Here is a 56,933-nt window from a genome sequence, read left to right on the forward strand (position 1 = left end):
TGGCGCGGTTGACGGGGCTCGAACCCGCGACCCCCGGCGTGACAGGCCGGTACTCTAACCAACTGAGCTACAACCGCTCGCATCATCTTCCCGGATCGCCATCCGAGCGTGGGGAGCGTATTACGCGGGCCACCTGCCCCCGTCAAGCGGCACGAGACGAAAAAGTTCGACGTTTTTTCACCCGCCGTAGCGGCAAGGAAATCGCCGATGCTCGGGCGGAAAGGGTGCATGCCTCCGGCGGGGATATTTGGAGCAGTTGGAGGCGAAGGTTTCGCTTATTCGAACCGCATCAAATATCTCGGACGAGACCACAGGGCGGGGACGGCGCCCCCTGCCCAGACAACATTCGTCGCCCTCCGGCGACGAGGCAGCGCCCCTGCCCGCTCGGGTTCAGCGCTCCGGTGCGGGAATGAACTCGGAATCATCGGCGGGCGGCAGGCGGAAGCGCCCATGTGCCCAATCGCCCGCACGCCAGGCCTCTTTCGCGGCCTCGATCCGGTCGCGCGAGGAAGCGACGAAATTCCACCAGATATAGCGCGGGCCGCCCATCGTGGCGCCTCCCAGCACCATCAGGCGCGCGCCCTGCTCACCTGCCTTGAGCGAAATCCGGTCTCCGGGGCGAAACACCAGCATCTGCCCCGCCTCATAGGTTTCGCCCGCAACGGAAACCGCGCCTTGCAATACATAGACGCCGCGATCCTCGTGGTTGTCGGGAAGCGGCAGTTGCGCACCGGGTTCGAGCCGGGCATCGGCGTAAAACATCTCGGAGGGCAGATCGAGCGGCGCGCGCGCACCCCAGGCGTCGCCCAGAACGAGTCGTACCGATTTCCCCTCGGCTTCAAGGTCGGGCAGTGCCTCGGCCCCGACATGCTCGAAGCCAGCCGCGCCCTCTTCCAACTCCTCGGGCAGCGCCACCCAGGTCTGGATGCCCGAGAGCAGCTGGCCACTCTCGCGCACGGCACCGTCGGTGCGCTCGGAATGGGTAATTCCATAGCCCGCATTCATCCAGTTCACCGCACCGGGTGTGATCCACTGATCCGTGCCGAGAGAATCGCGGTGATGCAGCCGCCCTTGCAGAAGATAGGTGACGGTCGCGAGGCCGATATGCGGATGGGGCCGGATGTCGATGCCGCGTTGGCCAGAAAGAAACTCCACCGGGCCGATCTGGTCGAAAAAGATGAACGGACCGACCATCTGGCGTTTCGCCGAAGGCAAGGCACGGCGCACCTCGAACCCGCCAAGGTCGCGGGCCCGCGGGGCGATGACGGTTTCGATCGCGTCGACCGCGTCGCCGATCGGGATCTCTGGGTCGAGGGCGGGGTTCCAGCTCATGGGGCTCTCCTTCCGTTGAGATGAGGAGATAGCGCGGGGCGGCGGCGATCACAGCCCCAACCCGCGCGCAGAGTCCCTGCGAAAACTCACAGAGCTACGGATGCGTGACGCAAGAACCTGATAACAAAGACATTTCAGGGAGGTGGTGGGCGGTGAGGGACTCGAACCCCCGACATTCTCGGTGTAAACGAGACGCTCTACCAACTGAGCTAACCGCCCCCGGACCCTCCTCTAGCCGGGGCACGCCGCCCGATCAAGAGGCATTGCGTACATGTCTCGTCCTCATCCACCCGCATCAGCGAAACGAAAAACCCGGCCGCGGGGCCGGGTCTGTCGGAAATCTCGTTGGTTCGGGTCAGATGCGGCCCAGTTTCTTCAGGCGGTTCTCGCGCAGACGGGCAAAATCGTCGCCTGCGTGATAGCTCGACCGCGTCAGCGGCGTCGCGGAAACCATCAGGAAACCTTTGCCATAGGCGGCCTTCTCGTAATCCTTGAACTCTTCGGGCGTCACGAAACGTTCAACCGCGTGGTGCTTCGGCGTGGGCTGCAGATATTGGCCGATGGTCAGGAAATCGATATCGGCCGAGCGCATGTCGTCCATTACCTGGCGCACCTGCTCGCCGGTTTCGCCCAGGCCCACCATGATGCCGGATTTGGTGAACATCGCAGAATCGAGTTCTTTCACGCGCTGCAAAAGGCGCAGCGAGTGGAAGTAGCGCGCACCGGGGCGCACGCTCGGATAAAGGCCGGGCACGGTTTCGAGATTGTGGTTGAACACATCGGGACGCGCCTCGACGACCTTCTCCAGCGCTTCGGGCGCGCATTTCAGGAAGTCCGGGGTGAGGATCTCGATCGTGGTTTCGGGCGAGCGGTGGCGCACGGCGCGGATGGTCTGCGCGAAATGCTCCGCCCCGCCATCCTCGAGATCGTCGCGGTCCACCGAGGTGATCACCACATGGTTCAGCCCCAGCGTCTCGACCGCATGGGCGACGCGGCCGGGTTCGAACACGTCGAGCGCATCGGGACGGCCCGTCGCCACGTTGCAGAAGGAACAGCCGCGGGTACAGATCTCGCCCATGATCATCATGGTCGCGTGACCGTGGCTCCAGCATTCGCCCACATTGGGACAGCCCGCCTCTTCGCAGACTGTCACCAGCTTGTTCGTCTTGAGGATCTCACGGGTCTGCTTGTAGCCCTCCGAGACCGGCGCCTTGACGCGGATCCAGCTCGGTTTCTTGGGCTGAGCATTATCGGCGCGATGCGCCTTCTCGGGGTGGCGTTCACCGGGGATCTTGAGATCGCGCATGATTGACCTTTCGGAATGCGGTTGTCCGTCACATAGGCCGATTGCGCACGGGATGCAAATTTTCGCTCAGAACCGTTTGCGCGCCTGTGTGATCAGCCCCTCGCCCGCCGTCTTGAGAACCCGGACGAGCGGGTCGAACCATGCCTCGGGGTCGGAAGCCTCGCGCGCGCGCACGAGCCGTACCTGACGCGCCGGCTCATCGGCAAAGCGCAGAAGTGCGAGCGTCGGAAACGCGCGGCTCTCCTGCATCGCGGCGATCTCGGGCACCAGCGTCAGCCCCATCGCCTGCCCCGCCAGTGCGCAGAGCGTTGTCAGCGAGGAGGCCCCAAGATCGATCCTCTGCGCCGCCCGCGTGAGCCCACACAGCGCAAGCGCCTGATCGGCCAGGCAATGCCCTTCGTCGAGCAAAAGCAACTGATCGGGATTGATCGCCTGCGGCGCAAGTCCGCGGTTCATCGCAAGCTGATCGGGCGTGCCTGCAAGCAGGAAACGATCCTCGAAGAGCGGAGCTTCGAAAAACTCGGGCGCGGGCGTTGCGATGATCGCGGCATCGAGCGTGCCCTGACCGACCTCCTCTATCAGTTCCTCGGTCGTGGCCTCGCGCAGTCGTAAAACGCCTTGCGCGCGCAGACCCGGAAGGGCCGCGGGCAGAAGATAGGGCGCGATGGTCGGAATGACGCCAAGATTGACCTGACCGAGCCCGCGCCGCGCCTCGGCCTGCAAAGAACGCAGCTCGGCCGCGACCCGCTCGGCGGTCTCGAGCACCCGCCGCCCCGCCCGTGTCAGGCGCACATCGCGCGGACGGCGCTCGACCAGTGGCTGGCCGATCTGATCCTCGAGCTCGCGGATCTGAACCGAAAGCGCGGGCTGCGAGACGTGAACCATCTCCGCCGCACGCGAGAAGGAGCGCGCATGACCGAGCGCGCGCAGATAGGACAGTTGGCGCAAGGTGACATTCATAACGGCAGGTTATTCCGATCATAGAGTTTTACAATTTCCTTTTATGGCGCGGAAACGGCATTTTCCACTCAAACACCGCGGCGCAGAGCGCGACGGGATGACACACCCCGACGTCCGCCGCCGGGACGAAAGATCCGTTCACTCCCAGGAAACGCGCGAACGGAAAAAAGGCGCGAGGGGATTCCCTCGCGCCTTCCATTTTCCCCCGGGCGCGCCCAGAGCGTCCCGCCCTACCCGTTCAGCCGATCATCGGGCTCGCCCCGCCATAGGTGTCGTCATAGTGGCGCTTGAGCCTCTGAAGCGCGATGCGCAGAACGATCTTGCCAGACCGCGCCGACCAGCCGAGCCGTTTCTCGGCCGTCTCCAACCCTTCGAGAAAACAGCAGCAGCGCAGCGCCATATCACCCAGTCCGGGACCGAGATCACGCAGCGCCAACGCCACACGCTCGCGCGCGCTTTCCGAGCCGCCACCCTGCGTCAGATCAGGGCGATACTGGCCGCGCCCGCCGCCGCCGGTCATGAAGCGCTCCCAGTTCTGCGCCACGCGCGGACCCATCTGCGCCAACTCGAAATCCTCGCGCAGCCGCTCTCCCGCCGCGACGAGATCGGCGCAGAGAAACGGAGCCCCGTCCTTGTCGCGCCGCCGTGCGAGCACCGCCAGCGGGCTTTCGGCAAGATTGGCGCGGATACGACGCTGGCGCCCCTCGCTGTCCTCAAGATCCCGCTCCACGAATTCGCCATGCTGGGCGGCGAAAGGTTGGGGCTCATGCGCGCCACGGGCTGCGAGATCTTCCTCGAGGATACGCTTGAGCGCCGCACGCCCGGCCTGCGTGATCCGATAGCTCGTGACGCGGCCGGAATGGGCGACCTCGATCCAGTCCTTGAGCGCGAAAGCCTGCGCGACGGCGCGTTCGAGCACGGCGGTGCGCACCGTGCCGCGCAGCACCACCGCTTTTTCCATTTCGGAGGCGACGATCAGAAATGCCGCCGGCTCGGCCAGTCGGCGCAGGATGCGGCGCGCCTCGGCCTCGAGCAGGTGATCGTCTGCAGGAATTTCGGCGGTGCGGAAAGGTGCGGTCATGGCTGGCGTGTCCTCTTGGGGCACGGGCGCATCCGGTGCGAGGGGCGCATTGGCGACGACCTGCCCGGCCGCGCGGCCGAGATACTCGAGCGCCTCATCGATCAGCGGATCGTCCCGCCGCGCCTCGATCCGGCGCACGCGGCGCAGGATCGTCGAGGCCGCGCACCCTTCCGCCCTCGCCAATGCCCGGATCGGGATGCCCTGCTCCACATGGTGCAGGTAGAGTCGGGTATGGTCAGGCAGCCAGGCGGGCAACCCCGCCGTGACCGGTGCGATCGAAGTCATTTTGTCCCCCAGATGGCGCCGCACAGCGACGGCGAGTCTGTCCGAATACAACCGTGAGTTGGTTTGGTTACCCGTTCGTTAATAAACGGGACGCCAGCAAGATTTCCTTAAACTTCCTAAACAAACCTTTGGCGGGCGCGCGCATCTTCGGGACCGCGCGCAACACCCGCCTTGGTTGAATAATGATCGAGGCCTTCAATTCAACGGAGGTTTTCGTCATGCTGCATTCCCTGCCCGCCCCGACCATCGACCTGTCGCATATCAAGCGCCCGCGCCTACTGGTGCGCGCGGCCCGGTTCGGGTTGGAGGGTTACAGCCGAAAGCGAGACCTCAAGCGCGTGCTGCGTTGCGCGGATCTTCCGCGCCCGGGCGCCGCACTGCCGCTCCTGCTCGCCGAGGAGGAAATTCTCGATCACGCGCGACGCGACGGCGAAGCCACCTATAGCGTCGCGCGTCATGTCGAGATCCTGATTGCGGTGATGGCCGAGGCGCGGCTGCTGCCCCGGCCCGTTCTCAGCGCGATTTGAAGAGCGAGCCCAGAACGCCGCGCACCAGCGCCTGCCCGGTCTTCGTGCCGAGCTGGCGTGCGAGGCTCTTGCCGAAGGTCTCGACGATCGAATCCGACCGGCTCGAGCGCGTGGTCTTCTTTTTGGTCTTCGTCGTGGGCTCGTAGCGACGCGCGTTGTTGAACTCATCGAAGCCCGCATCAAGCTCGGAGCGCCCGGACGCGGTCTTCGCCGCCTTCTCGCGCAGCTCCGCCTCGGCGGCCTCCCTGGCGGCAAGTTCCGCCCGTTTGGCTAGGATCTCCTGCGCCGACTCCCGGTTCACGGGCGTGTCGTATTTCGTACCCAGCGGTGAGGCCGCGATCACCTGCTCGCGTTCGGACGGCGTAAGCGGCCCTAGTCTCGATTGCGGCGGGCGCACGAGCGTACGCTCGACCATCCCCGGCACGCCCTTCGCCTGAAGGAACGAAGTCACCGCCTCGCCGGTGCCCACTTCCTTGATCGCGATCTCTGTGTCGAAACGCGGATTGGCGCGGTAATTCTCGGCCGCCAGACGCAGCGATTTCTGGTCGCGCGCGGTGAAGGCCCGCAAGGCGTGCTGCACCCGGTTACCGAGCTGGCTGAGAATGCCATCGGGCACGTCGGTCGGGTTCTGGGTGATGAAATAGATCCCCACCCCCTTCGAGCGGATCAGGCGCGCGACCTGCTCGACCTTGTCCACCAGCGCCTTGGGCGCGTCGTCGAACAGAAGATGCGCCTCGTCGAAGAAGAAGACGAGCTTGGGCTTGTCGGGATTGCCGACCTCGGGCAGTTCCTCGAACAGTTCCGACAGGAGCCAGAGCAGGAAAGTCGCGTAGAGACGCGGGCTCGCCATGAGCTTGTCGGCCGCGAGGATGTTGATCTGGCCCATGCCATTGGAACCGGTGCGGATCAGGTCCGACAGTTCCAGCGCCGGTTCACCGAAGAATTTCTCCCCGCCCTGGTTCTCGAGTACCAGCAATTCGCGCTGGATCGCCCCGATCGAGCGGATGTCGACATTGCCATATTGCAGCGAGATCTCGTCGGCGCGCTCGCCCACATGGCGCAGCATCGCGCGCAGATCGTCAAGATCGAGAAGCGCCAGCCCCTCTTCGTCGGCAATGTGGAAAGCGATATTCAGCACGCCTTCTTGTGCATCGGTCAGCCCAAGCAGGCGCGACAACAACAGCGGCCCCATCTCGGAGACGGTCGTGCGCACGGGGTGGCCCTGCTCGCCGAACATGTCCCAGAACACGGTCGGATAAGAGCGATAGTCCAGGTCGAACCCGATCGTGGCGGAGCGCTCCATGAAGGGTTTGTGCAGCTTGGCGGTCTCCGACCCGCTGGCCGCCACGCCCGAGAGATCGCCCTTCACATCGGCCATGAAGACCGGCACACCCGCACTCGAGAAGCCTTCCGCGAGGATTTGCAGCGTCACCGTCTTGCCGGTGCCGGTTGCGCCCGCGATCAACCCGTGACGGTTGCCATATTTCAGCAGCAACTCCTGCGGACTGCCATAGCCCTCACCGCCGCCGCCGACGAAAACACCCTCTTCGGTCAAGACACCCGTCATGCCATCCCCCGTGAAATTCATTTGTCCCGACAATACTCATTTAACCCTTTTGCGCCAGTCTGTTCCTGTCCCGCGACGCGCTTCGTTTCCGGCGTGGGGCACTTCCTCCCTGTCAGACTGGCCGCGCCAATTCGGCGCGGTCTTTTTCGAGCCGCGGCAAGGGCTTGGGGGACCGTCACGAGTGTTCAATTTTGCCTGTTGACCTGTGAAAAATTCCGATCTAGCGTGCCTGCAATGATGAAGTCGGCCAGTCCGACAGGGGGAAACAAGGAAGGGGTTCCGCTTGGGGCCCCTTTCATATTTCCGGGGATTTCGCCTGTGCGATGCAGCCCCGGGCGCGCACCATGTTCCGCAGGCAGAAGCGGCTCTGAGTGGCAGCCTCACGAAACTGTGGCATCTTACCGCCGATCCGTGAACGCTGCGGCAGATTTCGCGCCTGACAGTCGCGTGCGCCCATGTTAAGCCTCTGGCCGAAGAGTTTCAGGAGAAGAGTTACCATGTCTCAACTGACGAAACCGCTCGCATTCGCGCTTGCCCTCGGCCTCGCTCAGGGTGCCTGGGCGCAGGACACGACCGCAACGCCCGACACGGCCGCCCCGGCCGCGAGCGGCGAGACGGCGGTCGATGGTGCGACGGCCCCGGCGCCCGATGCCACGACCGAAGCGCCCGCCCCGGATGCGGCTGCGAACGGTCAGCCCGCCCCCGACGCGACCGTCGACGGCGCAACCGCTCCGCAACCGGCCGCCCCGGCCCAGCCGCAAAGCTACACCAAGGGCACCTATGGCGATTGGGAGCTTCAGTGCATCAAAGCGCCGGACGGCAAGGATCCCTGCCAGATTTACCAGGTGATCAAGAACAACCAGGGCGGCAATGTCGCGGATATCTCGCTCTTCGGTCTGCCCAAGGGCGGCAAGGCGGTCGCGGGTGCGACGATCATGGTCCCGCTCGACACGCTGCTGACCCAGAACCTGCTGCTCTCGGTCGATGGCGCCAAGCCGCAGGTCTACCCGTTCACCTTCTGTCAGCCGATGGGCTGCTTTGCCCGTATCGGCCTGACCCAGGAAGATCTCGACGCCTTCAAGAAGGGCAACAAGGCGACGATCACCATCGTGCCGCTGGCCGCCCCGACCGAAAAGGTCAGCGCGACGATTTCGCTCTCGGGCTTCACCGCCGGGTTCGACGCGGTCGTGAAGGCCAACGAGGAAAGCGGCGCCGTCAAGTGATCCGGGTGAGCTTTGCCTGACAAGGCATTGATAAAATTGAACGCCGCGCTGCACCCAGCGCGGCGCTTTCAGATCCGGCGCAGCGCGAGCACCGCGTTGAGGCCACCGAAGGCGAACGCATTCGAGAGCGCAGCCCCGACATCCGCGCGCCGCGCGACATTCGGCACATAATCGAGATCGCACGCGGGATCGGGCGCGTCATAGCCGATCGTGGGCGCAATCACGCCCTCCCGCAGCGCCATCAGGCAGGCGAACAGCTCCACAGCGCCGGTCCCACCGATGCAATGACCGTGCATCGCCTTGGTCGCGCTGATCGGCACATTCTCGGCTGACGGACCAAAGACCTGACGGATCGCTGCCGTCTCGATCCTGTCATTCGCCGCCGTCCCCGTCCCATGCGCATTGATATAACCGACTTCCTCGGGCGCCATCCCGGCATCGGCCAACGCCCCCGAGATCGCCGCCGCAGCGCCATCGAGCGAGGGCATCACCACATCGCTCGCATCCGAGGTCATCGCGAAACCTGCAATCTCCGCGAGCGGTTCCGCCCCACGAGCCTGCGCGTTTTCGAACGTCTCGATCACGAAGACGCCCGCTCCCTCGCCCTGCACCATCCCGTTGCGCGACGCGCTGAACGGGCGGCAGCCATCGGGCGACATCACGCGCAGCCCTTCCCAGGCCTTGAGCCCACCGAAATTCAGCATCGCCTCGGAGCCGCCCGCGAGCATCCCCTCGACCATGCCCGAGCGCACCATCTGAAAGGCCAGCCCGATCGCGTGGTTGGAGCTCGCGCAGGCCGTGGATACGGTGAAACTCGGCCCCTGAAGCCCGAAGCGGATCGCGAGATGCGACGGCGCCGCATTGCCCATCAGCTTCGGCACGGTCAGCGGGTGGACCCGGTTCTTCCCTTCGGCAAAGACCGCGCGATAGGCGTTGTTCGCGGTCGTGTGCCCGCCACCTGCCGAGCCGATGATACAGCCCCAGCGGTTTGGGTCAGGCGCGCGCTCCAGCCCCGCCTGCGCCATCGCCTCGGTACCCGCGATCAGCGCATATTGAGTGAACGGGTCGTAAAGCGCGAGTTCCTGCGCGGTAAAGCGCGCGCTCGCGTCAAAGCCCTTGATCTGCGCACCGATGCGGATGCTCAGCCGTTCGACGTCGCGAAACTCGAGATCCCCAATCGCGCAGCGCCCCGCTTCCATCGCGGCCTGCGTCTGCGCGACCCCTTCGGCAAGCGCATTGATCGTGCCTGCCCCCGAGATCACTACCCGTCGCATCAGGCGACGGCGCTGGAGGGGCTGTCACCCGTGATCAGACGCTCGACCGCCGTCACGATCGCACCGACCGAGGACATGTCGAATTGGGTCGCGGCGGGCTCATTGGCGTTGAAGGGCACCGAGACGTCGAACGTCTCTTCGATGGCGAAGATCACCTCGACGAGCCCGAGGCTGTCGAGGCCGAGCTCTTCGAGCGTCATCTCGGCGCTCAGTTCACTGGGATCGCGAAGGGCTTCGCGAGCGATGATCGAGAAAACCTGGTCCTGCACGTCTGGCCTCATCTGTGGCGTTACTCCGTGCCGCCTTTCTGCGTGAGCTTCGTAACAGTTTCCCGAAGCTCGGCGATTTGTCCAAACAATCTTGGCAGACGCCGCAGCGATTTGTTGATCTCTAGCTGCGTTTCCATCTTCACCGCCGGGCTGCCCCAGATCGTGCGCCCCTTGGGGACGTTGGTGTAGATATTGGTGCCGCCTGCCGCGATCACGTCATCGCCGACGATGATATTGTCGGACACGCCGCATTGCCCCGCCAGCACCACCCGGTCGCCGATCTTCGTCGAGCCCGCGATGCCGACCTGACCGCAGAGCAGGCAATCCTCGCCCACCTGCACATTATGGCCGATATGGACCATGTTATCGAGCTTGCTGCCCGAGCCGATCGCGGTCGCGCGCACCGTGCCACGGTCGATACAGGCATTGGCGCCGATCTCGACATCGTCCCCGATCTCGACGGTTCCGAGCGAATGGATACGGGTCCATTTCTGCTCGGTGATTTCCGTGCGTTGTTCGAGGGTTGTGCGAATTTCTTCAACCCCCGAGGGCTCGGGCGTCACGAAGGAAAACCCGTCCGAACCGATCACCGCGCCGGGCTGGCAGATGAAGCGATCGCCGATCACCACCCGCGCCCCGATCCGCGCGCCGGGATAGATCAGCGCATCCGCTCCGATCCGCGCCTCTTCGGCAATCGTGACCTGCCCCACGATGCGGGCATTCGGCCCGATGGTCACGCCCCTGCCGATCACCGTGAACGGCCCGATCGCCGCGCCTTCACCAATCTCGACGGAAGGATCGATCACGCAGCTCGGATGGATGCCGGGGGCGACTACGGGACCGGGGTCAAAGGCTTTCGACAGCCCCGCCATCGCGAGCCGCGGCCGTGTGACGAAAATCGCCGCCTCCAGCCCGTAGCTGCGCCAGTCAGCGCCCTCCCAAAGCAGCGCCGCCCGTGCCTGACCGCTGCGCAGCCCTTCGGCATATTTCTCGCTCATCGCCAGCGCGAGCTGATCCGGGGTGGCGCTTGCAGGCTCGGACGCCCCGGTGACCGCGATCGACAGATCGCCCTCGGCCGTCGCCTCAAGCGCCTTCGCGATTTGCTCGATGGTCTGGGACATGGCCGATCCTCTCGTGGCTTGCGGGGCATTGCGCCCCGTTCGCCAGAGATTTAGCTGTCCTGCGCCGCCAATTCCACCCCGGCCTGCTCAAGTGCCTGGAACAGGGTCGCATCGCGCCCATAGACATCGCGCCGGTATTCGACATGGCCCGAGGCCGTCGGCCAGGCGGTGTAATAGACCAGGTGCACCGGAACATGCTTTTTCAAAGGCACCGTGGTCTCGCGACCCGTGTCCAGGATGCGCTTGAATTCGGCCTGCGGATCGTTGCTTTGCGCGCCAAGCAGCACATAGGCCAGATCGAAGGGATCCCCCACCCGGATACAGCCATGGCTGAAGGCACGGGTCTCTTTCTGGAAGAGCGACTTCGTGGGCGTGTCGTGCAGGTAGATATTCCAGGGATTCGGAAACAGGAATTTCACCAGCCCCAGCGCATTGCGGCTCGAGGGCGGCTGTTTCATCGCGAAGGGAAAGTTCTTCGCATTATAGGCCGAGAAATTCACGGCGCCGCGCGGCACCACGCGCCCGCGCGAGTCGATCAGCTGCAACTGGCCCGCCGCGTTCGGATTGCGCTTCATCTGGGGCAGGTATTCCTTCGTCACGATCGAGCGCGGAACATTCCAGGTCGGGTTGATGACCATCATCTCCATCTCGTCGGAGAATTCGGGGGTGCGCCGGTCGGAACTGTTCTGCCCCACCACCGTCACCGAGCGGAAGGTCGTCTTTCCATCGTCGATCACCCGGACCGAGAAATCGGTGATGTTCACCCAGATATAGCGCCCCGAAAAATCGGTGCCATTCATCCAGCGCAGGCGTTCGAGAGCGACGAGGATCGATTTCATCCGCTCTTCCGGCGAGCGATTGATTTCCGTCAGCGTGCCCGCACCCGCGATTCCGTCAGGGCTCAGCCCCTGATCCGCTTGAAAGGCCTGCACGGCTTTCTGGATTTCGCCGTCATAGCTCGCCGAGGCCGAGCGCCCGAGATAACCCATCGCCTGAAGCCGGTCGCGCAGCGCGATGACCGCCTCGCCGGTATCGCCGGGCTCAAGTTTCTTGCCGGGAACCGCCGGGCCCCAGCCGCCCGCCGCGATCTCTGCTTCGAGATCGAGCCGCGCCTTGATCAACTGGGCATATTGCGGCATCTGCGGTGCCAGCTCGCGCAGGAAGAGCGCGGGATTGCCGGAGGCTGCGAACCCCGCGATGCGCGCCTGCGGATCGCTGCGATGCGGCTCGCGCTTGATATCCGCGATCACCTTATGTGGCTCGAGCACGCCATGCGACACGTCATGGGCGTAATCGAGAAAAACCTTGCTCAGTTTCACCTCGAGCAGGCCTCGCTGGCGTTCGGATTGAACGGAGGCGAAATCGGCGCGCAGCGCTTCGGGAGCGTAATGAGCCTTGGGCAGGCCCTGCAGGTCCGACACGTCGAGCGCGCGCAGGAAGGCCGCGCGCCGTTCCGCGTCCGCTTCAGACGTCCAGATCGGGCGATAATCGCGCGCGGCGTAAAACGCGGCCAGCGCAGGCGTTTGTGATGCGGCTTCGGCGACGGCCTGTGTAAACCCCGACAGCTCGACCCCGGTCAGCGGCGACATCGCCCCCTGCGCGGCGATCTGAGCCGTGCCCTGCGCCCCGGCCGTCATCGCCAGCCCCGTGAGCGAAACCGCCAGACCCATCGATCGGAGAAATACCGTCATAAACCCCTACCCGCACAAAACCTGAAATCTCCTCCAGAATTTCCAGACTTCACCGCTGCTGTCCAGACAAGCTTTGGCACCGCCAGCCTCCGCCCCGGCCCCCGATCAAAAGATCAGCCGAGAGATGCAACGCCGCAACAGCCTGCGAGAGAGGCAAACGCCAATGGAACGAGCAGATTCTTGCCGATTTTCCGGGCGCGCGCCCCTCTGTGGCAAATCGATTCTTTATCCAGAGAAGTCGCTATGCCATAACAATCTCATGTTATGGGGTTAACAAGTCGATGTAGCCGCCCGGTACAGGGCGGAAGAAAATCGAGAGACAGGCGAACACAGGATTTTTGCGATGACGACGATCTCCCGGCGCGGCCTTTTGGGTGCATTTGCCGCGACCATGGTGACGGCAGCGCCGACCATGAGCAACGCTTTCGGTCTTCTGAAGGGTGCAGGCGACATTCGACGGATCCGGATGTATAACGGCCGAACCGGCGAAAGCCTCGACACCGTCTACTGGATCGAGGGCGAATATATCCCGGACGCCCTGAAAGAGATCTCCTATTTCGCGCGCGACTGGCGCACCAACCAGATCAAGACCATCGACGCTCGCACCATCGACATCGCGGCCGCCGCCCACAACCTGATGGATGTGAACGAGCCCTATATGCTGCTGTCGGGCTACCGCTCGCCGAAGACCAACGCGATGCTGCGCTCGCACTCGAAGGGTGTGGCGAAGAACTCGCTGCACATGAAGGGTCAGGCCACCGATCTGCGTCTGAAGTCGCGCTCGGTGAGCCAGATGTTCAAAGCCGCGAGCGCCTGCCACGCCGGTGGCGTCGGCAAGTACTCGCGCTCGAACTTCGTGCATATGGATTGCGGCCCGGTCCGCCACTGGGGCGCCTGATCCAGGCCACCTCCGAAGATTACCCAACGCCGCCTCCGGGCGGCGTCGTTCATTCGACAACCCGAAAAAGGGGGCGCTGCCCCCTCTGGCCTTCGGCCATCACCCCCGAGATATTTTCATCAAGAAGAAGAGAAACCCGCTTCTTCTTGACCCAAATATCTCGGGGGAGTCTCCGCAGGAGACGGGGGCAGCGCCCCCTGACCGAACTTGATTGTCGCCATTCTGCGACGGGCGCAGCGCCCCGATTTCCCGACCCGATCCGCCAACGCGACACAACATCCCGCTTTCGAAGCATGAAGCCCGGAGCATGAAAAAGCCGGCGCGAGGGTGCGCCGGCTTTTCCGTTCTCATATCTGCCCTTTACTGGGCGGGGACGACATAGACGACCGCGCGGGTATCGGGGTTCACGAAGACGGTCTTGTCGTTGATGTTGACGTAGGAATAGGTGCTGTCGGGCACCGGGGTCAGCGCCACCACGTCGGGCACCACGACGCCGGGTTCCAGATCGCCGGTCAGGTAGACGGGGGCGACCGGGTGCTTCTCGACCCAGGTGATGGTCGCGGGTTCCGGTTTGGCGGCAGCCCCGACGGAGGCCGAGCCGACCAGAGCACCGATCACCGCGCCGACCGGACCACCCAGGGCCGCACCAGCGGCACCACCGGCCGCAGCGCCAGCGACAGCAGCCGCGCCCTGACCATCCTTGTTGGCCGTATCGGCGGGCACTTCGATCTGTTTGATCGTCACCGTCTGGGGAGCACTCGACAGAAGCGCAACCTGACCGTCAACCATCACCCCGAGAGCGGCCGCCGGCGCCCAGCCGGGCTTGCCATCGACATTGACCTTACAGGTCACGCCATCGGGAAGGCACCCTTCGACCATCACGGTCGAGCCTGCCTCGACGGTCTCGATGACCATGGATTGCGGGGCCGCACCCGAATGGAGCTCGAACGCGCCCTGGGCGGTCGCCATCAGCGGCGGATTGGACTGGGCGAATGCCGCGCCGGTGAGAAAGGTCGTGCTGGCCGCAGCCGCGAGAACGATACCGAGTTTACGGGTCATGGAATTTCCTCCGTTTCTACCCTGACCGCCAATGAGGGCGGCCGCTTTCAGTCTGTGGGGATCGAAATGAAGACGGGCCCGGATCCGTTCCTCAGAAACGTGATCACGAGCCCGTGAAGAGAGGGGTTCCGACAGACCCCGGCGTGTATCCGCCTATTCCGCGGCGGCTTGCTCGGCCTCTATCTCGGCCGCCTTTTTCTCAACGAGTTCAACGATATGGTCGATCATCTGGTCGTTGGAGAGTTTGTGATCCTGCTTGCCCGCGAGGTAAACCATGCCCGATCCGGCCCCGCCGCCGGTAAAACCGATATCGGTCATCAGAGCCTCGCCGGGACCGTTCACCACGCAGCCGATGATCGACAGGCTCATCGGAGTCTTGATATGTTCGAGCCGCTTTTCGAGCGCCTCGACGGTCTTGATCACGTCGAACCCCTGACGCGCGCAGGACGGACAGGAGATGATCTGGACACCGCGTGTGCGCAGGCCAAGCGATTTGAGGATCTCGAAACCGACCTTCACCTCCTCGACCGGATCGGCCGAGAGCGAAACGCGCAGGGTGTCGCCGATACCCATCCAGAGCAGGTTCCCGAGTCCGATCGCGGATTTGACCGTGCCCGCCATCAGCCCGCCTGCTTCGGTGATGCCAAGGTGGATCGGCGCGTCCGTGGCCTCTGCGATGCCCTGATAGGCAGCGGCAGCGAGGAACACATCCGAAGCCTTCACCGAGATCTTGTATTCGTGAAAGTCGTGATCCTCGAGAATGCGGATATGATCCATCGCGGACTCGACCATCGCCTCGGGGCACGGCTCGCCGTATTTCTCCAGCAGGTGTTTCTCGAGGCTCCCGGCGTTCACGCCGATGCGGATCGAACAGCCGTGATCCTTGGCCGCGCGAACGACCTCGGCCACACGTTTCTCGTCACCGATATTGCCGGGGTTGATGCGCAGGCAGGCCGCCCCCGCCTCCGCCGCCTCGATGGCACGCTTATAATGGAAGTGGATGTCGGCCACGATCGGCACCGGGCTTTCGCGGCAGATCTCCTTGAGCGCGCGGGTGCTCGATTCATCGGGCGTCGAGACGCGCACGATATCGGCGCCCACATCGGCGGCGCGGATCACCTGCTCGAGCGTCGCGCGGACATCCGAGCTGTCGGTATTGGTCATCGTTTGCACCGAGATCGGCGCATCGCCCCCGACCGGCACGTTGCCGACCATGATCTGACGGGATTTGCGGCGGTAGATGTTGCGCCACGGGCGGACCGGGTTGAGAGACATCGTGAACGCTCCTTCGCGGGTTTCGCCTCTCTGATAGGCGAAGGCCCGCTGCTGTGCAACGGGCCGGGCTGGATCGTGACTGCGACCGATCGAGTCGGCGCTTATTGCGGATCGGCGGCGGGGGCTGCGGTGTCGCCCGCATCGGCCACAGCGATCATCTTCGCAAGATCCTTGTCTTGGTTGAGATCGGCCACCGGGTAGCTTTCATCGAGATGCTCGGGCGAGAGCGTGATGTTCTTGGTCACCTCGCCGCGCTTGCCGACCGGGCCATGGGTCACGCCGTTGACCGCAAAATAGATCGCGCCGGATTCGCCCGTGCGCATCGACGCGGGCTCTTCGAGCTTGGGCAGCACATAGCGCTCGCCCGCATCCATGACCTTCTCGAAGATGGTCGAACCATCGGCCGAGTTGATCCGCACCCAGGACGGGCGCACGGCCATCACGACGACCTCGGGCTTGTCCGCGCCGAGCGCCTTGGCGACGGCGGACTGGATCGCGTTCTCGGGGCCAGCCACGGAGGCAATCTGCGGCGCAGCCGGGTTTGTCGGGGTCATCGAGGCAAGGCTCGGGGTCAGAGCCGGGGCGGCAGCGCCCATGCCTGTCCCTGCCAGCGCGCCGGTCGCGTTCGGATCGATCGAGGCGATCGGCCCGTCGCGCGAGATCAGCACCGGCGCGTCGAGCACCGCCGGACGGTAGATACGGCTCGTCCGCTCGGGTTGGGCGATCACGGGCAAGGTGTCGTCGGCCTGAGCCATCTGCGGGCCCTCCTCGACCGAGTCGAGCGGATCGAGATCGGCCACCACGCCCGGGGCCTGATCGACCGGGGCGAGCTGTACGCGCTGGACTTCTTGCAGAACCGTCCAGCCGCCATAGCCGATACCGCCCGCAATCAGCGCAAGCACCATCAGCGCCCCGACCGCGCGCGGCTCGATCTTGGCCAGAAGAGATTCCTTCTTCGGCACGAAAGCCGGATTCGCGAGGGCTTCGGCCACATCTTTCGGGTGGCGCTGCGGCTTGGGACCGGAGGCGGCTTCGGACATGCCATGGGCGGGCGAGTAGCCAGCCTCGGCGCAGAACCGCTGGAACGCCCATTCCGGGTCGAGCCCGAGATAGCGCGCATAGGAACGCACATAACCCGCAATGAAGGAAGGCGTATCGAACGCCTCGACATCACAGCTCTCGATGGCGGCGATATAGGCGGCCTTGATGCGGAGTTCACGCTGGACGTCGAGGAGAGATTTGGCGAGCGTTGCCCGCTCGCCGCGCATCACATCACCTAGGCGCAGCTCGAAATCGTCAAACCCTTTGGGTTTGAGTTCGTCCTGCGTCGAAGGTTTAGCCCTCCGCCCGATCATGCCGCCTGTCCCTGCCTTTTTTCGCCAGTCTCGATTCGCGGGCGTTACCCGTTTCGATTAAGAAAGACCTATCACAAGCCAGAGAGGCGCGCACGCGCCGATTGAGTTCACGCCGAGGCTTCGGCGCGATTTAGCTCACAGCGCGACCAGAGCGCGTCCATGCCCTTCACCAGCCCGTCGATCATGCCCGTATCGTGCACCGGCGAGGGGGTGAAGCGCAGACGCTCCGTCCCGCGCGGCACGGTCGGGAAGTTGATCGGCTGAACATAGACGCCGAACTCTTCCAGCAGCATATCCGAGAGCGCCTTGGTGTGCTTGGGGTCGCCGATGATGACCGGCACGATATGCGAGCCGTGGTCGATGATCGGCATCCCCATGCCTTTCAGGCGCATCTTGAGGATCTTCGCATGCAGCTGCTGCTTGTCGCGCAGCTCCTGCCCGCCCGCGGTCTTGAGGAAGGCGATCGAGGCGGCGGCACCCGCGGCAATCGCCGGCGGCAGCGAGGTGGTGAAGATGAAGCCCGGCGCGTAGGAGCGCACGGCATCGACCATCTTGGCAGACGCCGCGATATAGCCGCCAAAGACGCCGAACGCCTTGCCCAGCGTGCCGTTGAAGATGTCGATGCGATGCATCTCGCCCAGCTTCTCGGCGATACCGGCGCCGCGCGGGCCGTACATGCCCACCGCGTGCACCTCGTCGAGATAGGTCAACGCGTTGAATTCCTCGGCGAGATCGCAAATCTCCGAGATCGGACCGAAATCGCCATCCATCGAATAGACCGACTCGAAGGCGATCAGCTTCGGCGCTGCCGGATCATCGGCGGCCAGAAGCTCGCGCAGGTGGGCCACATCGTTGTGACGGAAGACGCGCTTGGCCCCGCCATTGCGGCGGATGCCCTCGATCATCGAGGCGTGGTTCAGCTCGTCGGAATAGATGATCAGGCCGGGGAACAGCTTCGGCAGCGTGCTCAGCGTCGCGTCATTGGCGATATAGGCCGAGGAGAAGACCAGCGCCGCCTCTTTCCCGTGCAGATCCGCGATCTCGCGCTCCAGCCGCTTGTGGTAAACCGTGGTCCCCGAGATGTTGCGCGTCCCGCCCGAGCCCGCACCGGTCGCATCGAGCGCCTCATGCATCGCGTTCAGCACGACCGGGTGCTGCCCCATGCCCAGATAGTCGTTGCCGCACCAGATGGTGATATCCTGCTTCGACCCGTCCGGCTTGGTCCAGACCGCGTGCGGAAAATTGCCCTTCTCACGCTCGATATCGATAAAGACGCGGTAGCGGCCCTCCTCGTGCAGCTTGCCAATCGCCTGATCGAGTGCGCGGTCGTAATCCATCTCGTACTTCCCTTGCATGACTGTTCGCTAGGTCTGCCCTACCGGGCGACGCAATGCGCGACATTGATAAATGTCAAATTCCTCTCCCTGAAGGGCCAAAATGTCGCAAAGAGACATTAAAAGCAAACATTCAGTTTTCACAATTTGTCCCGCCCTCGCGTCAGCCCCTCTGGACAGTGCCGCGCACAGCCCTAGGCTCTGGCCAAAACAAAGGAGGCCTGCAATGGCATTGAACGAGGTTCTCACCGAGATCGACACCGGATTGGACGCCGCGATGGAGCGGCTTTTCGCATTGCTGCGGATCCGCTCGATCTCGACCGATCCGGCTTACAAGGCCGAGACCAGGGACGCCGCCGAGTGGCTGGTCAAGGAACTGGAATCGTTGGGTTTCGACGCCAGTCTGCGGGAGACGCCCGGCCATCCGATGGTGGTGGCGCATTCGCAAGGCGACGGCCCGCGTCTGCTGTTCTACGGCCATTATGACGTGCAGCCGGTGGACCCGCTGGAGCTGTGGAAGACCCCGCCCTTCGAGCCGGAATTGCAAGACACGCCGAACGGCAAGGTCATTCGTGCCCGCGGCGCCTCGGACGACAAGGGCCAGCTGATGACCTTCATCGAGGCCTGCCGCGCCTACAAGGCCGTGAACGGCGCCCTGCCCGGCAATCTCACGATCTTCCTCGAGGGCGAAGAGGAATCGGGCTCTCCCTCGCTCGTTCCCTTCATGGAGGCCAATCGCGACGAGCTGACCTGCGATCTGGCGCTGATCTGTGATACCTCGATGGTCTCGCCCGGTGTGCCCTCGATCGCGGGCAGCTTGCGCGGGATGCTCAAGGACGAATTCACGCTGCACGGGCCGCGCATCGATCTGCATTCGGGCCATTACGGCGGTCCCGCGCTCAACCCGCTGCGCGAGATTTCCAAGATCATCGCGAGCTTCCACGATGAAAAGGGCCGCGTCGCCGTCGAAGGCTTCTACGAAGGCGTGCACGAAGTCCCGCCCGAGCAGCTGGACGCCTGGAAGACCTGCGGTTTCGATGAAAAAGAGTATCTCGACCACGCCGGCATGACGGTCGCGCATGGCGAGACCGGCTACACCACACTCGAACAGCAATGGGCGCGCCCGACCCTCGAGATCAACGGGCTCTGGGGCGGCTATCAGGGCGCGGGCTCCAAGACCGTGATCCCGGCCGAGGCGCATTGCAAGATCACCTGCCGCCTCGTGGGCGACATGGATCCCGCCGAGATCCGCCGCAAGCTGCGCAAACATGTCGAAGACCGCCTGCCAGTCGATGCGACCGTCACCTGGGACAATGATCTCGACGGCGCCCCCGCCTCGGTAATGGACACCTCGCGCCCTGAATTCGAGGCCGCCCGCCAGGCGCTCTCGGACGAATGGAACCGCGAGGCGGTGATCGTCGGCATGGGCGGCTCGATCCCGATCGGCTATTACTTCAAGTCGATCCTGGGCATGGATGCTATGCTCGTCGGTTTTGCCAATGATGACGACGCGATCCACTCGCCGAACGAGAAATACGACGTGAAGAGCTTCCACAAAGGCATCCGCTCCTGGGCGCGCATCCTCGACCGGATCGCAAAGTAAGCAGCCTCCCGGGGGGCTCCGCACCCATTGCCGAGTATCGCGCAAACCATAGGAGCCCCTCTGCGAGAACGTCTCGTCCACCCACGACACGCCCCCTTCTTCTTGACCCAAATATCTCGGGGGAGGTGCGCGCAAGCGCGACGGGGGCAGAGCCCCCTGCTCGGTCATGATTTGTCGCCCTCCGGCGACGGGGGCAAGCGCCCCCTCCCCGATCATGATTTGTCGCCCTCCGGCGACGGGGGCAAGCGCCCCCTCCCCGATCATGATTTGTCGCCCTCCGGCGACGGGGGCAAGCGCCCCCTCCCCGATCATGATTTGTCGCCCTCCGGCGACGGGGGCAAGCGCCCCCTCCCCGATCATGATTTGTCGCCCTCCGGCGACGGGGGCAAGCGCCCCCTCCCCGTCCCGATCTGCCGACATCCGGCGACCGATCTCGTCGCCTTCGCCACGGGGTCTGCAAAACGAAAAGGCCCCCGGAAATCCGGGGGGCTTCTCAGTGATCTGCGTTCGGAAACGCTCAGTCGAGCAGGCGGCCCTGTTGACGGAAATAGGCCTCGGCCTCCGGCGTGAGCTCCACCTTCTCGTAGCCCGAAACCATCGGGCGCACGTGCTGGCGGAACCCATGGCCGATCGTCAGCAGGTAGACGTGGATCACCACGAAGCTCGCGATCGCGAACGCGGCGAGGACGTGGAAATTCGCGATGATCTCCAGCCAGAACGATCCACCGTCGAGATGGTCCCAGAAGCCGTAGCTCAGATAGGCCAGTCCCGAGATCCAGATCGCCGGAAAGAGCATCATCTTGAGCGCGAAATAGGACGCGGCCTGGAGCGGGTTGTGACGCCGCTCGTAGCTTTTCACGTAAGGATGCTCTTCGCCCTTGAATACTCCATAGGCATAGAAGCGCCCGACCTCCCACATGCCCGCCAGACGCGGGATGAACTGCTTGTAGCCCCCCGTGGTGAAGAGCCAGAAGGTCGCGAAAGCCCAGAGCAGCAACAGCGCCAGCGCCACCACCGTATGCACCATGACCGCAAGCCCGAAGGGCATGATCGTGTGCAGGCCCAGAAGCCGCGCGCCGGTGAAGAACAGCAGCGTGATCGAGCCGACCTGCGACCAGTGCCAGAGCCGGTTGAATCGGCTGTAAACCTTGACGCAATGCTCAGCCATGGTGGCCTCCCTTATTCTTGCCGCGACTGATCACGCGCAGCGCCCCATGCCCGAGCACGCCCAGCAGCGCCAGCAGGAACACCGCGAGCCCGAGCTTGCCGCCGAGATTGATCCCGGAGCCCGGCACGTAGATACCGGCGAGATTGGCCATGCGGCCGTCCTGCGCGTGGCAGCTCTCGCAGACCAGCGCGTCTTCCTTGGGCGCGACCATATGGGTGATCGGCCAGTACATGTAGGTATGCACGAAGCCGAAATCGCCCGAATATTCGAGACCGACATAGTCCATCCCGGCCTGGAGCGATTTCTCCCAGTCGAAATAGGACCACAACGCGGTGCCGTCGCCCGGCCCATAGACGTGGTTGTAGAGAAGCACGTCACGCTGCTTGTCGTAGGCTTGCGTGCCGACCATGCGCTTGAAGGGGAAGATCCGGCTGTCTTCGCCGCCCGGATTGCCGCCGATCTTGTTGATCTCGACGACTTTCGTGGGGTCGATCTTCTCTTCGGGCAGGGTGTAGGTCATCTCGCCATTCGACCAGGCGTAATAGGGCGTGACGTTCTCGCCCCATTCGAAATCGCCCTTTTGCGACATGTAGGTGTGCAACTGCTTGCCGTCGGACTGGGTGAAACCCTCTTCGTGATAGGGCTTGCCGTCCTTGAGCTTGCCCGCCGTCGACCAGTCCCAGACCGTCTTCGTGGCGACGCCGCCGCGCGCGAAGCTCGGGATGTGGCAGGTCTGACAGGCGAGCGTATCGGTATGGTCGTTGAGCTTGGCCGCGATCAGCGGATTGGGGCCTTTATGCGGCGTGTCGGTGTGGCACGACTGGCAGGCCGCCGCATCATGGGCCGAGCCCGCCATGCGATCGGGATGCGGGTCCACGACATCGGTCTCGTAGCGCGAGCCCTCGAAGACGTGCTTGTCCGAGACGTGGCAGGTCTCGCAGGCGAAGTTCTCGCCGTCAGGGGACATGTGCACGTCGACATCGCGCGCCGGGTTGAACAGCGCCGAGCTGAGATCGCCATGCTTCACGTTGTCGCCGCCGCCGCCATAGAAGTGGCAGTTGCCGCAATTGTCGCGCCCGGGAGGCGGACCGACCGAAAGCGCGGCCTTCACCAGATCGACGGCTGTCGCCGTTGCACCGGTGATCGTCTTGGCACCTTCCGCGACCGGCTCGAGCGGCGGTTCGCCGGCGAGATTGTCCTGTTTGGTGTACTGGCCCGATTTGTCATGGCACACGAGGCAGTCGACTTTGGTCGGGTCGTCCGGCATCGGCTGGCGCACATCGGTCCAGCCATAGCCCGTGTGACAGCTCGTGCAGCGCACCTCGTTCGAAGCGACGTTGCCGCAAAACGCGTTCATCTCATGCGCCTTGCCGAGCGTCTGGCCGGTGACCTCGTTCTGGTACTCCCATTTCCAGTGCACCGAATGCATGACCTGATTGCCCGCTTCGGTGTGGCACGACAGGCAGGCCGCGGTCACTTCCGAACCAGAGGCGAAAGGCCCCTTGAGAATGTCGAATTTCGAGTGATCCGCAGTGAGATCTTTCACCGGATCGCTCATATGGGCGGCCTTCGAAGCGTCGGGCTTCGACTGGGCGCCGAGTGCGGGCGTCTCCTCCCCGGCCGAGCTTTCCTGGGCGTAAGCAGGAAACTGGGCCCAAATCACGGTCGAGACGATTGCCGTGATCCGCAACGCGGTCTGTCTCATCAGCACTCCGATAGGCTAAGCTTTCAGGCAGTACACTTTCCTTAGCGTGAACGATCGTATCACGGACATGCGACATATCGTGAAGCTTACGTGACTTTCTGTCGCATCAAGATTTACGAAATCCTACGTTCTCGCCCAGCCTTTGCTGACCTGCGGCGCGGCGCAGGCGGGCACCGGGCGTGCGCGGGCATCGCGACCTCACCGGCGCGGCATGCTCCGCCATGGATCATCCGAGCCCGTGCTGGAACGACGAAACCTTGGGAGGGCGGAAGCCGACGCCACCCTTGCCGACACGGCCCGACGACGGTGTCATCTTGGCCAGTCGATGCTCCCTGGGCGTCGAGGAAGCACCAGCGGAGTGGTCTGAGATCCCGGTTAGAGTAACGCAGGCCATCGGCTCTTCCCGCGGCAAGCCCCAGACCACAAAAAAACGCGGGCAGTTCCCCTGCCCGCGTTCGTCTTTTCTGCTCGGCAGGTCTCTGAGCCCTGCCCTTCTTGGGTTTTACATCCCGGTCATGCCGCCCGCGCCCATGCCCATGCGGCTCGCCAGATCGGCCAGAACCCAGACGGTGCCCGCGGCCATCAGGATGATGATCACGAAGGTGAACATCACCAGATAGAGATCCGGGCGCGCATCTTGCGACAGGTCCACGTGCATGAAAGCCCAGAACTGGATGACGAGCTGCGCGATGGCGAGGATGCCGACGATGCTCCAGGCGAGCGACGCCCCGAACACCCCGCCACCGGCGATCACGACACCTGCCAGCGTGAGCACCACCGAGAGCGCGAAGCCCCAGACATAGCGCGCCATCGCGTGCTTGTATTCGCCCGAGTCCATGCCCTTGTCGGAATTGATATGGCTCATGACAGCACCCCCATCAGGTAGACTTTGGTGAACAGAGCGATCCAGACGATGTCGAGCATGTGCCAGAACAGGCCCAGCCGCACGAGGCGCGATTTCAGCAGGTCATTCATCCCGAAATGCTTCATCTGGACCATCAGGATGATCCCCCAGATGATGCCCGAGGTGACGTGCAGACCGTGCAGCCCGACCAGCGAATAGTACGCCGTCAGAAAGCCCGACACCTGCGGCGTGTTGCCCTCGGTCCAGAACTCGTGGAACTCGTAGAGTTCGATCCCGAGGAAGATCGCGCCAAGCGCCAGCGTCAGCACCAGCCAACCGACCGTGCGCTTCATCGAGGCGCCGTATGTCATCCCCAACGTGCAAAGGCCGAAGGTGAAGGTCGAGATCAGCAGCGCCATGGTCTCGATCGTGGGCAGGCCGAGGCTGAACAGCTCATGCGGGCTCGGCCCGTTCGCGATGCCGTGCCATTCGGCATCGGCATAGTTCGCGATCATCAGCGAGAAGGCGATGAGATCCGACATCAGGAAGATCCAGAAGCCGAAGATCACCGTGCCCGTCTTGTCGTGGTGGCCGTGATCGTGGGGGGCGGAGTGACCCGCCGCCCCCGTATTGGTCATCGTTGCGCTCATACCGCTTCCTCCAGGATCAGACCGCGATTTTTCGAGGTGAATTCATCGTCGAGCGACACTTTCGGCGTGGTCTCGACGAGGCGCTTATGGGCTTCGTAGCCCTCGCGCAGTTCCTCGGCGGTGATGGTTTCTTCCCAATCGGTGTCGTAGGAGCGGATCAGCACCAGCACCCACATCGCCACGAAGCACACCGCCGCGATCAGCCACATCTCGAAGATCAGGGCGAACGCGCCCACCGTCGCCACGCCAGCCACGAGGATCGGCATGCCGGTCGGCTTGGGCAAGTGAATGTCGACGAACTCGGTCGGATCCATCACGCGCTTGCCGGCGGCTTTCGCATCGACCCAGGGCTCACGCGAGGTGATGTGCGGGACGGTGGTGAAGTCGTATTCCGGCACCGGGCAGCCCAGCGACCATTCGAGGCCACGTCCATCCCAGGGATCGCCCGCAGGCACCATCAGGCTTTCGCGGTTCTTCACCGAGACCCAGATCTGGATGACTTGCGAGGTCAGACCCGCGAGCACGCACAGCGCCCCGATCATCGCGACCACGAGCCAGGGGAAATAGGCCGGATCGGTGAAGAAAGCCATGCGGCGCGGCGCGCCCATCAGACCGATCGCATAGAGCGGCATGAAGGCGAGGTAGAAGCCGATCATCCAGAACCAGAAGCTCCGGCGTCCCCAGGTCTCGTCCAGGCGGAAGCCGAAGGCGAGCGGGAACCAGTAGTTCACGGCAGCGAACATGCCAAACAGCAGGCCCGGGATGAGCATGTTGTGGAAGTGCGCCACCAGGAACAGCGAGTTATGCGTCGCGAAGTCGATCGTCGGGTTGGCGAGCATGACGCCCGTGATCCCACCGATGACGAAGGTGAACATGAAGCCCGCCGAGAACAGCATCGCCGTCGAGAAGCGCAGCTTGCCGCGCCACATCGTCAGCAGCCAGTTGAACACCTTTACGCCTGTCGGCACACCGATCGTCATCGTGGCGATGCCGAAGATGGCGTTGAGATTTGCCGTCTGGCCCATGGTGAAGAAGTGGTGCACCCAGACCGTGAAGGACAGGACCGCGATCGCGATCGTCGCCCAGACGAGCGAGGTGTAGCCATAGAGCTTCTTGCCCGAGAAAGTCGGGATCACGTGCGAGAACACACCGAAGGCCGGCAGGATCAGGATGTAGACTTCCGGGTGGCCGAAGAGCCAGAACATGTTGGCGAAATTCATCATGTTCCCGCCATTGCTGGCCGTGAAGAAATGGAAGCCCGCGTGACGGTCGAGCGCCAGCATGAAAGAGGCCACGGTCAGCGGCATCATCGCGAAGATCATCAGGATCGCAGTGCACAGCGTCGTCCAGGCGAAGATCGGCATCTTCATCAGGTCCATGCCCGGGGCGCGCTGCTTGTAGATCGTCACCGCGAAGTTGATCCCCGAGAGCGTCGTGCCGACCGAGGTCAGCGCGAGCGACCAGATCCAGTAATCCACCCCCTCATTCGGCGAGAGCTTGATGCCCGTATAGGGCGGATAGGCCGTCCAGCCGCCGGTTTCGAAATGACCGACCACAAGCGAGGCCATGACCAGTGCGGCACCGCCCACCGACAGCCAGAGCGAGACCGCGTTCATGAAGGGGAACTCCATGTCACGCGCGCCGATCTGGAGCGGCATGACGACGTTGATCACGCCGGTCAGGAAGGGCATCGCCACGAAGAAGATCATGATCGTGCCATGGGTCGAGAACAGCTCGGCATGGTGTTCGACCGAGAGGAAGCCCGGTGCGGGTGAAACCTGCTGGGCCCGCATCACGACCGCCTCGAGCACGCCGCGGATCAGCATGATCGCGGCGAGTACGACATACATCACGCCGATCTTCTTGTGATCGAGCGAGGTGAGCCATTCACTCCAGAGCGGTTTCCACCAGCCGTTGACGGTGAGCAGCAGCGCCACGGCGAGCGCGCCGAGGACCACGATGCCCCCCGCCCCGGCGGCGATGCCGGTCGAGAGCGTCGGCTCCTTCAGAAAGGGAACGATGAAGACATCGTTCAGATCAAGGCTGCCAAGGATACTCATTGCGCGCCCCCGTTGAGTTGCGAAAGATGCAGATCCTGATTGATCGCCTTGTCGATGGCCTTCTGGGCGGGCGAGTTGTCAGGCAGGATCGCGGCACCGCCATCGGTCGCGATGGAGGGGTTCATCATCACTTTCATCCAGTAATCCTTCATCGGCGGCTCGAAGAGCCCGGGCCCCGACCAGGTCGCGGTTTTCTTGAACGCGGCTTCGAGCTGGGCCCAGGGATTCTTGGGCTCTTGCAGGAAGGCGTCGTACTGCTCCTTCGTCACGACATCGACTTCGAACTTGTCGAGCGGGAAGGCCGCACCATTGAACTGGCTGTTGAAGCCGAAGATCTCGGACGTGTCGCCCGTGGTGAGGTTCATTTTCGTGCCCATGCCGGGCATCGCGTAGATCTGACCGGCCAGGCGGGGGATCCAGAAGCTCTGCATCGCGCCGGTGGCTGTGATGTCGAACACGACCGGCGTGTGCTGCGGCAGGACCAGCTTGTTCACGGTGGCCATCTTGTCGGGATAGATGAACATCCATTTCCATTCGGAACCGATCACCTGAACATGGATCGGATCCTTGCCCGTGGGCTTGTAGGGATCTTCCCCCATCACGTGGCCCCAGGTGAGCCAGCCGACGATGAGAAAGGTGAGCGTGGCGCCCCCCCAGATCGCGGTCTCGGCCGCGACCGAGTGCGACCAGTTCGGATCGTACTTGCCCTTGCCGCCGCGCCGGCGATAGCGCAGGGCGATCCAGGGCGTGCCGATCAGAAGCGGCAGAGAGATCGGCAACATCCACAGGAAGAAGCTGATCAGGTGCGAACGTTCCCCGGCCGCCACCGGGCCGAGCGGGGTCATCACCCCGTTTTCTGCGCAGCCCGAAAGCCACACGGCCGTCACGGCCATCAGGGCCGGAACAGCATAGCGGCTTGGCCGCTTGTATAGGTCATGGAACAACACGGAATACCTTTCCTATTCCCTCTTATTGGCGCGGGGCTGAAGAGCCGCGAGGGCTCCCGTCCCGCGCGATGTTTTTCGAGCTAGGGCGGGAAAAGGCAGGTCAAACGAACTTGACAAAATGTCGCACCTTGGCGCGTAAGCAATTGTTTTTACTACCACCTGTCGCGAAACCGTCTGCGACAGATTGTCAAAAGTGCAAGGAATTAAGGGGATCGGGGTTGCAATCTTTTCCCTCGATACAGGTCTGAATGCCCCATTCTCTCGTGCTTGTGAAACAGCCGTGAGCGATGCGTGAACGAAATGAGGACATTACGCCCCCTATCGCCTCCGACCCAAGTCGCAATCAACGGGTTCGAAATGCTCTCAGAGAGCCGCGGCCTGTCGCAGCTGAGCATGCGAGGGCACCTGTACCCGCCCGCGCGAGATCCGAAACAGCCCTTCCTCGCTCAACCGCCGCATCGTCTTGTTGGTATGGACCAGCGACAGGCCAAGGACATCGGCCACGACCTGCTGCGAGAAGGGAAACGGCGCGGTGCTGCGCAGGATCATTCCCGCCTCTTCGGCGCGCTGCCAGACATGGTGGATGAACCAGGCGATCCCCTCGGGCGCATTGCGCTGCCCCACCGAGGCGATCCACTGCGACAGAAGCACGACCTCGCGCGCAAGCAGCCACAGGAGATGTTCGGCCGGATGCTCGCCCGAACAGTTGCGCAGACGGGCGTCGGCAGGATCCAGCAGGCTGATTTCGAGCGCGGTCACCGCTTCGTAATAGCTGCCGCGCCCGCCGATGACGCTTTCGCACAGACCGCAAAGGTCGCCCGGATACAGCAGGCCCTCGATCTGGCGCCGCCCGTCTTCGAGCAGCGAATAGCGCATCACGATTCCGGATTCGATCCGCGCGAGCGAGGGCCGGCTCTCGGCCAGGCAGCTCGCTCCCGGCGCCACGATACGGCGCGCGGTCACCAGTTCGGCAAGGTAGCCGAAATCAGGCTGTTTCGTCAGATCTTCCAAACCGCGTCTCATCCTCTTCCGCCTGCGCGAAATTCGCGGCACCGCAGCAATCGCAAGAAGCCACGAATTCCGCTATGTCATAGATTAAAAAGACGATTTTTTTCGTCGCTACACCGTCAGGACGTGACGGCAACTACCTGGAACACTCAGAGAAAGAAGCGTGGCCGCATCTGTTCGCGCTCCACGAGGCCAATCTCTGCCAGCGCCTCGATATCGGGAAGCGCGAGCGTTCCTCTTGACCATTTCACCAAGCCCTGCGCGCGCAACTTCGCCAAGGTCTTGTTCGTGTGAACCAAAGACAGCCCGAGCGCATCCGCCAGATCCTGCTGGCGCACAGGGAAGGGCATCTTGCCGTTTTGCACCAGCCCGGTCTGCACCCCGCGATCGAAAAGCGTAACGAAGGCCCAGGCCAGGGCTTCCTGCGCGCTACGCTGACCGACGGTGACCAGGGCATCGCCGAGGAAGTGCTCCTCGCGCGCGACCTGCCAAGTAAGCATCATCGCGCGGCGCGGCACCTTCGCGAAAAGGCTCCAAAGTTGACTGCGCTCGAACACACACAGCCGCACAGCACTCAAGGCCTCGGTCGTATGCGTCGTCTCGTCCAGCAGCGCCGACTGGAGCCCGATGAGATCGCCCGGAAAGAGGAAATTGAGCACCTGACGCCGGCCGTCCTCGAGAATCCGGTACCGGATCGCCTGCCCTTCGAGGAGCGTGTAAAAGCGTTGCGGCGCAGAGCCCTCGGTCACGATCGGATGGCCGGCGCGCACCTGCATCTCCCCCGAGCGCGCCAGACGAACGGCGTCGCGCTCGTTTGCGTCGTGACGCTCGAAGGCCGTATTTTCGGCAAAGGGGCACTGATCGCAACTGCAGGGCATTTCAGGACGTTCTCTTTCCGGTTGATTTGTCATTTGCGAAACGCGGAATCACCGGGATGGTTCCCGTGATCGTGAGGTACGCCATACCGCCAGGAGCCCGGCGCAATCGCGGAATGCTTCGCCGAAACAGGCGAAAATCTACGCCCCGCAGGCAGTTGCGCGAATTCCCCTTTTCCGCGAGTCCTATGTCATAGTTAAATGACTTTGCCCCGGTCGGGGCGCAGAAGGAGTTGCGTCCGGTCCTCCCCGGACATGGTGTAACGGTGGATCGCAAAATGGTTCAGGACTTCTGCGGGCCTGGCTCGGAAGTTTCCCTCGAAAGCGAAAGAGTACACGGATGATCACGCCCGCCCTTCCCCGGATCGACGGGATCGCACTCGTGCTCGAAGATGCGATGATCGTCGCCTATGATGCTGCGGCCATGCTGTCCGAATTCGGCGCGCTCGACGTTGTCGTCTGCGCTACGTTGAGCGACGCGATGGAGCGCATCCGGACAGGGCTTCGTCCCGCACTCGCGCTTCTCGATATCGATCTGGGTGGTGAGACCTCGCTCGAAGCGGCCTGCGCACTCAACGAAAGTGCCGTCCCGATCATTTATTCGACCGGATATGAAGCCGATTCCGAGCTGCTCACAGCCTTTCCCCGCGGCGAGATGCTCCTCAAGCCCTACACCGCCGAAGATATTGCGAAAGCGCTGCAATCTTTGGGCTTTCTGACCGCCTGAGCGGGCGCCGCCATTCGCCCCGCCACTATCCGCCATGCGCCATGTGCACCACGGTATGCAAATTTCGCATACCTGACAAACGTGGACTCTTCCCCTTCGAGGCCTTTCATCAGCGTCGGAATTTCCGGTCCGGCGGGATCGGCCGGTGGGGTCACGCCTCGCCCACGCTCCGCCCGGATCTGCGAGCAGTAGCGAAGGAGGAGCGCGTGAACAGCATTGTCCGCAAACGTCATGCCGGACTGACCCACAAGGTCATGTCGGCCGAGGAAGCCGCTCAGCTGATCGACAATGGTGCGACGATCGGCATGAGCGGCTTCACCGGCTCGGGCTATCCCAAGGCCGTGCCGATGGCGCTCGCCGCGCGGATCGAGGCCGAGCACGCGGCTGGCCGCCCGTTCAAGGTGAAGATCTGGTCGGGCGCCTCGACAGGGCCCGAGCTCGACGGCGCACTGGCGAAAGCGGACGGGATCGAGTTCCGCCTGCCCTATAACTCCGACCCGATCGCGCGCGAGCGGATCAACAAGGGTCAGATGAAATATTTCGACATGCACCTGAGCCAGGTCGCGCCGATGGCGTGGATGGGGTTTCTGGGCAAGCTCGACACCGCGGTGATCGAGATTTCGGGCATCACCGAGGACGGCAAGCTGATCCCGTCCAGCTCGGTGGGCAACAACAAGACCTGGCTCGAATGCGCCGACAAGATCATCCTCGAGGTGAACCGCTGGCAATCGCCGATGCTCGAGGGGATGCACGATATCTATTACGGCACCGCCCTGCCCCCGAACCGCGTCCCGATCCCGCTGGTCAAACCCGATGACCGGATCGGCCAGCCTTATTTCGAGGTCGATCTCGAGAAGGTCGTGGCCGTGGTGGAGACCGATGCGCCCGACCGCAACGCGCCTTTCGCAGCCACCGACGCGGTGGCCGAGGCGATTGCCGGCCATATCCTCGACTTCCTCGGAAACGAGGTGAAACAGGGCCGTCTGCCGCGCGGGCTGCTGCCGCTGCAATCGGGCGTCGGCAACGTGCCCAATGCCGTGATGGCCGGGCTGATCGAGGCCCCCTTCGACCAGATGACCGCATTCACCGAAGTCATTCAGGACGGGATGCTCGACATGATCGAGGCGGGCAAGCTGCGCATGGCCTCCGCCACCGCGTTTTCGCTCTCGCCCGAGAAGGCGCAGTATTTCAACGACAACGCCGCCTATTTCCGCGACAAGCTGATCCTGCGCTCGCAGGAGATCTCAAACCACCCCGAGCTGGTGCGCCGTCTGGGCTGCATCGCGATGAACGGGCTGATCGAGGCGGATATCTACGGCAACGTCAATTCGACCCATGTGATGGGCTCGAAGATCCAGAACGGCATCGGCGGCTCGGGAGATTTCGCGCGCAACGGCTATGTCTCGATCTTCATGACCCCCTCGGTGGCGAAAGGCGGCAAGATCTCCGCGATCGTGCCGATGGCCGCCCATGTCGATCATATCGCGCAGGATGTGCAGGTGATCGTGACCGAGCAGGGTCTGGCCGATCTGCGCGGGCTCTCGCCCAAGCAACGCGCCGAGACGATCATCGAGACCTGCGCCCACCCCGTCTACCGCCCGATGCTGCGCGACTATTTCGAGCGCGCGAAGAAGGGCAGCTTCGCGAACCACGCGCCGAATCTCTTGGGCGAGGCACTGAGCTGGCACCAGCGGTTTGTCGAGACCGGGACGATGGAGGTGTAAGGGCCGCGCCCGACCCTTGGGGGGATTGCGACTGCGCCCGGAGCGCGCCGAAGGCGCAGGGCGCGCGCCGGTCCGTCCCGACGGGCTGGCGCATGGTCACCCGCGCGAAACGCTCGAACAGTGGAGGGGCTTGGCCGGCATAAAGCACCTTCGTTCAAAACTCGGGCCGCGCCATCCCACGGACCGGCGCACGCCCTGCTCCGCGACCCTATAGAAAAAGGGGCGCCCGACCGGACGCCCCTTTCCCATTCCAAATCCCGAAAGGCTCAGACCTTGAGCGACGGGATGATCTGCTTTTTCCGGCTCATCACGCCCGGCAGAACGACGGTGTCGCCCGCGACGGTGGCATCGAAGCTCTTCTCGGCCACGCCCTTCACCAGATCGTTCGGCACCAGCAGCGTCGCTTCCTCGTTGAGGATATCGACCACGAACAAAAGCACCTGATCGACGCCATCCTCTTTCGCGACCGTCTCCATCGCGCCCATCAGCGAGGCCTTGCGATCGAGGATCATCTTCGGCGCGGTGGTCTCGAGGACCGAGACGCGGAACGAGGTGCCGCCCACGGCATATTCCTTCGAATCCATGCGCAGCAGTTCCGCGTCGGAGAAGGCCGAGACGTCCGATTTCGCCTCGAACATCTTCGTCGCCAGCTCATGCATGTCGACGCCCAGATCCTTCGCCAGAGCCTCGCAGACGGCGCGGTCGTGATCGGTGGTGGTGGGCGAACGGAATTCCAGCGTGTCGGACAGGATGCAGCTCAGCATCGCGCCCTTCACCCCGCGCGGCGCCTTGGCCACGTCGTCGCCCATCAGGTCATACATGATGGTCGCGGTGCAGGCGAGCGGGCGCATCGTGATGTCGATCGGCGAGGTGGTCTCGATTCCGCCGGTCAGCTTGTGGTGGTCGATGATCTGGATCACGTTGGCCGAGTTGATGCTCGCGGGGAGCTCGGCGGGGTTGTTGGTGTCCACGATGACGACGCTCTCGCCCTCGGCCACGTCCGCGATGATCTCGGGCTTCTCGAGACCCCAATGCTCGATCACGAAGGCAGCCTCGGTGTTGGGCTCGCCAAGCAGGCAGGCCTTCGCGGGCGTGCCTTTGATCTCGCTGAGATACCACGCCCAGGCGATGGGCGAGCCGGTCGAGTCGGTATCGGGGGCCTTGTGGCCGAAAACCTTGGTCGTCATGGAGAAATCCCCTCGGATGTTCGTCTGTCGCGGCGGTTTATAGGGGCTGCGCAGGGGCTTGTCACCATCGGGAAAGGGCTGGAGGTGAGGAAGGCCGAAATGGGCTGCACCCGACCTTTGGGTGAGCGCTTTGCCCCGACCGCGGTTTGGCGCTTTATCCCAACAGCCCGAAGGTCGATTGAACCCGCACTGACTTCGCCAATGCGCCCTCCCCGGGGAGAGGATCTGGCGCGGTACGGATTAGACGCCCGGGCGAACAGGCGAATGACGCGGATCAGTGAACGAAAGAGCGATAGAACCGAGCCGCCCTACCCGTCCAGCCGTTCGATCTTCCAGCCGTCATCCGCCAGCATCTTCAACAGCCCGTCATTGCCCGACAGGTGCAGCGCGCCGACCGCGACCACCACCGGCCCCTTGGCGGCGGCAGCTTCGATCTTGGGTAGCCATTTTTGATTGCGCGCAACCATCAGCAGATCTTCCGACAGCTTCATCTGCCGCTCGACCTCGGCAGGGTCCATCCCGCCCGCGACCGCCTGATCACGCGCCAGTTCCCAGATGATCCGGGGCTCGCCGCGGAAATAGAGGTCCCCCATCGTCACGCCCATATCGTCGGCGAGGGGCGCGCCAATCACCGCAGCCCGCAGCATTTCCAGCGCCTCTTGCTCGGTGATCGCGTTGAACAACGTGAAGACCGTGTCCCAGGGCTCGAGCGCCTCGATCGGCACGCCGCGCGCTTCGGCCCCGTCCATCAGCAGCTTGTCGAGCCCCTTGCCGCCTTTCGCGATATCCTCCACCGCACAAGGCGGCAGCGACAGCGTCATCGCAACGAAAGCCGGTCGCATCTTGGCCGCCAGAAACGCCGGCATGCCGTGGCGCGCCAGCGCCGCCTTCGTCATTTGCCAGTCCTCTTCCGAGAGGAGGTCCGGCAGGGTCTTTCCGGTCGAGAACATCAGGCTCGGGTCGGTTGTCATCGCGCTTTGCAGCCGGGCCTCTTCCTCGGGCCCGGCCTCGACGAGCAGCGCCGTGGCCCGCGCGAGCGCATCCCCCACCTGCGCGCTCAATGCGTCATGGCGTGCGTCGGGCAGATGATACGTGCCCGCGAGCGTGATCTCCTGATCGCCCTTTGTGGCCCGAAACAGCAGCCCTTGTGCAAACGGCACCGAATGGGCCGCGGCCTCGAGACGCGCCTGCTCTGCCTTGGGCATCGCGTCGAAAAGATCGGTGCCGACACACTCGGCCGCGGCGGGCAAGACAAAAGCAAGGGCCAGTGCGGGCGCCAGAAAGGGCTTGAGAAGCGATCTGAGTTTCATGATCGCGACAGTGCCACGCCGACGAGGGCGCGCAAAGAGGCAATCGGCAGGAAAGGCGCGCGTAACGGGCGATCGGTGCCGAAGGCGCATCGACAGGGCCCGAACAACGGCTGAAGGCGCCGCTCAAAAGGAAAGGAAATCATGACTTTGCGCGCCATAATCCACACCGTAGCGTGAGCGGAATCTCAAAAGGACGTCATTTTGGAAAATAACCTGACTCGCCGCGCCGTTTCCCTGCTCCTGCCCTTTGGTTTTCTGGGGATCACGGGCTGCGCGTTTGGCCCGCGGGCTTCCTACGCGCCCCGGCTCCCGACCGATGCCCGGTTTCAGGAGATGGTCAAGCACGCGATGCCGGACTATCGGCTGACCTCCGCGATCATTGGCCGCCCGGTTGTGCGTTCGCCGGGATTTGCCTTGCTACTGGTAAATATACACGATGATCCGCAAACGGTGCTGCGGAAGTTCCTGTCGCAATTCGAAGGCACTGGGCTGCCGCAGGTGAAACTTTACATAGATGGCGTCCCTTTGATTTCGCAGACCTGGCGCGTCGACTTTCCGGGCTGCGAACCGGGGCAATGCGTGGCGACGATGGAGCGCCTGCGGTTTGTTCCGATCTCGAAGGCCGAACATGACCGATACCGGGCCGACCGATCCGGGTTTGGTTTCGAGCGCCACACGATCAAGACCGCAACGCTCGATGGCGTCGCCTATGAAGCGGTCGTGGTCGTCGGATACGATTACCGCCACCGGGTCATCTCTTATTTTGTTGAGACCGACCGAGCGGCCATTAACGAGCGAGAGCGTGATTGGGCGGTCCTTAACGCTCGTAGAAATCTAAAATACCCAATTGAGGTGTTTCGATATTCTCGCAATCTTGCGCTCGGCGTGAGCGCTTTTTACGACGATGGTCCCCACATTGGGGGCGAACTTTCAAAAGGGCTTTGATGTGCGTTTCTTGAGCGTCGGAGGACGTCATGTCGGACAATAGATTTCATCGCCGCGCCTTTTCCCTGCTCCTGCCCTTTGGTCTTCTGGGGTTCATGGGCTGCGGGTTTGGCCCCCGGGCCTCCTACGCGCCCCGGCTTCCGACCGATGCCCGGTTCCAGGAGATGGTCGAGCAAGCGATGCCGGACTATCGGCTGACCTCCGCGATCATTGGCCGCCCGGTTGTGCGCTCTCCGGGGTTTGCCTTTCTCATTGTGAATAGACGCCTTGATCCGCAAACAGTGCTGCGAAATTTTCTTTCGCAGTTCGAAGGCACTGGGCTGCCCCAAGTGAACCTTTACATAGATAGGGTCCCTTTGATTTCGCAGACCTGGCGCGTTGTCTTTCCGGGCTGTGAGCCTGGGCAATGCGTGGCGACGATGGAGCGCCTGCGCTTTGTTCCGGTCTCGAAGGCCGAACATGACCGATACCGGGCCGACCGATCCGGATTTGGTTTCGAGCGCCACACGATCAAGACCGCAACGCTCGATGGCGTCGCCTATGAAGCGGTCGTGGTCGTCGGATACGATTACCGCCACCGGGTCATCTCTTATTTTGTTGAGACGAATCGAGCGGCCATTAACGAGCGAGAGCGTGATTGGGCTGTCCGTAACGCTCGTAGCGGTCTGAAATACCCAATTGAGGTGTTTCAATATTCTCGCAATCTCGCGCTCGGCGTGAGCGCTTTTTATGACGATGGTCCCCATATTGGGGGCGAACTTTCAAAAGGGCTTTGATGTGCGTTTCTTGAGCGTCGGAGGACGTCATGTCGGACAATAGATTTCGTCGCCGCGCCTTTTCCCTGCTCCTGCCCTTTGGTTTTCTGGGGTTCATGGGCTGCGCGTTTGGCCCCCGGGCCTCCTACGCGCCCCGGCTTCCGACCGATGCCCGGTTCCAGAAGATGGTCGAGCAAGCGATGCCGGGCTATCGGCTGACCTCCGCGATCATTGGCCGCCCGGTTGTGCGCTCGCCGGGGTTTGCCTTTCTCACAGTCGATATCCATGAGGACCAAGAGACAGAGTTGCGGAAATTTCTGTCGCAGTTCGAAGACACTGGGCTGCCGCAGGTGCGCCTCTATATCGCTGAGGTTCCCAAGGATCCCGATGTTTGGCGCGTTGACTTTCCGGGCTGCGAACCCGGGCAATGCGTGGCGACGATGGAGCGCCTACGGTTTGTTCCGGTCTCGAAGGCCGAACATGACCGATACCGGGCCAGCCGATCCGGATTTGGTTTCGAGCGCCACACGATCAAGACCGAAACGCTTGACGGCGTCGCCTATGAAGCCGTCGTGGTCGTCGGATACGATTACCGCCACCGTGTGATCGCCTATTCTGTCAAGACAAGCCGAGCAGCTGTCAACAATATCGAGCGTGATTGGGCCATCCGGAACGCCCGCAGCCGTAGAAAATATCCAATCGACGTATTGCAGTATTCTCATAACCTCGCACTTGGTGTGAGTGGATTCTATGACAATGGTCCCCGGATTAGGCGGGACATGTCAAAAGGGCTTTGAGATGCCTTGCCCCGGCGGATTTGGCGATACCACAACCACCTTCCCTTCCCGCCTCTGACACACGGACACTGAGCACAACCCCATCTCCGCTCCGTCTCCGGAGACGAAAATTTTTCGCATCTCGCCCATTGACAGTTCCCGGCCCCAGTGACTAACTCCTGCGCCGTTAGCACTCACCACTGACGAGTGCTAAAACTTTTGGAACCTGGAACCTTTAGGGAGTGAGCCAGATGGCATTCAAACCGCTTCATGACCGTGTGCTGGTCAAGCGCGTGGAGAGCGAAGAAAAGACCAAGGGTGGCCTGATCATCCCCGACAGCGCGAAAGAGAAGCCGGCCGAGGGCGAGGTTGTCGCAGTCGGTGAAGGCGCACGCAAGGATTCGGGCGAGCTGATCGCTCCGGCAGTGAAGGCGGGCGACCGCGTTCTGTTCGGCAAGTGGTCGGGCACCGAAGTCACGGTCGACGGCGAAGAGCTGCTGATCATGAAGGAAAGCGACATCATGGGCATCATCTCGTAAGGCGCACCCTGCCCTTACCGAGACCCCATGATTTCCCAACGAATACCAAGTCAAGGAGCCAACAGACATGGCAGCCAAGGACGTTAAATTCTCCACCGACGCGCGCGACCGGATGCTCAAGGGCGTCAACATTCTCGCCGACGCGGTGAAAGTGACGCTGGGCCCGAAAGGCCGCAACGTCGTGATCGAAAAGTCGTTCGGTGCGCCCCGCATCACCAAGGACGGCGTGTCGGTCGCCAAAGAGATCGAGCTTTCGGACAAGTTCGAGAACATGGGCGCGCAGATGGTGAAAGAAGTCGCCTCGCGCACCAATGACGAGGCCGGCGACGGCACCACCACCGCGACCGTGCTCGCTCAGGCCATCGTGAAAGAAGGCATGAAGGCCGTGGCCGCGGGCATGAACCCGATGGACCTCAAGCGCGGCATCGACATGGCGACCTCGAAGGTCGTCGAGGCGATCAAGGCCGCGGCGCGCCCGGTCGCCGATAGCGACGAAGTCGCTCAGGTCGGCACCATCTCGGCCAATGGCGAAGAGACCATCGGCCGCTTCATCGCCGACGCGATGCAGAAAGTCGGCAACGAGGGTGTCATCACCGTCGAAGAGAACAAGGGCATGGAGACCGAAGTCGAGGTCGTCGAAGGCATGCAGTTCGACCGCGGCTACCTGTCGCCCTACTTCGTGACCAACCCCGACAAGATGGTCGCCGAGCTCGATGACTGCCTCATCCTGCTGCACGAGAAGAAACTCTCGTCGCTCCAGCCGATGGTGCCGCTCCTGGAGCAGGTCATCCAGTCGCAAAAGCCGCTCCTCATCATCGCCGAGGACGTGGAAGGCGAAGCGCTCGCGACCCTCGTGGTCAACAAGCTGCGCGGCGGTCTGAAGATCGCGGCCGTGAAAGCTCCGGGCTTCGGTGATCGCCGCAAGGCCATGCTGCAGGACATCGCGATCCTGACCGGCGGCCAGGTGATCTCGGAAGATCTCGGCATGAAGCTCGAGAATGTCGGCATGGACATGCTCGGTACCGCGAAGAAGGTCACCATCACCAAGGAAACCACCACCATCGTGGACGGCGCCGGTGACAAGGCCGAGATCGAAGCCCGCGTGGGTCAGATCCGCACCCAGATCGAGGAAACCACCTCGGATTACGACCGCGAGAAGCTGCAAGAGCGTGTCGCGAAACTGGCCGGTGGCGTTGCCGTCATCCGCGTCGGCGGCATGACCGAAGTCGAAGTGAAAGAGCGCAAGGACCGCGTGGACGACGCTCTGAACGCGACCCGTGCGGCCGTGCAGGAAGGCATCGTCGTCGGCGGCGGCGTGGCTCTGGTGCAGGGTGCCAAGGCGCTCGACTCGCTCACCGGCGCCAACAGCGACCAGGAAGCCGGCATCGCGATCGTCAAGCGTGCGCTCGAAGCCCCGCTGCGTCAGATCGCCGAGAACGCCGGTGTGGACGGTGCTGTCGTGGCCGGCAAGGTCCGCGAGAGCGACGACCTGAACTTCGGCTTCAACGCTCAGACCGAAGAATATGGCGACATGTTCAAGTTCGGCGTGATCGACCCGGCCAAAGTGACCCGCACCGCGCTCGAAGACGCGGCGTCGATCGCTGGCCTGCTGATCACCACCGAAGCGATGATCGCCGAGAAGCCGGAGCCGAAAGGCGCGGCCGGTGCCCCCGACATGGGCGGCATGGGCGGCATGGGCGGCATGATGTAATCAGCCGCTCCCGCTTCAGGGATAAGGGAAAGGGCGTCCTCCGGGGCGCCCTTTTTCTTTTTGGACGGGACGGCGGCAGAGGGCCGCGCCCGACTGCGGGGCCGGAACCCCTGCCCGCTCGTGTCCTTCTTTCCCACTTCCCCCGCCCCGCGCTCCGCGTTAGCGTCCTGTCGCAAAACGGGAGGACGACATGATCGAGATGGCATTGGTGACGGGTGCGGCCCGCGGGATCGGCCTGGCGACGGTGAAGCTGTTTCTTGAAATGGGCTGGCAGGTCGTGATGGTCGACCGCGACGAGGCAGAGCTCGAGGAGGCGAGCCGCGATCTCAACGGCACCCACCCGATCCTGTGCGATGTCGCGCAGCCCGATCAGGTCGCAATCCTGGCCGAAGAAGTCAGCCATATCGCGCAATACGGGCTCAAGGCGTTGGTCAACAATGCCGGCGTGGCCGAGTTCGGCCCGATCCGCGACACGGATTTCGCGATGTGGCGGCGCGTGATGGCGACAAATCTCGACGGCGTCTTCCTGATGAGCCAGGCCCTGACGCCATTGCTTGCCAAGGCCAAGGGGGCGATCGTGAACATCGCCTCGATCTCGGGCCTGCGCGCCTCGACGCTGCGCGTGGCCTACGGCACCTCGAAAGCGGCCGTGATCGCACTGACCGAGCAACAGGCGGTCGAGTTGGGCGAGCTGGGCATCCGCGCCAATTGCGTGGCCCCCGGCCCGGTGCGCACGAAACTCGCGATGGCGGTGCATAGCCAGGCGATCATCGACGCCTATCACGACGCGATCCCGCTCAACCGCTATGGCTCGGAGCGCGAGATCGCCGAAGCGATCGCCTTCCTCGCCTCGGACAAGGCCAGCTATATCACCGGCCAGCTGCTTGCCGCCGATGGCGGGTTCGGCGCGACAGGGATCGGCCTGCCCGCTTTGCGCAAAGACTGATCGCCCCCCTTGCAAAACTCTTGCAAGGATTCGAAATTAAACGGGTGTTCAATTCATCCGGCCAGGTGCCGAACTCGGGGGAGGAGTTTCATGGATTACGCGCTCAGCGAGGAACAGCAGGCCATTTTCGATATGGCCTATGCCTTCGGGCAGGATGAGATCGCGCCCAATGCGGTCGCCTGGGAAGAGGCGGGAACGATTCCCAAAGAGCTTTGGCCCAAGGTGGCGGAGCTCGGTCTGGGCGGGATCTATGTCTCCGAAGAGCAAGGCGGCTCGGGGCTGTCGCGCCTCGATGCGACGCTGGTCTTCGAGGCGCTCGCGATGGCCTGCCCCGCCGTGGGCTCGTTCCTGTCGATCCACAACATGTGCGGCGGCATGATCGACAAGTTCGGCTCGGACGAGGACAAGGCGCGCTGGCTGCCCGATCTCGTGAGCATGAACAAGATCTTCTCCTATTGCTTGACCGAGCCGGGCTCGGGTTCGGATGCGGCGGCGCTGCGCACCCGCGCAGAGCGCACGAACGAGGGCTGGAAACTCAACGGGACCAAGGCCTTCATCTCGGGTGGCGGCTATTCGGACGTCTACGTGACGATGGTGCGCACCGGCGAGGATGGCCCCAAGGGCATCTCGACCGTGGTGGTCGAGGATGGCACGCCGGGGCTCAGCTTCGGCGCGCTCGAGCGCAAGATGGGCTGGAAAGCGCAACCGACCGCTCAGGTCCAATTCGACGATTGCGTCGTACCGGACGAGAACCTTCTGGGCGAAGAGGGCAAGGGGTTCACCTATGCGATGGCGGGGCTCGATGGCGGGCGTCTGAACATCGCGGCCTCGGCCTTGGGTGGCGCGCAGGCCGCGCTGACCCAGACCCTGACCTACATGGGTGAGCGCAAGGCCTTCGGGCGTTCGATCGACCAGTTCCAGGCGCTGCAGTTCCGCCTTGCCGAAATGGAGGTCAAGCTGCAATCGGCCCGCACCTTCCTGCGTCAGGCGGCGTGGAAGCTCGACAACAAGACCCATGATGCGACGAAGTTCTGCGCGATGGCGAAGCTCTACGTGACCGATGCCGCGTTCGACGTGGCCAACCAGTGCCTGCAACTGCATGGCGGCTACGGCTACCTTGCCGATTATGGCATCGAGAAGATCGTGCGCGACCTGCGCGTGCACCAGATCCTCGAGGGCACGAACGAGATCATGCGCCTGATCGTGAGCCGCACCATGCTGGCGGAGCGCGGCTGATGTCCGACGAGACGATGATCGCGAGGAAGGAAGGCCGCGCCGGGCGGCTGACTTTCAACCGGCCGAAGGCTCTCAACGCGCTCGATCATGACATGGCAATGGTGATCGAGGCGGCGCTGGATCAATGGCGCGACGACGCGGAGGTCGACCTTGTGGTGATCGACGCGATCGGCGATCGCGCCTTCTGCGCGGGCGGCGACATCGCGGCCGTCTATCGCGCGGGGATGGCTGGAGATTCCCGTCCCGGTCAGGATTTCTGGCGCGACGAATACCGGATGAACGCGAAAATCGCGGAATATCCCAAGCCGATCGTCGCTTTCATGCAGGGGTTCGTGATGGGCGGCGGCGTCGGTGTCGGCGGCCATGCGAGCCACCGTGTCGTTGGCGAAAGCACACAAGTGTCGATGCCCGAAAGCGGGATCGGTTTGATCCCGGATGTGGGCGGCACGCTGCTGCTTGCCCGGGCGCCGGGCCATGTCGGCGAATATCTGGGGGTGACGGGTGCGCGGATGAACGCGGCCGATGCGCTCTATACCGGCTTTGCCGACTGCTTCGTGCCCGAGGCGGAATGGGAGGCGATCAAGGCGCGACTGATCGAGACCGGTGACATCACGAGCCTGCCCGCGAGCCAGACCCCGCCCGAGCCGGGCAGCCTCGCGCCACAACGCGCAGAGATCGACGCGGCTTTCGCCGCCCCCGACATCCACGCGATCGTCGAGGCGCTCGAGGTCGCAGGCGGCACGTTCTCGGAAAAGACCCTCAAGACGATCCGGCGCAATTCGCCGCTCTCGATGGAGGCGACGATCCGGCTCGTGCGCATGACGCGCGCGGCCAACACCATTCGCGCAGCACTCGAACACGAGTTCCGCTTTACGTGGCGCGCCGCGGAACTAGGTGACTTTCTCGAAGGGGTGCGGGCCCAGATCATCGACAAGGACCGCAATCCGCAATGGAAACACGCTCTGGACAGCCTGCCCGAGGAGGATGTGGCACGGATGCTGGAGCCGCTGGGGCCGGACTGGGCCATCTGGGAGGAGAGCAAATGAAAATCGCATTCATCGGACTTGGGAACATGGGTGGGCCGATGGCCTCGAACCTTGTGGCCGCAGGTCATCAGGTCGTGGGCTTCGACCCGGTCGCACCGCTGCCCGAGGGCGTGGCGCAGGCCACCAGCGCCGCCGCTGCCGCACAGGAAGGCGAAGTGGTGATCACCATGCTGCCCAACGGCCAGATCCTGCGCGATGTCGCCAAGGAGCTCATCCCGGCGATGCAGGAGGGCGCGGTGCTCTGTGACTGCTCGACCGTCGATGTGGACAGCGCCAAGGCGGTCGCGAAAATGGCCGCCGATCGCGGTCTCGGAGCGCTCGATGCGCCGGTTTCGGGCGGCGTGGGCGGCGCGACGAACGGCACGCTGACCTTCATGGTCGGTGGCAGCCAGGCCGCCTTCGACAAGGTCAAGCCGCTCTTCGACATCATGGGCCAGAAGGCCGTGCATTGCGGCGACGCGGGCGCGGGTCAATCAGCCAAGATCTGCAACAACATGATCCTCGGCGTGACGATGATCGCCACCTGCGAAGCCTTCGCGCTGGCCGACAAGCTCGGCCTCGACCGCGAGAAGATGTTCGACGTGGTTTCGACCTCCTCGGGTCAGAGCTGGTCGATGAACACCTATTGCCCCGCGCCGGGTGTCGGGCCGCAAACGCCCGCGGACAACGATTACAAACCCGGCTTCGCCTCGGAACTGATGCTCAAGGACCTGCGCCTGAGCCAGCAGGCAGCCGAGAGCGCCGATGCAGACACGCCGATGGGCAAGCTCGCCGCCGCCCTCTATGCCGCCTTCGTCGAGGCCGAGGATGGCAAGGGCCGCGACTTCTCGGCCATGCTCCCGCGTTTCGAGAAACGCGGCCGGACCTGAGCGATCGGCGCGGGCGGGCCTTCACTGCCCTGCCCGCGCCCTCATGTCACAGCCCCTCAATTCGTACCGAGGCGAGTTAATCCTTGCCGCGAACAACCGCGTATCGCTATCACAGTGGGTATACAGCGCGATAACCGAAGGGGTTTTCCATGTTTCAACGCAATGTCGGCGGCATTGACCGCATCCTGCGCATCGTGATCGGGCTTGGCCTGATCCTGGGCTATTTCCTGAACCCGGGCGCTCCCTATAGCTGGCTCTACTGGATCGGGATCATCCCGCTCGCGACCGGCCTGATCGGCAGCTGCGCGCTCTACTCGATCCTCGGAATCAACACCTGCAAGAAGTGATCCGGGCGCACAGCCCGCATCGCAGACCCGTCTTCCCCCGCCGAAGCCAACGCGCTTCGGCGGGGTTTTGCTTGCCGCTGCGCCATCCGCCGCCGAAGGAAAATTCCTGCGATGGAACGAAAGGCCTCATCCGTTCATTACTCCAGCGAGACGAACGAAAGGAGAGTTCGCATGAAACATCTGACCCGCCTCACGCTTGCTGCCACGCTTGGCGCGAGCCTGCTGCCCGGCGTCGCGCTGGCCGACAATCCCGGCAACGGCGCTGCGAAGTGGAAGAAGGACAAGCCGCGCTCGGAATATGTAATCCGTGGTGCCCAGCAGGATTACCGTGCCTGCCCGCCCGGGCTGGCCAAGAAGAACAATGGCTGCCGCCCGCCGGGACTGACCCAGGAGCATCACGAGCGCAAGCGCTGGCGTGAAGGCGAACGGATTACCGGCGATTACATCCTCGTGCGCGATCCGCGCCGCTTCGGGCTCGACCCGCGCAACACCTACTGGCGCTCGGACGGGTATGTCTACCGGGTCGATCGCAAGACCGGTGAAGTGCTCGCACTTATCGGTCTGGCGCAATCGATCCTCGGTAATTGATTTCGCAACTGCGAAAACGCCCCCGAAACTGACGTCACGGCAAGGCAAGGCCCGCGCAAATCGCGCGGGCCTTTAACGAATCACGGGGTACGTGTTCAAATTTTTGTTAGGCAATATCAAATACCTACAGTGCACTAATGTACACAGGCGCGCGCATAACGGAAATGCGGATTCTGCAATGGACCTTTTTGCCGCAATGCGGCATTTCCCTACCGAACGCAGAATAATAAGGAAACGCGCATGACCTATCTTCCCCGATATGCGCTGATCGCAGTGATCGGCGCGGCCCTGTCGCCCATCGCCGTTATGGCGGAAGGCCCCGCTAAGTGGCTGACCTCTGACAGCGCGGCTCAGATCACTCTGGCCAGCAGCGACATGACCGCCATCTCGACGCCTTCGGTGCGCAATGACCGGCTTTGGGAGCAGGGCCAGCGGATCACGCGCAACTATGTCCGCATCCGTCAGCCTGGCAATTTCGGCCTGAACCCGAATGCGACCTACTGGCGCTCCTACGACTATATCTACCGTGTTGATGCGCAGACCGGCGAAGTGCTCGCGCAGGTCGGCAAGGCGGACTCGATCATCGGCCACTGAGCCGCGCCTTTCGACAACCGGCATTCTTTTGGAAAACGGGCGGAACATTTTCCGCCCGTTTTGCTTTCTCCTGCACGAAGAGGGAGAATCGACGACTGCCATGCCGCGACAAATCTCACCCCGCCCGTTGCCGTTGCCGGTCATCAGCCCAACCGCTAGGGTTCATGGGATGAGAGTTTCCAGCCTGACAGCGTCGGCCTTGCTGGCCCTGGTTATCCTCGCCCTGCCCGCCTCGGCACAAGACGTCGAGGTGATGCGAGGCGGCAAGCGTGTGGTCGGACAGGCAGAGTCCAACGCAACCACCAAGCCAGAATGCAAGACGCTCTCGACGGGCGACACCTTTTGCAAGGTTGAGCGCAACGGCGTCTCCCGCTGGGTTCTCCAGGGCCAGATGCAACCGGATTTCAAAGTCGGCGAGATTTTCCCGGTCTATGACCATTCGATGGTGATGAATCTCAACCGCTATGACCTGCCGCCCGTGACGGGTGCGTGGCGCTATTACGTAGTGCGCGGCGTGATCTACAAAGTCGGCGCGGACAGCCACAAGGTTCTTGAAGTGATGGGCCGCGCGATCCGGCGCTGATCGCTATTCCGCAGCCTCCTTGAGCCCCAGCATCGGCGCGAGATACCGCCCGGTATGCGAGCGCGGATTGATCGCGACCTCTTCCGGTGTGCCCTCGGCCACGATCTCGCCACCGCCATCACCGCCCTCGGGTCCGATATCGATGATATGATCGGCGGTCTTGATCACGTCGAGATTGTGCTCGATCACCACAACCGTATTGCCCTGCTCGACAAGGGAATGCAGCACCTCCAGCAACTTTCGCACATCCTCGAAATGCAGACCCGTGGTCGGCTCGTCGAGGATGTAGAGCGTGCGGCCCGTCGCGCGTTTGCTGAGTTCTTTGGACAGTTTCACCCGCTGCGCCTCACCTCCCGAAAGCGTCGTCGCCTGCTGGCCGACCTTGATATAGCCAAGCCCCACCTCCATCAGCGCATCCATCTTCTCGCGGATCGCGGGCACGGCCTTGAAGAACTCCTGCGCGTCCTCGACGGTCATATCAAGAACGTCCGCTATGCTCTTGCCTTTATACAAGATTTCCAAGGTCTCGCGATTATAGCGCTTGCCCTTGCAGGTCTCGCATTCGACATAAACGTCGGGCAGGAAGTGCATCTCGATCTTGATGACGCCATCGCCCTGACAGGCCTCGCAGCGCCCGCCCTTCACGTTGAAGCTGAACCGCCCCGGCTTGTAGCCGCGGGCCTTGGCCTCGGGCAGGCCCGCGAACCAGTCGCGGATCGGGGTGAAGGCCCCGGTGTAAGTGGCTGGATTCGAACGCGGAGTCCGCCCGATGGGGCGCTGGTCGATGTCGATGACCTTGTCGAGATGCTCGAGCCCCTTCACCGTATCGCAGGGCGCGGGCGTCTGGCGTGCACCGTTGAGGCGCATCGAGGCGGTCTTGAACAGCGTCTCGATGGTCAGCGTCGACTTTCCGCCGCCCGAAACACCGGTCACGCAGACGAATTTGCCCAGCGGGAAATCGACCGTCACATTCTTGAGGTTGTTACCGCAAGCCCCGACAACGGTTAGCTTCTTCTTGTTTCCCTTGCGGCGATCCGTGGGCACGGCGATCTCGCGCGTGCCGCTGAGATATTGCCCTGTCAGCGACGCCGCGTCGGCCGCGATCTCCTCGGGCGTGCCGCGCGCGACAACCTGCCCGCCATGCACACCCGCCCCGGGGCCGATATCGAAGACGTAATCGGCATGGCGGATCGCATCCTCGTCATGCTCGACCACGATCACCGTATTGCCCTGATCGCGCAGGTTCTTGAGCGTGAGCAGCAGCCGGTCATTGTCGCGCTGGTGCAGGCCGATGGAGGGTTCGTCCAACACGTAAAGCACCCCCGTCAGCCCCGAGCCGATCTGCGACGCCAACCGGATCCGCTGGCTTTCGCCGCCCGAAAGCGTGCCCGCCGCGCGGCTCATCGTGAGATAGTCGAGCCCGACATTCACAAGGAATCCAAGACGTTCGCGGATCTCCTTGAGGATCGCATGGGCGATCTCGTTTTTCTGCTGGCTCAGACTGTCGGGCACGGTCGCCACCCAGTCATACGCCTCACGGATCGACATCTCGACGATCTGGCCGATATGCTTGCCGCCGATCTTCACGGCAAGAGCTTCGGGGCGCAGACGGTAGCCCTCGCAGGCGTGGCAGGGGCGGTTGTTCTGGTAGCGCTCCATCTCCTCGCGCGACCAGGCGCTATCGGTCTCGCGGTAGCGGCGTTCCATATTGGGGATGATGCCCTCGAAGGTACGGCTGACCTCGTAGACACGGCCGCCCTCGTCGAAGCGGAACTTGATCTCCTCGTCGCCCGAGCCGCGCAGGAAGAGGTTTTGAACCTTCTCCGGCAGGTCTTTCCACGGCTTCTTCGGGTCGAACCCGTAATGCTTGGACAGTGCCTCGACGGTCTGGGTGTAATAGGGAGATTTCGAGCGCGCCCAGGGCGCCAGCGCCCCGCCCTTGATCGAAAGCGTTACATCGGGCACCACGAGGCGTTCGTCAAAGAACAGCTCGACCCCAAGCCCGTCGCAGACCGGGCAGGCCCCGAAAGGCGCGTTGAACGAGAACAGGCGCGGTTCGATCTCGGGAATGGTGAAGCCCGAGACCGGGCAGGCAAAGTTTTCCGAGAAGGTCGTGCGTTCTGGATCGCCCTCTTTCGGCGCGGACTCGAAAATCGCGATGCCGTCGGCCAGATCGAGCGCGGTGCGGAAACTGTCCGCCAGCCGCGTCTCCATCCCCTCGCGCACCACGACACGGTCCACCACCACGTCAATATTATGGCGGAACTTCTTGTCGAGCGTGGGCGGCTCTTCCAGTTCGTAGAACTCGCCATTCACCTTCACGCGCTGGAAACCCTGCTTGCGCAGTTCGATGAATTCCTTGCGATATTCGCCTTTGCGGTCGCGCACGATCGGGGCGAGCAGATAGCCGCGCGTGCCCTCCTCCATGCGCATCACCGCATCGACCATATCCTGCACCTGCTGCGCCTCGATCGGCTCGCCGGTGGCGGGCGAATAGGGCGTGCCCGCGCGGGCGAAAAGCAGACGCATGTAGTCGTAGATCTCGGTCACCGTGCCAACGGTAGAGCGCGGGTTCTTCGAGGTCGTCTTCTGCTCGATCGAGATCGCGGGCGAGAGGCCCGAGATGTGATCCACATCCGGCTTGCCCATCATGTCGAGGAACTGGCGCGCGTAAGCGCTCAGGCTCTCGACATAGCGGCGCTGGCCCTCGGCATAGATCGTGTCGAAGGCGAGCGAGGATTTCCCCGACCCCGACAGGCCCGTGATCACCACGAACTGATCGCGCGGGATATCGAGATCCACGCCCTTGAGATTGTGCTCGCGCGCGCCGCGCACCTCGATGAACTTCTGCTCAGCCATCAATGCCCCCTGACATACCAGCCCTAGATAGGAGATGTCGGGCGAGTCTCCAATGAAAAAGAGCGAACGAAATGTGAACTTTTCAGGTTTCGTTGGGCCGCGCCAAATCTTTCGGCAGCATCGCAGGGCCGCTGAAGCGGCTGATCCGGTCTCGGGTACGCCTCCAACGTTCGCCTCTCTTTCCCGCCCGCTTCCCTCGCAGCAAGATCAAATTCGTGGCAGATCGGTCTCGAATTCCAAGTCTTGAATGTATTTTTGACGAGTTTCCCGTGAACCCACTTGAAAGACTCACTGGATTTGCCACATGAGGCTGGAACCGGGCCAAAGTGCCCATCCGAGTTTGCAAGAGGTATCGACATGCTGAACTTCCTTCGCCCCTCGGCCCATGGCGGCCGCGTCGAGCGGATCAACCCCAAGGATGCCGTGGCCAAGGCAAAAGCTGGCGAACTGACCGTGATCGACGTGCGCGAAGGTATGGAGGTCAAAAGCTCGGGCAAGGCCAAGGGCGCGCTGCACATCCCGCTCGCGACCATCCGCATGAAAGCCGACCCGTCGAGCCCCGAGAAGGATCCCAAGCTTGATACCGCGAAGCCCGTAGCGCTCTATTGCGCCTCGGGTGCGCGCTCGGCTGGCGCGGCCCAGATGCTCGCGCAAATGGGTTACGAACATGTCTACAATATCGGCGGCCTCTATGACTGGCACGCCGCAGGCGGCGAGATCGAGCGCTGATCCGTCATATCCATCGAGCAGTCAAAAGGGGCCCCGAGGGCCCCTTTTTCATGTCTCGGTCTGACGGCTGGCGCGGGTGCGATCAGAAGTGGATCGCACGACCGTAAGCGTCGAGCACGGATTCATGCATCATTTCCGACAGGGTCGGATGCGGGAAGACCGTGTTCATCAGGTCTTCCTCGGTGGTCTCGAGCTGGCGGCCCACGACGTAGCCCTGGATCAGCTCGGTCACCTCGGCGCCCACCATATGCGCGCCCAGCAATTCACCGGTCTTAGCGTCGAACACGGTTTTGACCATACCCTCGGGTTCACCAAGCGCGATTGCCTTGCCATTGCCGACGAAGGGGAAGCGCCCGACCTTGACCTGATAGCCTGCCTCTTTCGCCTTCGCTTCGGTCATGCCCACCGAGGCAACCTGCGGCGAGCAATAGGTGCAGCCCGCGATCGAGCCAGGTTTGACCGGGTGGGCGTGCTTGCCCGCGATCAGCTCGGCCACCATCACGCCTTCATGGCTGGCCTTGTGCGCAAGCCAGGGCGCGCCCGCGATGTCGCCGATCGCATAGAGCCCCTCGACCCCGGTACGGCAGAATTCGTCGGTCACGACATGGGTGCGGTCGACCTTCACGCCTGCTTCTTCAAGACCCAGATCCTCGACATTGCCGACGATCCCCACGGCCGAAATCACGGTATCGACTTCGAGCGTTTCGGTCTTGCCGCCCGCCTCAAGGGTCGCGATCACCTTGTCGGCCTTGCGGTCGAGCTTGGTGACGGTGGTCTTCTCGCGGATCTTCATCCCCTGCTTCTCGAACTGCTTCTTGGCGAATTTCGAGATTTCCTCATCCTCGACCGGAAGCACGCGGTCCATGACCTCGACCACGGTGGTCTCGGCGCCCAGCGTGTTGAAGAAGCTCGCGAATTCGATGCCAATCGCGCCCGATCCGATGACCAGCAGCTTCTTGGGTTGATGCGGCGGCTGCAGTGCGTGCTTGTAGGACCAGACGCGCTTGCCGTCTGCCTCGAGCCCCGGCAGGTTGCGCGCGCGCGCCCCGGTCGCGAGCACGATGTTCTTCGCGGTCAGCTCTTCGGTGCCCTTGTCGGTCGCGACCGTCACCTTGCCCTTGCCGGCAAGTTTCGCCGTGCCCATGACGACATCGACCTTGTTCTTCTTGAGCAGGTGAGCGACGCCGGAGGAGAGTTGCTTGGCGACCCCGCGCGAGCGCTTCACCACCGCGTCGAGGTCATAGCCGATCTTCTCGGCGCTCAGTCCGAACTCCTTCGCACGTTCCATCAGGTGGAAGACCTCGGCCGAGCGCAGCAGCGCTTTCGTCGGGATACAGCCCCAGTTGAGACAGATGCCGCCCAGATGCTCGCGCTCCACGACCGCGACCTTGAGGCCCAGTTGCGCGCCGCGGATGGCACTGACATAGCCCCCCGGCCCTGCCCCGATCACGATCATGTCGTAGCTTTTCGATGCCATGTCTTCCCTCCGGTCAGAAACTGGTTTGGCATTAAACTATTTTACGGGCGCATTCAACTCACCCTGTGCGTTCAGCGCCTTTCCATAGCCTCCCTCACGCAGAAATGTCTCTTCTTCGGGCAAGGTCTCGCGTCCGAGCGCAGAATTGCGCCACGGGAAGCGCCCGAATTGTTCGATCACTGAACGATGTGCGCGGGCATGTTTCAGATTGTCCGGCGAATACCAGCGCTCGGAAAACAGCTGCACCGCGCGATCCTGATCCGCGAGCGCCTCGGAATGCATGAAAGGCAGGTAGAAGAATTGCTGCAAGGGCGGGCCGATCTGCATGTCGCAGCCTTCGGCGATTGCACGGCCCGCATGGTCACGCGCAGCCGCATCGGTCTGGAAAGCGCGTGGGTCGTCGCGAAACATGTTTCGCGGGAACTGGTCGAGCAAAAGGATCAATGCCAGCGCCCCCGTCGGACAACGCTCCCACTCATTGAGCGCGCCCTGTGAAGCGACCTGCCAGAGCGGCGCGAAGCGGCGCCGGATGGCCGCGTCGATCTCCTCGGTGGACTGATACCAGTGCTTCTCGCCGACTTCCACGCGCCAGAAGCGCACAATCTCCTCGATGCGATCCATAGAAAAACGGCCCTCCCCTGCCGCAACCCGGATCAATGGTAGGGCATGGCGCGCGATGGGCAAAGCCGAAACGGATCAGGCCGCGTCCGGGCGCGTCTCCTCGTCCGAGCTGGCCTCTTCCTGAGCGACCTCGAGGACCGCCTCGACCGCCACCGCCGTCGCCGTGGGCGAGAGAACCGCATAAGTGCTGGTGTCGTCTGCCGACGGGGCTGCGCGCCGTGTCATCCGCCAGACGGCATAGCCCGCGATCCCCGCGCAGAGAACCCCCATGTAGAGGAAGAACCCGCCCGGCCCCACGACCCCCATCAGCCAGCCGGTGACCATCGGCCCCGCGACCGCGCCCACCCCGTTGGTGAACATCAGCCCCGCCGAGGCAGCGGCCATGTCGGAATTGTCGAGATAGTCGTTCGTGTAGGCGATCAGCAGCGAATAGAGCGGGTTGGCCACGCCCCCGATCAGCGCGCCCGCAACCAGCAACAGCCAGAATGGCGGGCTGAAGATGAAGGCGGCGAGCATCACTACCGCGCCGCAAAGCGCCGTGCCTGCGATCAGCACGCGCCGGTCCATCCGGTCCGAGAAATAGCCGATGGGATATTGCAGGATCATCCCGCCCACATAGATCGCCGCGACGAAGGTCGAGATCTGCTTGACGTTGAGCCCTTCGGCAGTGCCCCAGACAGACGCCATGCCGAACATCGCCGAGAAGATCCCGCCGAGCAGGAAGATCCCCACCATGCCAAGCGGCGAAGCTTCCCAGAGCCGCTTGAAGGTCATGCGCTGGATCGTCTCGAAACTCGGCGCAGGCGAGGCCGACAGAAGGATCGGCGTGAACGAGAGCGACACCAGAACGGAGGGGATAACGAAAAGGAAATAGCCCGCCGGATCGCCCACGTTCAGCAGCGCCTGGGCTGCGACGATCCCGATCATCTGCATCATCATGTAAAGTGAAAGCGCCTGCCCGCGCGTCTCGTTCGTGGCACTTGCGTTCAGCCAGCTCTCGGCGGTGATGTAGACCCCCGAGAAGGAAAACCCGATCAGCACCCGCATCGCCACCCAGGCGGGCCAGTTCGGGAAGGCGGCATAGAGCACCAGCACCGCCGAGATCAGCGAGCCGAGTGCTGCGAAGACCCGCACATGCCCCACCCGCGCGATCATCTCGGGCACCATGCGCGAGCCGAACAGGAAGCCCGCGAAATAGGCCGACATCACGAGCGACATGTAGAAGGTGTCGATGCCCTCGATATTGCCCCGGATGCCGAGCAACGTGCCCTGCATCCCGTTGCCCACCATCAGGAGCATGATCCCCAGCAAAAGCGGCCAGGTCTGGCGCAGCACTAACAACATCGAAACGTCCCTCGGGTTTGGCCTGCGGTCAGGCGCGTGGGTCTGCGCCGTCCCGAGCCTCGGCATCTAGGGCGGCGCGTCGCGAAGAACAGGTCTGTATCCGACCTTACGGGATCAGAAGCGACGCATCGCCATAGGAAAAGAATCTGTAACGTTTTTCAAGCGCATGCGCGTAAATCTTTTGTATCCGCTCGCGCCCCATCAAGGCCGAGACCAGCATCAGCAGCGTGGATTTCGGCAGGTGGAAATTCGTCATCAGCGCGTCCGTGATGCGAAACTCGAAGCCGGGATAGATGAAGATGTCGGTCGCGTCGCGAAACGGCACGATATGGCCCTTGGCGCCACCCGGCGCGCGCGCCGCGCTCTCGATCAGGCGCAGCGCGGTGGTGCCGACCGGGATCACCCGGCCGCCCGCCGCTTTCGTTGCGTTGATCTCGGCGGCGGCGGCCTCGCTCACCTCGCCCCATTCGGCATGCATCTTGTGGGTGGTCACGTCCTCGACCTTGACCGGCAGGAACGTGCCCGCGCCGACATGGAGGGTCACCTCGGTGAACTCGACCCCTTTCGCGGCCAGCGCTTCGAGCAGTTCGCGGGTGAAATGCAGGCTCGCGGTCGGGGCGGCCACCGCACCGGAATGGCGCGCGAACACGGTCTGGTAGTCGCGCTTGTCCTCTTCGTCAGGCGCACGCAGTGCCGCGATATAGGGCGGCAGCGGCATCGCACCGGCCTCGGCGAGCGCTTCGTCGAAATCGTCGCCCTCGAGATTGAAGGCTATGCGCAGCTGCCCGTCCTCGATCGCGACGACCTCGGCCGAGAGCTTCTCGGAAAACACGATCGTCTCGCCATCCTTGACCTTGCGCAGGGGTTTGGCGAGCGCGGTCCATTCACCGCCCGGCGCTGGTTCCAAGAGTGTCACCTCGACCTTCGCGGTCACCTCGCCCTGAGCGCTCTGCCGGGTGCGCGTTCCCGAAAGGCGCGCCGGGATCACCTTGGTGTTGTTGAGCACCAGACGATCGCCGGGCCGGAAAATGTCGATCAGGTCGCGCACATGCAAATCAGTGATCGTGTCACCTTGAGCCAGCAGCAGGCGCGCCGCGTCGCGGGGCCGTGCGGGGCGCGTGGCAATCAGACCCTCGGGCAGGTCGAAGTCGAAATCCTCGAGTTTCATTGGAAAGAACCTTATTCGCTCAGCACTTCAGGCGGGCCGGAGCGGAACATCTCGCGCATCGCGCCCGGCGCGAGGACCGAGAGCGGGTTGATCGAGACCTTGGGCGCATCAGACGACCCGCGCAGCGAGTAGTTAAAGCCAAACAGCCCCTCGCCCGCCTTGGAAATGATCTGACCGATCCCGTTCACCAGATAGAACGGAGAGATCACGCCCTTCATGTTGAGCTTCTTGCTGTCCGGGTAATAGTTGCCCGTCATCGTCACACCCATCGAGGCCCCTACGGCGGCGCCCCTTGTGACGCTGACCCCGTTGGGCGTCAAGCGGAAGGCGCCATCCACCGTAGAGAAGACGATCCCCTCGCCATCGAGCTGCTCGAGAAGTCCCACGCCGGAAGCCGCCGACAGGAGCGAGGCGAGCACCGGTGCGTCCTTCACGCGAAGGTTGGCGATCTTAACCTCGCCGTCATAGCTCTTGCGATCGCGCGGGGTCAGAACGAGCGTCCCCTGCCCGCCGCGCGCCTTGGTGAAGATCCCCGAAGCCTTCAGCACCGCCCCCGCGTCGGATGCCTGCGCGCGGATCGCGACACGTCCCCCAGCAGCCGGGATCAGCGTGCCCGCGATCGGCGCGCCGCCATTGACCAGCGCCTGGAACTTGCCCGCGAACCCGCCGCGGGTGGAGAAATCGCCACGGAACCCGGTGAGCGCGATCGCATCGGTGATCTGGACCCGGTCGAGAGACGCGGTGATCGCGGTCCCTCCGCCGCCGCCCGAGCCTCCGCCCGAACCGCCAGCCCCCGAGCCGAAATGGGATTTCGCCAGATCGAGCCTGCCGGAATTGACCTGCACATTGACCGCGCGCCCCTTGCCCTGCCCCACAAGATCGGCGCTGCCGGCAAACCAGTTGCCGATGCGCAGATCGGAAAACCGTGCACGGTTGAGGCCGCCATCGCTGACGAGGCTCACATCGCCCGCCGCGCGCAACCCCGGCGCGGTATAGGCGAGGCTCTCGATCGCCGGAGGCTGACCGAGCGTGCCCGACAGTGTCAGTGATCCCTTCGTGCCCGGCCCCTTTGCGTAACCGATCTCGGGGAGCGACAGGCGCAGCCCCGCAAGGTCGCTCTCGAAGGTGAAGCGCGTCGCCTCGTCCTTGCGCAGCGCGAGGTCTATCTGCCCGTTGCCCTTGCCCGCCACCATGCCGCGTGGCAGGCCCACACCGAAGGCATCGAGCGCATCGGGCGTCACCTCGATTACGGCTTTCACCTCCGAGCGCCCCTTGGCCTCTGGGCCGAAACGCTGGTCCCACGCGCCGTCGAAGGCCACGCCCGACAGCGTGCCCTTGCCGGAGATCACCATCCCCGCATTATCGGCCTTGAGGGTCAGCGCATCGGCGCGCAATTCGCGGCCCGGCACGAGAACGTCGCTCTTTACCTCGGTCATCCGCGCGGTCACGTCAAAGCCGATCTCCTCGGCCGGCACGCGCGGCTTGAGCGGCAGACGGATGACCGAACGCGCTTCGGCCCAGCCACTCGCGATATCGGTCTTCATCCCGGCTTTGCTCAGGAACTCGAAAGGAGGCTGGTCAAGCAGCGACATCGCCGCGGGGATCGGCGAGCGGGTGACCAGCGTCACCACGGCGGGCGCGGGCTTGATGCGGATATCGGGCACGATCAGTTCCGTCCCGGCGACCTCGATGCGCCCGCCCGAGGGCGCGGTGACATGGCCTTCCTCGACCTTCAGCGCCTGGCGCGTGTCGATGATGCTCGCGAACCCCTTGCCCTGCTGCACCGGCGGGAGGGTCTTGAGCACCCGCACATCGGCCCCGCGAAACTCGTAGCCAAGACCGAGCTTGGGCTCCTGTCCCGGCACCAGGCGCAACCCGGCATGGACATTGCGCAACTGACCCGTGGTCACGTTCTGCTCCAGCCAGTCGCGGGTCTTCGGCACGACCACCGGCGGCCAGAGCGCGAGCAGCTTGGTCTGGTCGATCTGGTCGATCCCGGCGTCGAGCGAGACTTTCCAGCCATCGGGCTGCGCCGAGAGCTGCCCCGTCGCGCTGATCGTCGTGTCGCCTTCGTCGTTGAGTTCGAGCTGCCCGACCTCGGCACGGAAAGGATCGAGCGCGAGCCGGAAATCGACCGCGCCCTGATCGAAACGCACGGGCGTATCGAAGAGGCCCGCGGGGTCGAGTTCGAGATTGGAGATCGCGATCTGGCCCAGCAATTCCTGCGGCACACCGTTGCGCAGGTCCCGCAGATAGGCCAGCCCGTCGGCATGCAGGCGAACCGCGCGGCTCTTGATTTCGAGGTTCGACACCTCGACGCGCTGCCGTAGGGGATCATAGCTGAGGTAAAGCTTGCCGCTTTCGATCGCGATCGGGCGCACGCCCTCATTGGGGCGGATCGCACCGGCGCCGATTTCGAGCATGGCGTTCATGCCGGTCAGCTCGCCCCTGTCGTCGAGACCCGAGCGCAGCGCCCCCGAGATCGGCGCGTTAAGCACACCAAGCGCGGCCAGCGCCGGCGATTGCATAGCCAGATCGCGTGCGGGAAGCGCCGTCACGGCGGCGCCGAAACTCGCCTCGCGGTTCGCCTTTTCGGTGGTCATCGAGACCGCGACCTGCGCGGGTTTTGAGGACTCACCGGCGACGTCGAAGCCGAGGGCGACGGAAATCTCTTCCGGCGTCTGGCTCAACTTGAACCGCCCTTGCGAAACCTTCCACAACCGATCGAGCCGTTCGTCCATCAGGCGCAACTCGACATCCTCGGCGGTCACCGTCTCGAGCTTGGACAGCGCCGGAACCTCGAACACCGTCTCGAAGGCCTCCACGGCGTCCGAGACATTGTTGAGATTGAGCGCCCCGAACATGTCGCCACCGCCGAGATCCAGATCCAGCCGTCCGTCGGGCAGGCGATGCAGCGCGAGGCTCGCGCCGCGGATGCGGAACGACCGCGGCACGACCTTGCCGCGCAGAAGCGGCTCGCTCCAGAGCGTCGCACGCAGCTCGGGCAGAACGGCGATCGGCAGGCCCGAGGGCCGGTCGAGCTGCACCATCTTGAACCGGACACGCGGCCGCAGCCCCTCGTCGACGAAGAGATCGATCCCGCCCGCGAGCGTCACTTTCATCCGCCCCTCGAGCGCCGCATTGGCGCGCGCCTGCAACTGCGCGACGATCCAGCCCGGCGCCGAGACAGGTTGATGGGTGATCACGAGCCAGGCGAAAATCGAGGCCAGAGCAAGTACCGGCAGCGTCAGGAGCAGAAGCAGACCGGTGCGACCGCGCCGCGCGGAGGACTCGAACGTCTCCTCAGAACTCTCTGACAAAACGGGATTTTCCAGAAGATACGCATCCGCCTTCGGCGGCATTCTCTCAGCCGCGGCAGCCGCGTCCTTGCGCGGCGACCCCATCGCGGGGTCAGAGGGGCGGTCTTGCTCCATC

The 56,933-nt window shown here is 63.5% G+C and carries 49 protein-coding genes and 2 tRNA genes (1 of these 51 running past the window's edge); 20 read left to right on the top strand and 31 right to left on the bottom strand.

The window, feature by feature from the left end; translation table 11 throughout:
• From BMI90_RS15940 to BMI90_RS15965, 6 genes are all read right to left on the bottom strand, one after another.
• Positions 1–77: transfer RNA gene (locus BMI90_RS15940), tRNA-Asp, on the bottom strand.
• 313 nt (positions 78–390) lie between these two features.
• Positions 391–1,332, bottom strand: coding sequence for a pirin family protein (locus BMI90_RS15945; protein WP_078530497.1), 942 nt, complete (start codon positions 1,330–1,332; stop codon positions 391–393).
• A 143-nt stretch (positions 1,333–1,475) separates the two neighbouring features.
• Positions 1,476–1,551, bottom strand: a tRNA-Val gene (locus BMI90_RS15950).
• Positions 1,552–1,687: 136 nt separating this feature from the next.
• Positions 1,688–2,638, bottom strand: a complete 951-nt coding sequence (gene lipA, locus BMI90_RS15955) for a lipoyl synthase (protein WP_078530498.1) — start codon at positions 2,636–2,638, stop codon at positions 1,688–1,690.
• Between the two features lie 66 nt (positions 2,639–2,704).
• Positions 2,705–3,598: a hydrogen peroxide-inducible genes activator gene (locus tag BMI90_RS15960; RefSeq protein ID WP_078530499.1), complete on the bottom strand. Its 894-nt coding sequence runs from the start codon at positions 3,596–3,598 to the stop codon at positions 2,705–2,707.
• A gap of 238 nt (positions 3,599–3,836) precedes the next feature.
• Positions 3,837–4,964, bottom strand: coding sequence for a DUF6456 domain-containing protein (locus BMI90_RS15965; protein WP_078530581.1), 1,128 nt, complete (start codon positions 4,962–4,964; stop codon positions 3,837–3,839).
• A 218-nt stretch (positions 4,965–5,182) separates the two neighbouring features.
• Here BMI90_RS15965 and BMI90_RS15970 point away from each other — a divergent pair, with 218 nt between their 5' ends.
• A complete protein-coding gene (locus BMI90_RS15970; RefSeq protein ID WP_078530500.1) occupies positions 5,183–5,491 on the top strand; it encodes a DUF6477 family protein in 309 nt (102 codons plus the stop codon).
• Here BMI90_RS15970 and BMI90_RS15975 read toward each other — a convergent pair.
• Complete coding sequence (locus tag BMI90_RS15975; protein ID WP_078530582.1) at positions 5,478–7,058, bottom strand: helicase HerA-like domain-containing protein; 1,581 nt, start codon at positions 7,056–7,058, stop codon at positions 5,478–5,480. The genes BMI90_RS15970 and BMI90_RS15975 overlap by 14 nt on opposite strands.
• Positions 7,059–7,555: 497 nt before the next feature.
• Between BMI90_RS15975 and BMI90_RS15980 the strand changes: the two genes are divergently transcribed.
• Positions 7,556–8,281 carry an invasion associated locus B family protein gene (locus tag BMI90_RS15980; RefSeq protein WP_078530501.1) on the top strand — a complete coding sequence of 242 codons (726 nt, stop codon included), beginning with the start codon at positions 7,556–7,558 and terminating at the stop codon, positions 8,279–8,281.
• Between the two features lie 68 nt (positions 8,282–8,349).
• Here BMI90_RS15980 and BMI90_RS15985 read toward each other — a convergent pair whose 3' ends face one another.
• Genes BMI90_RS15985 through BMI90_RS16000 form a run of 4 tightly spaced genes read right to left on the bottom strand, consistent with a single transcriptional unit; the run spans position 8,350 to position 12,636 of the window.
• Positions 8,350–9,555: a beta-ketoacyl-[acyl-carrier-protein] synthase family protein gene (locus BMI90_RS15985; protein ID WP_078530502.1), complete on the bottom strand. Its 1,206-nt coding sequence runs from the start codon at positions 9,553–9,555 to the stop codon at positions 8,350–8,352.
• On the bottom strand, positions 9,555–9,836 hold the full coding sequence (locus BMI90_RS15990; RefSeq protein ID WP_078530503.1) for an acyl carrier protein: 282 nt from the start codon (positions 9,834–9,836) through the stop codon (positions 9,555–9,557). Before BMI90_RS15990 ends, BMI90_RS15985 begins: the two co-directional genes overlap by 1 nt.
• 8 nt (positions 9,837–9,844) lie before the next feature.
• Positions 9,845–10,945 carry a UDP-3-O-(3-hydroxymyristoyl)glucosamine N-acyltransferase gene (locus tag BMI90_RS15995; RefSeq protein WP_078530504.1) on the bottom strand — a complete coding sequence of 367 codons (1,101 nt, stop codon included), beginning with the start codon at positions 10,943–10,945 and terminating at the stop codon, positions 9,845–9,847.
• A gap of 50 nt (positions 10,946–10,995) precedes the next feature.
• The gene (locus tag BMI90_RS16000; protein WP_078530505.1) at positions 10,996–12,636 is read right to left on the bottom strand and encodes a L,D-transpeptidase family protein; all 1,641 of its coding nucleotides are present in this window, start codon (positions 12,634–12,636) and stop codon (positions 10,996–10,998) included.
• Positions 12,637–12,979: 343 nt separating this feature from the next.
• Between BMI90_RS16000 and BMI90_RS16005 the strand changes: the two genes are divergently transcribed.
• Positions 12,980–13,534 (top strand): DUF882 domain-containing protein, encoded by a 555-nt coding sequence (locus tag BMI90_RS16005; RefSeq protein ID WP_078530506.1) that lies wholly within the window; start codon positions 12,980–12,982, stop codon positions 13,532–13,534.
• Positions 13,535–13,894: 360 nt separating this feature from the next.
• Here the strand turns inward: BMI90_RS16005 and BMI90_RS16010 are convergent, their stop codons facing one another.
• The 4 genes from BMI90_RS16010 to hemA form a co-directional block, all read right to left on the bottom strand.
• On the bottom strand, positions 13,895–14,593 hold the full coding sequence (locus tag BMI90_RS16010; RefSeq protein WP_078530507.1) for a DUF1236 domain-containing protein: 699 nt from the start codon (positions 14,591–14,593) through the stop codon (positions 13,895–13,897).
• Positions 14,594–14,746: 153 nt separating this feature from the next.
• A complete protein-coding gene (ispG, locus tag BMI90_RS16015) occupies positions 14,747–15,868 on the bottom strand; it encodes a flavodoxin-dependent (E)-4-hydroxy-3-methylbut-2-enyl-diphosphate synthase (RefSeq protein ID WP_078530508.1) in 1,122 nt (373 codons plus the stop codon).
• Positions 15,869–15,969: 101 nt separating this feature from the next.
• A complete protein-coding gene (locus BMI90_RS16020; RefSeq protein WP_078530509.1) occupies positions 15,970–17,223 on the bottom strand; it encodes a RodZ domain-containing protein in 1,254 nt (417 codons plus the stop codon).
• A gap of 107 nt (positions 17,224–17,330) precedes the next feature.
• Positions 17,331–18,560: a 5-aminolevulinate synthase gene (hemA, locus tag BMI90_RS16025; RefSeq protein WP_078530510.1), complete on the bottom strand. Its 1,230-nt coding sequence runs from the start codon at positions 18,558–18,560 to the stop codon at positions 17,331–17,333.
• Positions 18,561–18,783: 223 nt separating this feature from the next.
• On the opposite strand from hemA, the gene BMI90_RS16030 reads away from it, so the two are divergent.
• On the top strand, positions 18,784–20,160 hold the full coding sequence (locus tag BMI90_RS16030; protein ID WP_078530511.1) for a dipeptidase: 1,377 nt from the start codon (positions 18,784–18,786) through the stop codon (positions 20,158–20,160).
• Positions 20,161–20,677: 517 nt separating this feature from the next.
• Here BMI90_RS16030 and BMI90_RS16035 read toward each other — a convergent pair.
• The 8 genes from BMI90_RS16035 to BMI90_RS16070 all read right to left on the bottom strand — a co-directional run bounded on the left by BMI90_RS16035 (position 20,678) and on the right by BMI90_RS16070 (position 29,420).
• Positions 20,678–21,328 (bottom strand): cytochrome b/b6 domain-containing protein, encoded by a 651-nt coding sequence (locus BMI90_RS16035; RefSeq protein WP_078530512.1) that lies wholly within the window; start codon positions 21,326–21,328, stop codon positions 20,678–20,680.
• Positions 21,321–23,033 (bottom strand): tetrathionate reductase family octaheme c-type cytochrome, encoded by a 1,713-nt coding sequence (locus BMI90_RS16040; protein WP_078530583.1) that lies wholly within the window; start codon positions 23,031–23,033, stop codon positions 21,321–21,323. The genes BMI90_RS16035 and BMI90_RS16040 overlap by 8 nt, the downstream gene beginning before the upstream one ends.
• Before the next feature lie 502 nt (positions 23,034–23,535).
• Complete coding sequence (locus BMI90_RS16045; RefSeq protein ID WP_078530513.1) at positions 23,536–23,898, bottom strand: cytochrome C oxidase subunit IV family protein; 363 nt, start codon at positions 23,896–23,898, stop codon at positions 23,536–23,538.
• On the bottom strand, positions 23,895–24,527 hold the full coding sequence (locus BMI90_RS16050; protein ID WP_210401973.1) for a cytochrome c oxidase subunit 3: 633 nt from the start codon (positions 24,525–24,527) through the stop codon (positions 23,895–23,897). Before BMI90_RS16050 ends, BMI90_RS16045 begins: the two co-directional genes overlap by 4 nt.
• The gene (locus BMI90_RS16055; protein ID WP_078530514.1) at positions 24,524–26,587 is read right to left on the bottom strand and encodes a cbb3-type cytochrome c oxidase subunit I; all 2,064 of its coding nucleotides are present in this window, start codon (positions 26,585–26,587) and stop codon (positions 24,524–24,526) included. Before BMI90_RS16055 ends, BMI90_RS16050 begins: the two co-directional genes overlap by 4 nt.
• Entirely contained in the window at positions 26,584–27,534 is a 951-nt protein-coding gene (locus BMI90_RS16060) for a cytochrome ubiquinol oxidase subunit II (RefSeq protein ID WP_146671321.1), read from the bottom strand. Before BMI90_RS16060 ends, BMI90_RS16055 begins: the two co-directional genes overlap by 4 nt.
• A 363-nt stretch (positions 27,535–27,897) precedes the next feature.
• Positions 27,898–28,557, bottom strand: coding sequence for a Crp/Fnr family transcriptional regulator (locus BMI90_RS16065; protein WP_078530516.1), 660 nt, complete (start codon positions 28,555–28,557; stop codon positions 27,898–27,900).
• Positions 28,558–28,691: 134 nt separating this feature from the next.
• Positions 28,692–29,420 carry a Crp/Fnr family transcriptional regulator gene (locus BMI90_RS16070; RefSeq protein ID WP_078530517.1) on the bottom strand — a complete coding sequence of 243 codons (729 nt, stop codon included), beginning with the start codon at positions 29,418–29,420 and terminating at the stop codon, positions 28,692–28,694.
• A gap of 337 nt (positions 29,421–29,757) precedes the next feature.
• Here BMI90_RS16070 and BMI90_RS16075 point away from each other — a divergent pair, with 337 nt between their 5' ends.
• Both BMI90_RS16075 and BMI90_RS16080 read left to right on the top strand, forming a co-directional pair.
• Positions 29,758–30,144, top strand: coding sequence for a response regulator (locus BMI90_RS16075; RefSeq protein WP_078530518.1), 387 nt, complete (start codon positions 29,758–29,760; stop codon positions 30,142–30,144).
• Positions 30,145–30,350: 206 nt separating this feature from the next.
• Positions 30,351–31,868 (top strand): acetyl-CoA hydrolase/transferase family protein, encoded by a 1,518-nt coding sequence (locus tag BMI90_RS16080; RefSeq protein ID WP_281491820.1) that lies wholly within the window; start codon positions 30,351–30,353, stop codon positions 31,866–31,868.
• A 266-nt stretch (positions 31,869–32,134) separates the two neighbouring features.
• Here BMI90_RS16080 and BMI90_RS16085 read toward each other — a convergent pair whose 3' ends face one another.
• Together BMI90_RS16085 and BMI90_RS16090 are read right to left on the bottom strand one after the other, a co-directional pair.
• Entirely contained in the window at positions 32,135–33,055 is a 921-nt protein-coding gene (locus BMI90_RS16085; RefSeq protein WP_078530519.1) for a manganese-dependent inorganic pyrophosphatase, read from the bottom strand.
• Between the two features lie 308 nt (positions 33,056–33,363).
• On the bottom strand, positions 33,364–34,365 hold the full coding sequence (locus BMI90_RS16090; protein ID WP_078530520.1) for a TraB/GumN family protein: 1,002 nt from the start codon (positions 34,363–34,365) through the stop codon (positions 33,364–33,366).
• Between the two features lie 201 nt (positions 34,366–34,566).
• Here BMI90_RS16090 and BMI90_RS16095 point away from each other — a divergent pair, with 201 nt between their 5' ends.
• The 13 genes from BMI90_RS16095 (at position 34,567) to BMI90_RS16155 (ending at position 45,300) form a co-directional block, all read left to right on the top strand.
• The gene (locus tag BMI90_RS16095) at positions 34,567–35,310 is read left to right on the top strand and encodes a hypothetical protein (protein WP_078530521.1); all 744 of its coding nucleotides are present in this window, start codon (positions 34,567–34,569) and stop codon (positions 35,308–35,310) included.
• A gap of 29 nt (positions 35,311–35,339) precedes the next feature.
• Positions 35,340–36,086, top strand: coding sequence for a hypothetical protein (locus BMI90_RS16100; RefSeq protein WP_078530522.1), 747 nt, complete (start codon positions 35,340–35,342; stop codon positions 36,084–36,086).
• A gap of 29 nt (positions 36,087–36,115) precedes the next feature.
• The gene (locus tag BMI90_RS16105) at positions 36,116–36,862 is read left to right on the top strand and encodes a hypothetical protein (RefSeq protein WP_078530523.1); all 747 of its coding nucleotides are present in this window, start codon (positions 36,116–36,118) and stop codon (positions 36,860–36,862) included.
• 230 nt (positions 36,863–37,092) lie between these two features.
• Positions 37,093–37,380, top strand: coding sequence for a co-chaperone GroES (gene groES / locus BMI90_RS16110; protein WP_078530524.1), 288 nt, complete (start codon positions 37,093–37,095; stop codon positions 37,378–37,380).
• A 67-nt stretch (positions 37,381–37,447) separates the two neighbouring features.
• Positions 37,448–39,091, top strand: a complete 1,644-nt coding sequence (groL, locus tag BMI90_RS16115) for a chaperonin GroEL (protein WP_078530525.1) — start codon at positions 37,448–37,450, stop codon at positions 39,089–39,091.
• Between the two features lie 190 nt (positions 39,092–39,281).
• Positions 39,282–40,037: an SDR family oxidoreductase gene (locus BMI90_RS16120; RefSeq protein WP_078530526.1), complete on the top strand. Its 756-nt coding sequence runs from the start codon at positions 39,282–39,284 to the stop codon at positions 40,035–40,037.
• Positions 40,038–40,127: 90 nt separating this feature from the next.
• On the top strand, positions 40,128–41,273 hold the full coding sequence (locus BMI90_RS16125; RefSeq protein WP_078530527.1) for an acyl-CoA dehydrogenase family protein: 1,146 nt from the start codon (positions 40,128–40,130) through the stop codon (positions 41,271–41,273).
• Positions 41,273–42,319: an enoyl-CoA hydratase/isomerase family protein gene (locus BMI90_RS16130; RefSeq protein ID WP_078530528.1), complete on the top strand. Its 1,047-nt coding sequence runs from the start codon at positions 41,273–41,275 to the stop codon at positions 42,317–42,319. Before BMI90_RS16125 ends, BMI90_RS16130 begins: the two co-directional genes overlap by 1 nt.
• Positions 42,316–43,188 (top strand): 3-hydroxyisobutyrate dehydrogenase, encoded by an 873-nt coding sequence (gene mmsB, locus BMI90_RS16135; RefSeq protein ID WP_078530529.1) that lies wholly within the window; start codon positions 42,316–42,318, stop codon positions 43,186–43,188. The genes BMI90_RS16130 and mmsB overlap by 4 nt, the downstream gene beginning before the upstream one ends.
• Positions 43,189–43,337: 149 nt before the next feature.
• Positions 43,338–43,535 (top strand): DUF2892 domain-containing protein, encoded by a 198-nt coding sequence (locus BMI90_RS16140; RefSeq protein WP_078530530.1) that lies wholly within the window; start codon positions 43,338–43,340, stop codon positions 43,533–43,535.
• Between the two features lie 171 nt (positions 43,536–43,706).
• Positions 43,707–44,123, top strand: coding sequence for an excinuclease ABC subunit A (locus BMI90_RS16145; RefSeq protein WP_246831571.1), 417 nt, complete (start codon positions 43,707–43,709; stop codon positions 44,121–44,123).
• Between the two features lie 240 nt (positions 44,124–44,363).
• On the top strand, positions 44,364–44,717 hold the full coding sequence (locus tag BMI90_RS16150) for a hypothetical protein (protein ID WP_078530531.1): 354 nt from the start codon (positions 44,364–44,366) through the stop codon (positions 44,715–44,717).
• A 169-nt stretch (positions 44,718–44,886) separates the two neighbouring features.
• A complete protein-coding gene (locus BMI90_RS16155; RefSeq protein ID WP_146671322.1) occupies positions 44,887–45,300 on the top strand; it encodes a hypothetical protein in 414 nt (137 codons plus the stop codon).
• Positions 45,301–45,303: 3 nt separating this feature from the next.
• On the opposite strand, the gene uvrA is transcribed toward BMI90_RS16155, so the two are convergent.
• Positions 45,304–48,159, bottom strand: coding sequence for an excinuclease ABC subunit UvrA (gene uvrA / locus BMI90_RS16160; protein WP_078530533.1), 2,856 nt, complete (start codon positions 48,157–48,159; stop codon positions 45,304–45,306).
• 357 nt (positions 48,160–48,516) lie between these two features.
• On the opposite strand from uvrA, the gene BMI90_RS16165 reads away from it, so the two are divergent.
• Positions 48,517–48,888 carry a rhodanese-like domain-containing protein gene (locus BMI90_RS16165; protein ID WP_078530534.1) on the top strand — a complete coding sequence of 124 codons (372 nt, stop codon included), beginning with the start codon at positions 48,517–48,519 and terminating at the stop codon, positions 48,886–48,888.
• Between the two features lie 82 nt (positions 48,889–48,970).
• Here the strand turns inward: BMI90_RS16165 and lpdA are convergent, their stop codons facing one another.
• The 5 genes from lpdA to BMI90_RS16190 form a co-directional block, all read right to left on the bottom strand.
• A complete protein-coding gene (lpdA, locus tag BMI90_RS16170; protein WP_078530535.1) occupies positions 48,971–50,365 on the bottom strand; it encodes a dihydrolipoyl dehydrogenase in 1,395 nt (464 codons plus the stop codon).
• Between the two features lie 36 nt (positions 50,366–50,401).
• Positions 50,402–50,986 carry a DUF924 family protein gene (locus tag BMI90_RS16175; protein WP_078530536.1) on the bottom strand — a complete coding sequence of 195 codons (585 nt, stop codon included), beginning with the start codon at positions 50,984–50,986 and terminating at the stop codon, positions 50,402–50,404.
• A gap of 75 nt (positions 50,987–51,061) precedes the next feature.
• Complete coding sequence (locus tag BMI90_RS16180) at positions 51,062–52,330, bottom strand: MFS transporter (protein WP_078530537.1); 1,269 nt, start codon at positions 52,328–52,330, stop codon at positions 51,062–51,064.
• Between the two features lie 106 nt (positions 52,331–52,436).
• Positions 52,437–53,498: a tRNA preQ1(34) S-adenosylmethionine ribosyltransferase-isomerase QueA gene (gene queA / locus BMI90_RS16185; RefSeq protein WP_078530538.1), complete on the bottom strand. Its 1,062-nt coding sequence runs from the start codon at positions 53,496–53,498 to the stop codon at positions 52,437–52,439.
• An 11-nt stretch (positions 53,499–53,509) separates the two neighbouring features.
• Positions 53,510–56,933: the 3' portion of a hypothetical protein gene (locus BMI90_RS16190; RefSeq protein ID WP_078530539.1), read on the bottom strand. The gene runs 8 nt beyond the window's last position; 3,424 of the gene's 3,432 nt are visible here — the last part of the coding sequence; its start codon lies off the right edge, out of view; its stop codon occupies positions 53,510–53,512.

This window comes from Thioclava sp. L04-15 (genome assembly GCF_002020275.1).
Taxonomy (GTDB): domain Bacteria; phylum Pseudomonadota; class Alphaproteobacteria; order Rhodobacterales; family Rhodobacteraceae; genus Thioclava; species Thioclava marina.

What these genes read in the sequence shown, in the direction of transcription:
- lpdA (WP_078530535.1), bottom strand. Translation starts at nt 50,365, where the DNA reads ATGGCATCGAAAAGCTACGACATGATCGTGATCGGGGCAGGGCCGGGG.
- BMI90_RS16120 (WP_078530526.1), top strand. Translation starts at nt 39,282, where the DNA reads ATGATCGAGATGGCATTGGTGACGGGTGCGGCCCGCGGGATCGGCCTG.
- BMI90_RS16035 (WP_078530512.1), bottom strand. Translation starts at nt 21,328, where the DNA reads ATGGCTGAGCATTGCGTCAAGGTTTACAGCCGATTCAACCGGCTCTGG.
- BMI90_RS16175 (WP_078530536.1), bottom strand. Translation starts at nt 50,986, where the DNA reads ATGGATCGCATCGAGGAGATTGTGCGCTTCTGGCGCGTGGAAGTCGGC.
- BMI90_RS16105 (WP_078530523.1), top strand. Translation starts at nt 36,116, where the DNA reads ATGTCGGACAATAGATTTCGTCGCCGCGCCTTTTCCCTGCTCCTGCCC.
- BMI90_RS16125 (WP_078530527.1), top strand. Translation starts at nt 40,128, where the DNA reads ATGGATTACGCGCTCAGCGAGGAACAGCAGGCCATTTTCGATATGGCC.
- lipA (WP_078530498.1), bottom strand. Translation starts at nt 2,638, where the DNA reads ATGCGCGATCTCAAGATCCCCGGTGAACGCCACCCCGAGAAGGCGCAT.
- BMI90_RS16005 (WP_078530506.1), top strand. Translation starts at nt 12,980, where the DNA reads ATGACGACGATCTCCCGGCGCGGCCTTTTGGGTGCATTTGCCGCGACC.
- BMI90_RS16085 (WP_078530519.1), bottom strand. Translation starts at nt 33,055, where the DNA reads ATGACGACCAAGGTTTTCGGCCACAAGGCCCCCGATACCGACTCGACC.
- groL (WP_078530525.1), top strand. Translation starts at nt 37,448, where the DNA reads ATGGCAGCCAAGGACGTTAAATTCTCCACCGACGCGCGCGACCGGATG.
- ispG (WP_078530508.1), bottom strand. Translation starts at nt 15,868, where the DNA reads ATGTCTCTCAACCCGGTCCGCCCGTGGCGCAACATCTACCGCCGCAAA.
- BMI90_RS16100 (WP_078530522.1), top strand. Translation starts at nt 35,340, where the DNA reads ATGTCGGACAATAGATTTCATCGCCGCGCCTTTTCCCTGCTCCTGCCC.
- BMI90_RS15970 (WP_078530500.1), top strand. Translation starts at nt 5,183, where the DNA reads ATGCTGCATTCCCTGCCCGCCCCGACCATCGACCTGTCGCATATCAAG.
- BMI90_RS16155 (WP_146671322.1), top strand. Translation starts at nt 44,887, where the DNA reads ATGAGAGTTTCCAGCCTGACAGCGTCGGCCTTGCTGGCCCTGGTTATC.
- BMI90_RS15945 (WP_078530497.1), bottom strand. Translation starts at nt 1,332, where the DNA reads ATGAGCTGGAACCCCGCCCTCGACCCAGAGATCCCGATCGGCGACGCG.
- BMI90_RS16165 (WP_078530534.1), top strand. Translation starts at nt 48,517, where the DNA reads ATGCTGAACTTCCTTCGCCCCTCGGCCCATGGCGGCCGCGTCGAGCGG.
- BMI90_RS16020 (WP_078530509.1), bottom strand. Translation starts at nt 17,223, where the DNA reads ATGATCGGGCGGAGGGCTAAACCTTCGACGCAGGACGAACTCAAACCC.
- hemA (WP_078530510.1), bottom strand. Translation starts at nt 18,560, where the DNA reads ATGGATTACGACCGCGCACTCGATCAGGCGATTGGCAAGCTGCACGAG.
- BMI90_RS16150 (WP_078530531.1), top strand. Translation starts at nt 44,364, where the DNA reads ATGACCTATCTTCCCCGATATGCGCTGATCGCAGTGATCGGCGCGGCC.
- BMI90_RS16000 (WP_078530505.1), bottom strand. Translation starts at nt 12,636, where the DNA reads ATGACGGTATTTCTCCGATCGATGGGTCTGGCGGTTTCGCTCACGGGG.
- uvrA (WP_078530533.1), bottom strand. Translation starts at nt 48,159, where the DNA reads ATGGCTGAGCAGAAGTTCATCGAGGTGCGCGGCGCGCGCGAGCACAAT.
- BMI90_RS16075 (WP_078530518.1), top strand. Translation starts at nt 29,758, where the DNA reads ATGATCACGCCCGCCCTTCCCCGGATCGACGGGATCGCACTCGTGCTC.
- groES (WP_078530524.1), top strand. Translation starts at nt 37,093, where the DNA reads ATGGCATTCAAACCGCTTCATGACCGTGTGCTGGTCAAGCGCGTGGAG.
- queA (WP_078530538.1), bottom strand. Translation starts at nt 53,498, where the DNA reads ATGAAACTCGAGGATTTCGACTTCGACCTGCCCGAGGGTCTGATTGCC.
- BMI90_RS15960 (WP_078530499.1), bottom strand. Translation starts at nt 3,598, where the DNA reads ATGAATGTCACCTTGCGCCAACTGTCCTATCTGCGCGCGCTCGGTCAT.
- BMI90_RS16145 (WP_246831571.1), top strand. Translation starts at nt 43,707, where the DNA reads ATGAAACATCTGACCCGCCTCACGCTTGCTGCCACGCTTGGCGCGAGC.
- BMI90_RS15965 (WP_078530581.1), bottom strand. Translation starts at nt 4,964, where the DNA reads ATGACTTCGATCGCACCGGTCACGGCGGGGTTGCCCGCCTGGCTGCCT.
- BMI90_RS16045 (WP_078530513.1), bottom strand. Translation starts at nt 23,898, where the DNA reads ATGAGCCATATCAATTCCGACAAGGGCATGGACTCGGGCGAATACAAG.
- BMI90_RS16180 (WP_078530537.1), bottom strand. Translation starts at nt 52,330, where the DNA reads ATGTTGTTAGTGCTGCGCCAGACCTGGCCGCTTTTGCTGGGGATCATG.
- BMI90_RS16030 (WP_078530511.1), top strand. Translation starts at nt 18,784, where the DNA reads ATGGCATTGAACGAGGTTCTCACCGAGATCGACACCGGATTGGACGCC.
- BMI90_RS15990 (WP_078530503.1), bottom strand. Translation starts at nt 9,836, where the DNA reads ATGAGGCCAGACGTGCAGGACCAGGTTTTCTCGATCATCGCTCGCGAA.
- BMI90_RS15995 (WP_078530504.1), bottom strand. Translation starts at nt 10,945, where the DNA reads ATGTCCCAGACCATCGAGCAAATCGCGAAGGCGCTTGAGGCGACGGCC.
- BMI90_RS16070 (WP_078530517.1), bottom strand. Translation starts at nt 29,420, where the DNA reads ATGCCCTGCAGTTGCGATCAGTGCCCCTTTGCCGAAAATACGGCCTTC.
- BMI90_RS15985 (WP_078530502.1), bottom strand. Translation starts at nt 9,555, where the DNA reads ATGCGACGGGTAGTGATCTCGGGGGCAGGCACGATCAATGCGCTTGCC.
- BMI90_RS15975 (WP_078530582.1), bottom strand. Translation starts at nt 7,058, where the DNA reads ATGACGGGTGTCTTGACCGAAGAGGGTGTTTTCGTCGGCGGCGGCGGT.
- BMI90_RS16055 (WP_078530514.1), bottom strand. Translation starts at nt 26,587, where the DNA reads ATGAGTATCCTTGGCAGCCTTGATCTGAACGATGTCTTCATCGTTCCC.
- mmsB (WP_078530529.1), top strand. Translation starts at nt 42,316, where the DNA reads ATGAAAATCGCATTCATCGGACTTGGGAACATGGGTGGGCCGATGGCC.
- BMI90_RS16050 (WP_210401973.1), bottom strand. Translation starts at nt 24,527, where the DNA reads ATGAGCGCAACGATGACCAATACGGGGGCGGCGGGTCACTCCGCCCCC.
- BMI90_RS16140 (WP_078530530.1), top strand. Translation starts at nt 43,338, where the DNA reads ATGTTTCAACGCAATGTCGGCGGCATTGACCGCATCCTGCGCATCGTG.
- BMI90_RS16130 (WP_078530528.1), top strand. Translation starts at nt 41,273, where the DNA reads ATGTCCGACGAGACGATGATCGCGAGGAAGGAAGGCCGCGCCGGGCGG.
- BMI90_RS16040 (WP_078530583.1), bottom strand. Translation starts at nt 23,033, where the DNA reads ATGAGACAGACCGCGTTGCGGATCACGGCAATCGTCTCGACCGTGATT.
- BMI90_RS16010 (WP_078530507.1), bottom strand. Translation starts at nt 14,593, where the DNA reads ATGACCCGTAAACTCGGTATCGTTCTCGCGGCTGCGGCCAGCACGACC.
- BMI90_RS15980 (WP_078530501.1), top strand. Translation starts at nt 7,556, where the DNA reads ATGTCTCAACTGACGAAACCGCTCGCATTCGCGCTTGCCCTCGGCCTC.
- BMI90_RS16065 (WP_078530516.1), bottom strand. Translation starts at nt 28,557, where the DNA reads ATGAGACGCGGTTTGGAAGATCTGACGAAACAGCCTGATTTCGGCTAC.
- BMI90_RS16090 (WP_078530520.1), bottom strand. Translation starts at nt 34,365, where the DNA reads ATGAAACTCAGATCGCTTCTCAAGCCCTTTCTGGCGCCCGCACTGGCC.